Genomic DNA, 50,240 nt, shown 5'->3' on the forward strand with positions numbered 1-50,240 from the left:
TCTAAGGTGGTTTTTTATATTTTTTCAAATAGTAACTATAGCGTGTTGGCCTTTGCTGCAAAGATGTACCGAAAAGGTCAATACGCATTAGCTATGAATTTACATGGCGTATTGTTTTACAATGCTACCGTCTTTCATAACAAAGCCAACATTCTCCATTAAACTCATGTCTTCCATTGGGTTTCCAGGCACGGCAACGATATCCGCAAATTTACCTTTGTCCAAACTACCCAGTGTCGCCTCTTGTTTAAGCAAGCGGGCAGGGTTGATAGTAGCGGCCTGAATAGCCTGCATTGGAGTCATACCAAATTTTACCATGCGCGCAAACTGCTTGGGGTTGTCGCCATGGGGATATACACCGGCATCTGAGCCAAATACCATGTTTACGCCCGCATTAACCGCTTTTTTAAAGTTTTCGCGCTGGGTTTTGCCTACAATACGTTCTTTATTCAGGCTTTCTTCTAATATACCAGCCTTTTCACCTTCACCTAGAATGTATTCGGTAACATAGATGTCCATCGAGAAATACGTGCCGTTTTCTTTTGCTAGGGCGATTGCCTCGTCATCAAGTAAGCTGACATGCTCAACAGAGTCTACACCAGCTTTAATAGCATCTTTAATGCCACTGGTGCCGTGAGCGTGTGTGGCAACTGTTAAGCCGCGCAAATGTGCTTCATCAATCAGAGCCTTCATTTCTTCAAACGTGTATTGCTGTGCACCTACTTTCGTACCTTTTGACAGTACACCACCCGTTGCACAGAATTTGATAACCGTAGCGCCGTACTTAATATTGCGACGTACTGTTTTACGCACTTCCCATGGTCCATCTGCAACGCCTTCACTGTAGTTATCGTACTCATATGGCAGTAAATTACTATCACAGTGGCCACCAGTAACACCAAGGCTTGGGCCAGCTACAAACATTCTCGGGCCTTCAACATCGCCTGCGTTTATTGCATCACGAAGCGCGACATCGGCAAAGCCTGGTGCTCCCACATTGCGCACGGTTGTAAAGCCAGCTTCTAACGTGGCTTTAGCGTGTTTAACCCCAGTAATGGCTGCGCGGGGTAATGATACTTCAAGTCGCTTATAGCCATGACGGGTAGCGTCACTGGTTAAGTGCACGTGCATATCCATAAGACCCGGCATGAGCGTAGAGTCGCCTAAATCGATACGTGCTGCATCAGTTGGCAACGAAATACTTGCTACTGCACCTGCAGCAGTAATGATGTTGTCATCAACCACGACTGCAGCATTTTTTATAACGTTCCCATTGGTAACGTCTACCAATCGGTCTGCGGTAATAACAATGGTTTCAGCCCATGCGGTACTGGTAATAAAAGTTGATAATGCGATGGCCACGGATTGCTTTGAAAAACGAGAAATCCAATTCACTATGTTTACCTCGATAATTATTGTTATGGTTTTAAGAGCACGCTCTAGAGCCTGTTTATCTTTGTTTATAAAGTGTGCATGAGTCATTTTTAGTCAGGCAATCGCAAATGTACGCGGTTGGGTGGGCCCAAATAAGTACATTTGTGGGCAGTATGACTAAAAAATGAAACAAAGATGCGCAGGCTTTAGTGCATTCTACGGAGTATATAAGCTGCAACAAACAAGCCAATAACTATAAACCATACACCTAGGCCTTGCAGATGGTAATACGGTGTAAAGCCAGTTGTTGCGACAACTGGCGCTGAAATACTTGCTGTTTCAAATTGGGGTAAAACACTTTTAACTTCGCCTTTGTGATTGATAAAGGCGGTAATGCCGTTATTGGTTGCACGAAGCACGGGGCGGCCAAGTTCAAGTGCGCGCATTTGTGCAATTTGCAAGTGCTGAGCGGGGCCATGTGAACGGCCAAACCAAGCATCATTACTGACAGTAATTATCATGTCTGTTTCTGAATATAGATTTGCCATTACCTGATTGGGGAAGGCGATTTCAAAACAAATGGCAGGGGCAAGATAAATACCATTGGCTTGTAAATTTGGTTGTTGGTAATTCCCACGGGAAAACGAAGACATTGGCAAATCAAAAAGGGGCGCCAGTGGTCGCAGCCAGTCTTCAAAAGGAACAAATTCACCTACTGGCAGTAAATGATGTTTAGAAAACCGATTGTTGTGAAAATACTGATAGTCGGGATAACGTGCATCTGGTGTACGCTTGCCTAGTACAATTAAGTTATTCCATGCTTCATCAGTTTCCCAGTTGTAATTAACTATACCAGTAATTAATGCAGTGTTTTCTTTAAAGGCGCGCTCGTTAAGCATTGATAAAAAAGGTTGAGCGAGTGGTTCAAGCTTCGGTACAGCAGCTTCTGGCCAAATGATAAGGTCATTAGTCCAAAGACCTTCGGTTAAACCTTTGTAGGTCTGCATAGTGGGTTCATCTTGCTCTGGGGTCCAACGCAAACTTTGAGCTATATTCCCCTGAGCCATTCCTACGTTATAGGTGTGCTTTGGTAAAACCCAATCGTGCTGTTTAAGTACAACACCACAAACTAACAAACAAACGGTAATAAGCGAAGCATTTGCCAAGGTTCGTTTATTATTAATAAGTGCAATAGAGGTGGCAACGATTACGATAAGTGCAGTTACCCCTGCTTCGCCAATCAAAGGTACAAACCCCGCAAGCGGGCTATAAAGTTGACTGTAACCTAATGACAACCAAGGGAAGCCTGTTAACATCCAGCTTCTGAGCCATTCGGCGAATACCCAGAAAAAAGGCAGTGCAAGAGGCCAAAGCCGCGGGGCGAAGTACTTGGATGTTAATTTAAAGGCTAATGCAGGGTAGAGCGATAAGTAACCGCAAAGTGCAACCATTAAGGCAATCGACGCAATAAGGGGCAGTCCCCCAAAGTCGGCAATACTGACATGTACCCAACTAATACCCGCGCCAAACCACCCCATACCAAATAACCAGCCGGCTAAAAATGTTTGGTGCTTAAGCTTAATAATTTGCCGAACGGCTAGAGCAAGTGCAGGTAGTGTAAGTAACCACATATTAAAGGGCGCAAAAGCCAAAGTGAGACTAGCGCCGCTTAATATCAGTAAAAGATGCGGTAAATACCGTTTCAACATCGTAGTTATGTGTTCGCTAAGGTTTGCGCTATTCCAGCGAAGGTACAGACACTTTCAGTTGAATAAGACGACGTTTATCAGAGTTGGTAACTTTGAATGTCATTTCACCAATTTGAATTTCGTCGTTAGTTTCAGGCATATGACCAAACGCTTTAAGCACAATACCGCCAATAGTATCTGCTTCTTCTTCACTGAATTTTGTTTCAAAGAATTCATTGAAATCATCAACAGGTGTGAGCGCCTTTACTGAGTACGTCGATTTGTTTAACGGGCGAATATCATCAGTACCGTCTTCTTCAACATCGTATTCGTCTTCAATTTCACCGACGATGATCTCAAGAATATCTTCAATGGTTACCAAACCAGATACACCACCGTATTCATCCACAACAATTGCCATGTGATAGCGCTGCTGACGAAACTCTTTCAACAGTACATCAACACGTTTACTTTCGGGAACAATAACCGCTGGGCGAAGAATGTCGCGAAGGTTGAATTCTTTTTCGGTATTAAATGCAAAAGCAAGGAGGTCTTTAGCTAATAAAATACCTTCGATATGGTCTTTATCTTCGCTGATAACAGGAAAACGGGAATGAGCAGATTCAAGCATAAGCGGTAAAAACTCTTCTACCGTTTGCTCAACATCTATGGTTGTCATTTGAGCGCGAGGGATCATTATATCCCTTACTCGCATTTCATTTACCCCAATTACCCCTTCAATCATTTCACGGGTTTGAGGATCTATGATTTCGTTGAGTTCAGCATCAGTGATGACAGATACTAACTCTTCTTTACTTCTCGGCTCGCCAGAAATTGAATTCTTTAGTTTATCTAACCAACTCTTGCCTGATGAGCCGTTGGTAGAGTGAGGGTTATCGTCGCTCATAATTTCCATTTTATAGTTAATAGACGGACAAATTAAAAAATTGTTGGTAGGTCGTCAATATTTTATTTGTAACAGCGCTGGAGTGTAGCACTATCTCGTACTTATTGAAAAAAGTGTGTATTGGAAAATTATTCATTAATTTAAGACGACTTTCGTACGAGTATCACAATCAACGGGCTAACTAAATTGTGTTCTAGTAAGCATTTTTGTCTATTAATGCGTTTATTGCCGTTTTTATTATTATCTTTATATCTAACCAAACGGACCAGTTGTGAATGTAATCAAGGTCGAATTGTACTCTTTTTTCCATCTTTTCAACGGTGTCGGTTTCGCCTCTAAAGCCGTTTATTTGCGCCCAACCAGTAATACCTGGGCGTACTTTGTGACGTAACATGTAGCCAGAAATTATTTTTCTATACTCTTCATTATGCGCAACAGCATGTGGACGAGGGCCTACTATAGACATTCGACCTTGTAAAACGTTGATAAATTGAGGCAGTTCATCAAGTGACGTTTTCCTTAAAAATGCCCCAAGCTTAGTAATTCGAGGGTCATTTTTAGTGGCTTGTTTTACAACATTACCGTTGTCTTGCGTAGACATAGAGCGAAATTTATAAACTAATATCTGCTTACCGTCTAATCCGTAGCGTTTCTGCTTAAATATTGCTGGGCCGGGAGAGGTAAGTTTTACTGCGGCTGCAATAATAGCCATCGGAATGGCAAGAATTGTTAAAAATAAAATGCTTAATACAATGTCTTCTAAGCGTTTTAACGCTTCACTGGCTCCTTGAAATGGCGTATCGAATATACTGAGCGCTTGAACAGAACCAAAACTCTGCCATCTGGAATTCATTAAGTTATACACAAAGAAATTAGGTATAAGATACACGTTGGCTGTCGTGTCTGAACAGTAATGAAGAATTTCTTTTATTCTATTTTCAGCCCCCATTGGAAGGGCAATATAGATATAATCCACTTTATTGCTTTTTGCCAATTCAACAGCTTGCTGAACGGTTCCTTTTAAGTGAATCTGCATTGCATCAGGTAGACGCTCTGGCTGTCTGTCATCGTAAAAGCCTAAAAAGCGAATGCCTAATTCATCATGACCTTTAATTTGCTGTGCCAGTTCTTGGCCAATTTTGGTAGCACCGACAATGATTGCCTGTCGGGAATTCATACCTGTTTTTCTTATTTTGAATAGGAAAGCACGCATAACATAACGCCAAGTACCTAGCGTTAGAAGTGATGATGAAAACCAACTGATAATGGGGAGTGGGGTTTGCGTAGAAGCTTCAGCAAAAAAATAACCGCATGTGAGTGTTAGCAAACATGTTATTGCCCAACAGAAAGCCGTAGCTTTAACTATTTGTGATGTACTAGCACCTCGCCAAGAGCGATATAATTCAAGCGCTTCAGCACATAGTTGAAATACAATGGAAAAACACAGTGCTAGAACAAGAGCGCTGCTATTTATCGACACATCAAAAGCGTAATAACAAACGTACCAAGTAAAAAGTATTACGACGAGGTCGACTAATCTGTAAAGGGTGGAGAAGCTACTTTGGTTTCGAACAATAAAACCACCGTTGCCAGAAGATGAAGACAAAGTAAAATCCGTGTTTAATACGTCATATTCTAATTTAGCCATAATATGCAGCCCATTTAAATTGAGAAGTCATCTTTAAACTACATGTCAGGCAATGATTTATTGCTTACTGCAACCAGCACGTACACAACTTTATTTAACTTTGTGCATTCTTAGGCACGGTTTGTTGCTTTACGTGTTACTGGACTAAAATAATGGCGTGGATTCAGTGAGCTTGCAAGCGATCTTTGTTTTTAATTTGCTTAATGTCAAAAAATTGTCAATTTCCCACTTAAACAAGGTTTAACATTCAATCATTATTATTCGTGCTAAAGTCGAATAAGCAATTGACACAGGTGAAATAACTGACATCATATGTATTGGAAGTGATAATTGCCGTAAGAGATATTATAAAAAATCTTCATTGCCATTAATTTGACATTGCATAGTATCGATCTCTGCCGAGACAGCTGACTATAGACTAGTATTAGTCGAATAGCTAAAAGGTAAAGATACTATCCAGTGCTGGTGAATTACTAAACATTTTTGATGGTTAGGGTACGTGAATCATCAACGTACTTTCACAAAGTTTTATTAGATAAATTGGACATTCAAACGTAAAGCCTTTTTTGTCATTATTTTCTTCTACCGCAGTTTCTGGTGAATATGGCAAGGCTTTAGTTTAAACGCATATATAGGTTAATAGGGAAACGTCATGAACAGTATGCAGAAAAAATGCTTAGTCACAGTAATAAGTGCGATAGTATGCGGTAAAGCCATTGCACAAACGCCAGCAAGTATTGATGTTGGTGGCTTCGATTTATATCCCTCGTTGAATGCAGAGTTTGGACATGACGATAACGTTATACGGTCAAACGACAGCGAAATAGAGAGTTGGAAATCAACCATTGCGCCTGAACTTATTCTTGTCAATTCATATGGACTTAACGAGGTTCAGTTTGGATATCGATTAGAACGAGGCGATTATTTTTCTAGTAACGTTGATGATTACACCGATCACTTGTTAAATGCCTTGGGTAAATTTGAATTTAACGTACGAAACCGATTAGAAGTATTAGCAATTTATACTGATGAACACGATGAACGTGGTACCAATTTCTCAATTGGGCGTGGTGAAGAACTAGAAACGCCCGATACCTACAAAAGCTACAAGTTCGATGCAACCTATTCTTATGGTGCGCTTACCTCAACAGGACGATTAGACGTCAATGTGGGTTATAGTGACACTGACTACGATATTGATACGCCCATATATAGAAGCCGCGATAGAGATACTACAACCTTAGGTGGTACGTTTTACTACAACGTTATGCCTGCGACAGATATGACATTTGATGTTATTTATAATGACATTAACTATGACTTCGCGCTTGACCCGACTGCACCGCTAGACAGTGAAGAATTGCGACTACTTGTCGGTGTAGAGTGGGATACCACAGCGAAAACAACCGGCTATATAAAATTAGGCCACCGACAAAAAGAATTTGATGATGGCGATAGAGAAGATTTCAGTGGGCTTGATTGGAAAATTGGTGTGATATGGACGCCAAGAACATATTCAACAGTCGATTTTTCGACTTTTGCAAATACCAGCGAGACAAATGGTGAAGGCGATTTTATTGATACACAAACGTTTCAAGTGAAGTGGGATCATGAATGGTTAGACCGTGTGTCGACTACAATAAATTTAGCTTACTCTCAAGATGAATACACTGGTGCTAATTCTACTCGCGTAGACGACAATACTACAGCAACGTTTTCTATTAACTACCAAGCACAGCGTTACTTGGCATTTCAGGCGGGCTACACGTTTGATCAGCGCGACAGCAATCAAAACGTTATTGACTTCGATAGAAATATTGTTACTTTTACCGTTAACGTAACGCTTTAATTTGCACACATGAACAGAGTTTTTGCTTTAATTCTTCTTGCAGTAACATGCTTTAATAGTGTGTTTGCTCAGGATGGATTATTTAACCAATACACTTTAGGCTCGGGCGATACCGTACGTATTTCAGTGTATGGACAAGATGACTTGTCTTTAGAAACGCGATTAACCGATATAGGGGTAATTAATTACCCCTATTTGGGTGAAATTAAAGTTATCGGTATGACTGTTAGTAGTTTAGAGAGCTTCATTTACGAAGGCTTAAAAGGCGATTACTTAATAAACCCCTCAGTTTCGGTTGGTATTGTTGAATATCGCCCATTCTTTATTAATGGTGAAGTGAAAAACCCCGGTGGCTACCCTTTTCAGCCTGGATTAACTATTGATAAAGCCGCTGCGCTTGCAGGTGGATATACCGAACGCGCATCAAAAACCAAAATTTATGTAGACCGAACTGTGAATGGAGAGCAGTTAACGTTAAATGCTGACAGGTATATGCAAATTTTGCCTGGCGACATTATTAACATAGAACAGAGTTTTTTCTAATTAGCTAACTGGACGTTTTATGCTTTCCGAAGGAAACGATATTAGAACCGCACAGCAAGATGCGGACGAGGACATCATTGATTTAACCCATTACTTTAGAGTTATTAATCAAAGTAAGTGGCGTATATTTAGTCTCTCAATTGTTATTACATTTCTTGTAGCCCTCATTGTTTTATCAATGACACCTATCTTCAAAGCAACATCGTCACTTTTAATTGAGTCAGAAGAAACCAACATTGTTTCAATTGAGCAAGTATACGGTTTGGATTCATCCAAAAAAGAATACTTTGAAACTCAGTACGAAATTTTAAAATCGAGACATATCGCCGAAAAGGTCGTAGATAAGCTGGATTTGGGTAATAATCCTATTTTTGTGGAGATGCTAAACGAAGGAGAAGCCTCTCTTATAAATGACATCAAAGCCTCAATAAAAGGCGTGCTGACTTTTCTTCCGCAAAAGGATGCTGAGCCGTTAAGTGAACAAGAAAAAGCAGAGTTACGCAAAGAGAAATTGATTTCTTTGTTTTCTGAAGAGTTGTCTATAACGCCTGTTGCGAATACCCAAGTGGTTAAAATTTCGTACATGAGTGAGTCTCCGAAACTTGCTGCACTTATCGCTAACACAGTGGCTGAAGTTTACATAGACAACTATCTTGAAGCTAAGTTTGATATGACAAGCAAAGCAACAACCTGGTTAAATGACAGTTTAGAAGGGTTGCGTACAAAGCTTGAAGCGTCGGAAAGAAAGCTTGCAGAGTTTTACGAACGCGAACAGTTGGTCGATCTAGACGGCGTTGTAGGTTTAGCGTCAGAAGAGCTTTCAGGTTTAAGCGAACAATTACTGCAAGCAGAAAATCGTTTAAAGCAAAGTGAAATTATTTACGAACAAGTTCAAAATTTTAATGGCGACCCTACAGAGCTTGCAGCCATGCCAGCTGTACAAAACCATCCTTCTATTCAAAATGTTAAAGAGGCCGAACTAAAAGCTGAAAGCAATGTGTCTGAATTAAGCAAAGTGTATGGCCCGAAGCACCAAAAAATGATTTCTGCTCAAGCTGAGTTGGCTTCTGTTAAGCAAACACTCCAAAATCAAGTTGCGGCACTTATCTCTGGGATCACCAGTGAATATCGTCAAGCTCAATCTCAGGTAAACCGACTAAGGTTGGCTGTTAGCAGTGCTAAAGAAGAGTTTAGGAAGCTGACTACCTTAGAATCTAAACGCAAAGTGTTACAACGGGAAGTGGACACTAACCAGCAACTTTACGATTCATTTTTCACACGACTTCAAGAAACCAGCGAAGTGGAAGGGTTTGAAACGGCTAATGCTCGGGTGCTAGACAAGGCAACCATGCCAACAGAGCCTGCCAAGCCTAAGAAAAGCATTATATTGGTAGCAACACTTATTCTAACGTTAGGTTTTGGTGTTTTCATTGCGTTAGTGCTAGACTTTTTAAACAGCGGTGTACGCTCAGTAGACGATGTAGAGCGCAAGTTGGGCCAGCGTATGATGGGGCTGATCCCTTGGCAGCCGCACAAGAAAAAAGAAGACCTGCCTTTACGCGAGTTCTTTGATAAGTCGAACCACACATTCAGTGAAGCTATCAGAACCCTTCGAACAAGCATACAGCTGCTTGACTTGTCTGGCGACAAAAAAGTTGTGATGGTGACCTCTAGTGTACCTAAAGAGGGTAAAACAACCGTTTCTATTAATTTGGGTTTTGCCATGGGGCAGCTTGGAAAAACACTACTTATAGATGCTGACTTAAGAAAACCCTCGGTGGCAAAGCGCTTTGGTCTGCCAGGTTTCCAACCTGGGTTGTCTAACCTTATAGCGGGAACACATACGCTGGACGAATGTTTGTGTAACGACGTTGCATCGGGCATAGACGTTATTACAGCGGGCTCAAGCTCTCCTAATGCGCAAGAGTTATTGATGAGTAACAATTTTAAAGAAGTCATTGACGCATTAAGAAATGATTATGAGCACATTATTATTGATACAGCACCAACTCAAGCGGTAAGTGATGCTATTATTGTAAGTGAGCAAGCCGATACTTTACTTTATGTTGTTAAAGCTGATGCAACTAACGAAAAGCTTGTTTCCAGTGGCCTGGAGCGCTTTATGCGAGTGGGTAAACGCATTGACGGCGTTATTTTAAACCAAGTGGATATTAAGAAGGCAAGCAGTAATTATGCTTATACCGGTTATTATGACCAATATGGTTACGGAGCAGATACCGACACCAGTACAGCTTCTGGCGCAAAAAGTAATCAAGCATAAAACCCAATCGAGACAGCATACGTGATTGATCTACACTGCCATTTGCTGCCAGGCATTGATGATGGTGCCAAAAATATTTCTGATGCCATGGCATTGGCAAAATATGCTTACGAATCTGGTATCACTCATGTTGTATGCACCCCCCATATTCACGAAGGGTACTTCGATAACGATATTGAGATAATCGAAAGTACCCACGAGATTTTTAAGTCTGCACTAAGGCGAGAGGGCATAGCTCTCAAAAGCCATTTTGCTGCAGAAGTGCGAATTAGCCCAACCATAGTGAAAATGGCAAAGAACAACAGATTGCCTTTTCTGGGTTATTTTGAAAAGCGCCCTGTGCTACTGCTTGAGCTTCCACATAGCCATATACCACCAGGTACTGAACAGCTAGTCAATTGGTTGAAAGGCGAGGGGATTGTACCGATGATTGCCCACCCAGAGCGCAACAGAGATATTCTTTCTAATTACAACAAAGCAAGTTGGCTGCGCGGTAAAGGTTTGTTGTTTCAATTAACGGCAGGTGCTATTACCGGTACGTTTGGCGACAAAGTTAAGCAGTGTGCACTGAAAATGTTAGATGACGGCTTTGCAGACGTAATTGCTACCGATACGCATAATTTACACAAACGTCCCCCTGAATTAGCAGGCGCGTTCAAATTTGTGCAAGACAGCTTTGGAAAGTCCAGTGCTGAAGATTTGTGTATCAACAACCCTATGGAAATTGCTGGGTGTTGGTTTAATGACTAGCAACTCAATCAAAAGTAACTCAATAAGTACTAGCTCAAGAAGAAAGAATTCAAAATCTAAAGGCTTAAATAGTAAGGGGCGTAAAAATAAATTGCTTTTGCTAGGTGGCTTTGTTGGTGCTTGCTTGTTGTCTGTTCAACCCATTTCTATGATGCTGGCTAATTTGCAGTACTACGGCGCTAAAAACTATCTTGATGAATGGCAAATTAGTCCTTCCTTAGTAGATAAAAGCCAAATCGCTAATGCCGAGCAATATGCAGTACGAGCAATAGACCTACACCCTTCTTTTGCATTGTATACAGACTCACTAAGCGCCGTATTGCAATGGAAGGCACTTGATGAGGAAGATTCCCTAACTAAAATGGAATTGCTCAATGAAGCAGAAGAATTAAATTTAACTTCGCTTCAACATAGACCAAGTTGGCCTGCTACATGGGCTAACTTAGTATACATAAAGTGGTTAAAAAACGAATTGGACGACAGTTTTCAAAATTATCTTTCTAAAGCTTCTTTTTTTGGCCCCAACTCACCCGAAGTGCACTCGGTAATAGCAACTATCGGGTTGTCGTTACCAGAGCGAAACGTGCGGTTGTTCTTAGTGAATAAGGAACTTGTTAAGAAACATATGCTGCTAGGTTTGGAACATCCCAAAGCTAAAAAAGCAGTTATAGATGGCGTATTAAACGCTAACAAGCAAACGTTAGTATGCTCTTGGCTTAAGGAAGAAAGCACTCCCTCCCCACGAAAACTAAAATGTTAGTTTTCAATCTCATCAAACGTAACCGCTATCTTTAGCTTTGATGCATTAAAAGAAACAGCCTCCCAGAATGTGGAAGGCTGAAATTTCATGGTTATCAAAAGCTTACAATCTCTACTTCTTCTGCCTTGGGCGGAATCATTTCTCCGTTCAAGAATTCATCGTTGTAGCTAATTGTTTTGTTAGTTAAGTCACTACCTTGGCTGAGAAGTGAGAGCTTTTCTATCTTTGTCATTATAGGCGAGGCTGTAAAAATATCCGTAGCATTACTACCAAATCCTCTTCGCTGTATATGATTGTTTTTACTACTTAATATATAAATACCACTTTGGCTGTCACGCCTTACAGCGATATCTGCTTTACCATCTCCGTCATAGTCTTCCACCACTGGGATGTCTGTAGCTTGCGCACCAAAAAAAGTACGGTAAATTTTGCTAGTAGATGAATATTTAATAAAGAAACTACCGATACTAGGGCGCCTAATGGCTATATCGTCAATACCATCCCCATCAAAATCTCCATGCACAGGAATGTCTTCCTCTTGGGATCCAAAGTAAATTGAGCCGAAGCTACCTCCTTCATTACTCGCATGTGAAAAACCACCTGAATAATAAATGGACCACATTCCAGTTTTAGGGTTTCTATATCCGATATCGTCAATACCATCGCCGTCAAAGTCGGATACTGTGGGTATGAAACCACTTCTAAAACGCGTAGGTTTTCTGAAAATTGTGTTAGTACCCGTGAATTTGATAATCCAATGACCCGTTGTTGGTCTTGCGACGGCAATATCGGTAAGCCCATCACCGTTATAATCTGCTGGTACAGGAATGTCACCACTTCGATCGCCAAAGTAGATTTGTTCATCAATTTCTGATTTGGAAGTTGAGATAGACCAAATGTGACTGTCTGGAGAAAAGAGTAATAAATCAGGCTCAGCGTTACCGTCTAGAAAAGCCATAAAAGGAATAACATGCTCACCATTAGACTTCATGATATGACGATCTATGTCTTCACTTAAAAATTCTGAAGTAACAAAGCTGTTGTTAGTGTGTCTGTAAAATACTAAGTCAGATTGACCGTTGTGATTAATGTCGTGTACTGAACGCTTTTTAAGGTTATTTTGTTTGCCGAGTACAAGAGTAATTGATGCTGAATCGTTATAAACGTGATATTGATTTTTCTCACTTTTCAGTCTTAATGAAACGAAATAAAGCTCGTCATTCCAGTTGTTTTTTTCTTCAATTCCATTTACGGATATCACTATCTCTTTCTTTTTTTCACCTGCTGCAAATTCAACGAACTGGGGCGGATTGGATATATATTGTAGTGAACCAGGTGAAAGTTCGTCCCAATTCAGTTCTACATTAACACTGGTATTAGTTATATTGTCACGACGAAGTGTAACAATAAAATTGTCGTTGGAAACAAAGTACCTATAGTCGTCATTAAAATAAACTGCAGGTAGTTCGAACCATTTGACTAAATTGAAATCTTGCAATTGCTTTGCAATAGTTACTGTAGTTGTCGCGGTATAGCTAAATGGTGAAATTCCTTCAATATGCACTTTGTAGGTCTTGTCATCTTTGGGTTGGTCGTATACTGAATAGTTCTGTACTTCTATTATTTTAAACCGCTCGCCAGCTTGAAAGGTTAGCGAGGTTTGAACGGGAGTATAATCTGTGTACTGCTTGGCACTGCCATCTTCAGTAGTGATGGCAACGCTGATTGAGCTGCTGGCATTTCCTTTTCGTACTAACCCAATTTTCGTTTTTTCGCCTTCGTATACAGGGGAAATCTCACCGATAACTTCCAGTGCTTTATAGTCAGATGTGTTATTAGACGTTGGGTCGGTACCTTCGTCTAGCTCTTTCCTATTTGTTCGACCATCACCATCGAAATCTCTGTTTTCGTCTTCTTCATTACATCCGTAATCGACATAAAGTTGAAAATTTCGCCAAGATCGAAAGGCACCGTTCTTTAGATAGTCTACTTGCCAACAATAAGGCTTATTGTCGAGGTAATCCGATTGATAATAGAAAACCACTTCGTTTAAGAAAGGCAATAAAAATAAGCCGGAAATGTCTTTTATATCTGGAGACCTCTCGATCCTAAATGATGTTAGTCTAGGCATAGTTGAAACGAAGTTTATATTGTCTTGTTTAATACCAGAAATCGTCAACTTTTCTAACGAAGGTAGTGAAGGCCAATTATCATTGTTGATATTCTCGGCTTCTTCAATAGTAAGTGTTGTCAGTGAACTTAAGTTGGTTAACACATCTAGTGATGCCGTCCCGACATTTCCTAAATGGAGTTCGAGTAAGTTAGGTAGATTGCGAACAAACTCTAAGTTATTCATTTCTGAAGCACTTAAGTTTAAAGTCATTAAATTGGGTAGCGACGGAACTGAAGGGTTTATAATTTGGTTGTTTGCAACATTGAGAACCTCAAGAGCCGCCCAATCTCCAAAAGCCAAAGAAGTAAGCTTGTTACCTCTCAGGTTTATATTTCTTAGTTTTGTGAGTGCTCTTATCCCCTGCATATCACTAATTTCATTGTTTTGTGCGCTTAGGTATTCAAGTGCTGAAAGTCTCGATAGCGCATCCAAGTTAGTTATGCCAGTTGTGTCTAGCCTTAACGTAGTGAGTAGTGGAAAGTTAAACCCTTCGGTAGGTAGTGTAAGGCTAGAGTTACCACTCAAATCTAACTCTTTTAATGCTGATAAATTCAGTAAACCGTCTATCTCATTAATATTGCTGTCAACTAAGTATAGATTGGTTAAATTGGGGTGGTTAGAAAACGTCGGGGCTTCAGTTAAAGCAGATTTTCTTAGGCTTAAGGTGTAGAGTTGGGGTAGGGCGTTGACAATTGACTGTGCATCTTCATCCGTTAAGCCGACATTACCCAAAAATAACAAAGATAATCCGGTTAAGTTTGCTAAATCAGTAAAGCCTTTTTCAACAATAATATTGTTCTGAGTACTGTTATCAAGCCAAAGAGTGTGCAAAGTTCTAATGTAGCTCAACTCGGTTATATCAGAAACATCGGCTTGATAAATTTCTAATTTTCTAAGTCCACTAAATTCGCTTAAACCAGTTAAGCGACTAACACCTGGTGTACTACAAACTAATTCTTTTAATTCTGCGGCAAATTTTATCTCTCCCATCGTACTGATTTTGGCCTGTAAGCATTGTTTTAGTTTGGGATCTTCAATAAGGCTAAGTGCTTCAGTAACCAGTAATGGTTGCTCGTTCAACGCTCCAGTTCTGGTTGCTATATTCACAACTCTATTGACAGCTTCTACGGCATGACTTCCAAAATCGTTGTCGCTTTCAGTTACACCACAAGGGATGTCACCACATTTTAAATGTGGGCTTGAAAAATAGGGTATAAGCGTTGTTTCTGTTGTGTCATAAGCCATAATAGTATTAAAGCCATCACTGCTAGGTAGCGGAACCCGATATCCAACCCCAAAATCGAAGTTTGAACCAAAGTCACCCGCATCTCTAGAATGACCAAGGCCCAGGTTATGACCAATTTCGTGAGCAAAAACATGTGCATTCGACTTAGAACCAACAACACTGTAGTGCCCGTCGTTAATATTGTTTGGTGTAAAATGTGAATAATTAGTTGCAACACCACCAACCGCAAAAGCAAATGGCTGAGAAGAGGCGAAAATAGCTGTTACTGCATCAACACCTAGTCTATCGCGTTCTTGGGCTATACCAGTAAAAGGCGGTGCTTGATAGATTAAATCATTTATGAGCGCATCCATGTTGTCATAGTTTGCAGTTACTTCCATTGTTGCTGCTGCATTGACTTGAACATTAATACCTGACGTTAAGAACACTTCGTTTGTATAAGCTATTCGATGATCAATAAAGCCGAAAGGATCGTTGTTCATGTCTTCAAGAGCATTGCTGGTATACAGAACAAGAAGGTCGAACGTAGGTATATTTTGAATAGACTCTAGCGGAGTAGATCGCGAAGCTCTTTGGGGGAATTTAGCCAGCGTACTTTTTTTATCTATGCTTGAGTTTTGGTGACTTTCAGAGACGCTAGTTTTTCTAGTATCAAAACTTACAATATCTGTCGGTAATTCACTAGAGCTTGAGCGATTAGATAGCGCTAAAGGAGCATCTTTTTGTATTGCTACGCTGTTCCAATCACCAACGGCACTGTATTGCGCGTTGGGGAATGAGAGTGTCATGAATACACTGTTTTCGGAAATTGTAATCGCTGACAGTAGAGGAACACCTTTCCATAAGCTACGCAAAAAAAGAGTTTCAGAATCAAATTGCCCTGATATTTTCTTGTCTATAGTCGCGAATTGTGCGTAATTTGGTAAGTTTAAGCTTATTGAATCACCTACAAACGCACTTTTTAGTAATGATGCGTTTATAGGGAGTATGCTTATATTATTTTTATTAGTGGTTTGTGTTTTTGAATTATTATTTCCACTAACGGTATTTGTTGGGGGATATGAATTAAATGATGTTTCGAAAAGCGTTAATGTTTGTTTTGAATGTGCAGCAAAATGCACGATACACAGAGAGATAGCTAAAAGTAACAACCTCATAATCATACTTCCATATACTGACTAAATATATCTCCATCATATATATTTTTGGGCACATTTATTCCAAATAAATGACTCATAACTAGTATAGGCATGTATACAGTTGTATGGATTTGTATACGTTTGCTACCTAAACTTCCTATCAGACACTTTAAACGCTAACGCCAAAATAACAATAAACAGTGCCGCATTAGCGGGGGCTTGAAGTGGAAAGTCTACCGATATGTGAACGGACATCCCTATAATTGCTACTAGCGCACCAAAGGCAAAACCTTTTGCGGTAGGCGTTTGTCTGTCTCTCAAAGTTCTAACGCATTTATACGCTGCTAACAGCGGTAGCAGAAACAAAACAATTGTTGCTGGAATTCCCGCCTCGATGGCAAATTGTAAATAGTCATTGTGGGCATGATCATAAAAAATATCGACATCTTCACCGGTGTATTTTGGATAAGCGGTATAGAACGTACCCATGCCGGCGCCTGTTAGTGCAACGTCTTTTAATAGAGGGACAGAATCACGAACGACTTCATCTCGTGTTTCCTGTGTAAAGCTGGTTTCTTCTAAGCGCGTTTTTACCTTATCTAAACCAAACCATGCACTTAAAATAAACATGTCAATAATGAACATACTAACTATAAGAATGGTTAGCCCTTTTGTACGTTGTTTAATGAGTACTAAGCTTAACAACCCCACGATTGTTACCGCCGCAAAAAAAGCGGAGTTTCCCATTCGCGAGCGAGACATAACCAGCGCAATAACCATAATGGCTAATGCAATTCGTACAAGTGCTTTACCGTTAAGTAGTGTATTTAAAAAGCTACGTAATTTTTGTTTAGAGCTTTTTGAGCTTTGTGTAATTAATAGTGAATAAACCAAGTAGCCCAAACCCATACTCAAACAAAGCAATAAGTAGTTAGCATAATGGTTTTTATAAACGAATGTGCCCGTTGCCCAGGCTTTTATCGGTAATTGAAATATTAAGCTGTTATCGATATTAAGCAGTACCTCTGAAGCGCCATACATGGCTTGAAAAACGCCTACAAAAGTAACAACCAACATTACCGTTCGAATACGCTGCATGGTGTTGCAAAGCATTACAGCGCTAATAAAAAAGCACAAGTAACTGATGGTTTTATACAGCATGATTTTTGACTGAGCGACATCAATTGAAATAGTGCCAAAATCTGCATTTACCATTTCATAGTAGGAAAATGCAGTAGGGCTGAAGACGCTTAATAGCGATAAGGGAAGTGGCACAATTTGAATTATGTTCCAAAAGCAAAATATCAACAATAACGCTATCGGTAATATGAATGGGGTGAGTAATTGCTTAACTCTTCCTATATTTACGTATATTGCAGAAAACAAAACAAAGTAGCTGGCCACTTCCATGATTCCCCAAGCCCATGGTCTATTGCTTCCCAATGGAAATGGGAGCCAAGCAATTAACAATAGAAAGAAAAAAACGGGATTTGTGCGTTAGAGACTACTCTTGAACTGGAACTGTAAGACATTAATTTTACTGCGTTGCACCTTATGGACGTAAGTGTAATAGAAAATAGTATGCGGTACAAAAGTGAGGAAAGCGTTTAATGATATAAGTATTTGAATGAGCGGTAAAACTTTAAAGGCCTCGATAGAGGCCTTTGAGTATTTAATTTATTGGGTACTAGTTACCAGAAGCAGTAGCACCACCACCACCAGCGCCACCAGCGCCAACACCAACGCCGATAGGGCCAGAAGAAGTTGGGCCAGCCGCCGTTTCAAGAAGGTTGCCTTCGGCATCGTCTTCTATGAAGTTAACTAATTCGGGAGCAAAAGCATTGTAAAGCTCTTCACCCATTTCGTTTGTTACACCCTGCTGGGTTGCAACAAGCAAGGCGGTATCTACTGTTGTTGTTCCATCAAATACAGTGTTAATGAAAAAGATACGCGCATCTTCTGGTAAGTCACGTAATGCAGTTTTTTTGCGCATCGGTTAACGTTGTGTCTTCTTCAGACAACAACAAAACAATGGCATCTTCAATTGATTCGCTGTCGTTAACAACAGCAATGATAGCTGCTTCGATGCCTGTTTCGTCCATTGATGCGTCTTGCGCAAATGAAGGCATAGAAAAACTCAGTACTAGAGCTGCCAGAATTGCAATATACTTGCGCATATTATCCTCCAAAAATTAATCAATTTTTCAATTACTTCTTTCTTAATCTTCAGGTTTACAAACAACCTAAAGAGCGAATACTTCTAATATTAGAATATCACTTGCATGTTTATAAGCATAGCACAAATTTTATTCAATTCGTGTTTTCATGAATCGTTTTTTTAACCAGTGTCAGTATGCCATACCACTAAGTTACTAGGCCATCGGCCACGCACATGGTTCGCTTATGGCATAACCTTGTACGCAATCCACAAAAAGATCTTGCAATGTTTGTGCCTCATTTTCGTCTTCTACCAATTCGGCAATAACAGTAATATTTAAGCCATGTGCAATATTAACTAATGAGCGCACGAAAAACTGATTATCTTCAGATTTATGAATGTTGCGGGTGAAACTTCCATCTAGCTTTATAAAATTTGGGCGTAGCTTTCTTAAGTGGCTAAATGCTGCAATGCTTGTTCCCACGCGCTCTACAGTAAGTTTACTACCCAAGTTTCGCAAACTTTCTGCCAAATAATGTACGTTCTCTGGTGCGTTTTGTAGGCAAATTTCAGGTATTTCAACAACGATATTCTTCGCAAAGTTTGCATGCTGTTTTATCAAGTTTATAAACTTTTCGATGTATACGCGTTCAGCAATAGTAAGGGGCGAGATATTAATGCCAACATTTTCGCTTGAGTTTGGCGCTAAAAGTGTCAGGATTTTTTTCAATATTAATAAGTCTAGCTCACCTGAATAATGTAAGTGCTCTGATTCCGCAATTAATTCAGACATTGGTAGATGTTTCTCTGAATCGTTGCTTCTAAAACGTGCAAAGCACTCATAATACATGTGTGATTCGTCGAAATTCTTTACAGGTTGTCGAACAATGTCTACTGCTTTATCACGAATTATTCTATCAAAGTGTTCACGCCATTCATTTTGGCTTATTCGCTTTTCAAGCTGACTAGCAAGTTGCCAGCGTTTAGGCGTATTTTTAGCAGTGGTTAGTGCAGCGTCGGCATTTTCTAGTAGTTGATTTTTATTGGTTAGCTCGTTAAATTTTGCCGCACCAATGTGTGCAAAGCCATGGGTATAAACGGGAAGGGTTTGCGCCATAAACTCATCTGACAGATCATTTAGAAAGTTGCAACAGCGCTCTTCATTGGCATTTTCCAATAATACAACGAAGTCACCACCGCGCACGCGATAGGTTTCTGCGTTAACTTGGGCACCTTTTGTTTTTAATATGTGTGCCAGCGTATTTATGTAAATATCAGCGGTTTGTCCGCCCTCAGTTTCATTAACATGGCCCAAGCTAGAAAGACGTATAATAACTAAGTAGCCAGCAGGAGCCATTTCTTTATCTGCAAAAAGGCGAGCTAAGCGATTATCTAGGGCAAGCTTATTACCAAGCTTTGTAAGGGTATCTTGATAAGCGCTTTGGTAGTAGCTTTGCGCTTGTGCGGTTAGTTCATTGTGTTGTTTATTTAAAATGCCCGCCATTTTATTAATTGCGCGTACCATTAAATTAAGTTCTTTGGTGTGCGGTACATCGTTAATTTCACTGAAGTCGCGGGCGCTAATACGTTCAGATGCGCGAACTACTGCGGTAACAGGGGTTAATATAACGCGCAATATCGCATATAACAAAAAACTACCAACTATAAAAAGAAGAAGGGTGAATCTGAATGTGCTTTGGGCATTTTCCCAAAGTTGTGCGTATCCTTTGCCCGGATGTGAGGTGACACTCATGACACCAGCGATATTCCACCCTGAATTAATTTCCGTTTCGCTGGTGGGTGGATTTAGTGGGAAAAGGTCTCTAAACCAATTTGGCACACCTTCAGGAGTAGAAGGGTTTTCTTTCTCAAGTATTACATTATTTGCGGTATCGCGAAGCACTATGCGTTGATAATAGCCACTATCAAAAATTGCATTAATCATAGTTTCAACAATTGGCATGCCGTTATCATCACCAACATAAGGTGAGATTGATAAACCAAGAGATGTGGCTGTGTCTTGTGAATGTGACGACAGCTGGCTTTCCACATATTCGCGAAAGCTATTCACGTTTATATAAACGGTGCCAAAAAAAACCAACAACAGCACAAAAAGAAACCCGATGCTAAATTGCTTTGTAAGTGACATATTCTTACCTGTTATTATTAAAAATCCCGCTCTATGCGGCTGGTTAAGTCGTCCCACATTTTATGGCGTGAGTTACCAAGTTTAGTTCCTCGTCCTTGAGCTTTTGCTTTATACAGGCCTTCACCGTTGAAACTATAAACGGGGCGAAGGTCTGGGCGCTTGCTTGCTGGAAGAATACGAGGGTTTATATTATCAAGAATAAGAGGTATTGCATTAGGCGCTGGGTAATACGCCAATACCATATGTGCCTGATTTTGTTGCAAGGCCGTAACAAACATCATACGTAGCTTGCTGTCGGGTATGCCCAGTGCACGTAAACTAAAATATTTGGCAATAACATAGTCTTCGCAATCGCCACCGTTGGTACCTAACATCTCTACTGGCGTTGCCCAGTAATCGGACTTGCCCCAATGCTCCTTATCGGAGTAATAGGGGATTTCATTGAAGAAGTTGTTTACTTCGTAGAGTTGATCTTCTGTTGATTTGGAGTATAGGCGGCGGATGACTTCTGACCAATCTTCGACTTTTCGTTTGGCCTTTTTGCCGTATTTTGTATTTACATTGTTTAGTACTTCAATGGAAATGTCGATCAAGCTAACACTTGGCTTAGCAATAAAAAAAGCCAATGTTACAACAACTATTTTAACTGTAAGCTTGAATAATTTCAAAAGAACACGGGTATGATAATAATTTAGCCTTATTAACAGTGTAATATGCACAGTAGAGTAAAGAAATACCCTAGTTGTTTAATATGCACATAAAAGATCGATGTCTAAATTTTATTCGGGTTTAAAAGTCTCACCGAAGTGAGAGAAAGACCGAGTTTATAGTGTTTTCCTTATAAAGAATTATGAAATCAAAAGTAAACGGAAACCTTTTTTAGCAGACCCAAAAAACTGCGCTTTAGCCTTTGTCGAAAGCTTAAACGGCAAATTTAGAAATGAATGCCTGAACCAACACTGGTTCAGAACTCTAGATGAAGCCAGATATGAAATTGATCTATGGCGCGAACATTACAATAACGTTCGACCACATAGTTCACTGAATTACCTGCCGCCTGTTGAGTATGCAAAACGGGCAGCATAATATGAAAAATCTCATCGAAAGATTGGTACTAATTCAGGGGAAAGGTCATAACAAAGAATGAAGACATGAAAGTCTTGGTAATCTGCCTCCGGCAGCTTACCGACTAAAACTGGAAAACTCTAATTTAAAACTGTCCCATTGAAGGTGAAGTAGACAATATCCTATTGCTTATTTAATAAAGTGTGTTTTACAGTATGTAAGGTATACATTGTCAGTGCATGGAACGCTCTTACCATAGAAACTTAGAGTGCAGCCCATGGAAATTAGAATATTTGCTTTAAATTTTTAGGACGGTTTACATTTTGTCAAATCTAAGGATTGTACATATCATAACTAGGTTCATATTAGGGGGGGCTGACGAGAACACACTAGCCACTTGTAATATACAAGCCGAACATGGTCATAAAGTGGTTTTGCTAGTTGGTAGTGAGTGGGCCGAAACGATGAAGCAAAGACTAGATCCAAGAGTCGAATTCATCATCATTAATAACATGATAAGAAATATATCTTTTTTTAGAGATGTCAGAGCTTTTTTTGAAATCTTATTTTTACTCAAAGATTTTGAACCTGACGTGCTGCATACTCATGAAAGCAAAGCTGGCATATTAGGTAGATTTGCCGCCGCTGTTATCAGAAGAAAGACGAAAATAGTTCACGGTGTCCACATAATTCCTTTCGTTAATACTACCTCTAAATTCCAGTATGCATTTTATTTTCTTCTAGAGAAATTAGCCTCTTATTTTACTGATGAGTTTATTTCAGTTAGTCCTGCGTTGGCTGAAGTCATGATTGAGAAAAATCTCGCAAAAGAATCAAATAATCACGTAATCTTTAGCGGAATGGATTTAAATATATTCAGTACCTCACTTCCACCAAGTGATGAGTTAGTTAAGTCGCTGTTTGCAGATAAATACGCTGAGTTTATTAGTGCTTTTAAAATAGTTATTGCTGGTACGCTGGAAAAGCGAAAGCGTGTCGAAATAGGTCTTCAAGCGATTAAAAAATTAAAAGATTGTGGAGAAAATGCCTTTTTGATCGTATGCGGTGGCGGAAGAGAATCAGATAATCTCCTTAAGCTTTCATATGAGCTTGGAATAGAAAACAATGTTTTATTCACTGGTTATACCTCTAATATATCCGACTATATTAAATGTGCTGACCTAGGTTTACATTGCTCTGAACATGAAGGGCTACCCAGAGTAATTATACAATACTTAGCATCTGGAAAGCCCGTAATCTCGTCAGCTTTAGCTGGTGTTGATTTGGTTATTAAAGATGGGAAAAACGGATATTTACTTAGAACTGATGACTTAGTTTGCGAAATTTCTGAAAAAATATATTCATTAATTCACGACAAAGCCAAGTATGAAAAATTCGCTGTTGAAGCGAAAAGAACTGAATTAAGCGATTGGGATCAAAAAAAGATGGTATCAAATATAGAAAATGTGTACAGGGGGGGAGATGACAGAATTTAATAGTTTGATTGATGAGCTTAATATCAATAGTTTTATACTTGGTTTTCCTAAGTGTGCAACTACATCTTTTGCTCAATGGATTGAAAAGTCGCCAATTGCCTCAGTAACAGGACCAAAAGAAACGAACTTGTTTGTACCTGAGCTTGTAAACAAAAAAATATATATATGCCTAAAAGGCTTGACGCCAGATCTAAAGTAAGAATTGAAGCCTCAACTTTAAATGTATATTCTCAAGATCTTTTAGAAACATTAGAAAAAAGAGACGACATTAAAGTTATATTGATAACTAGATCGTTAAGTGAAGTGGCAGAAAGTTGGCACAATCAAATGTTAAAAGCGAGCTTTATCGAAGAAGGGACAACGCTATCGGACTTACTATGCAGTTCATCTACATCTGGATTGAAAAATTACAGGGAGATGTTGGCACATGGAAATCTAATTGACAAATGGATAACCAAGTTAGGCCACAAACGGGTTTTTGTAATGGACTGTACAGAGTTAAAAAATAATTCACTAAGAATCGCAGCACTACTCGATAAATTTTTTGATTGCAAATTAGAATTGCCAGAAGTGGTTCCCGTTTCAAATGTTTATTCTTCGCCAAGAAATCAATTGCTATATAAATTTGTAAGGACTTCATTTTTCAAAAGAATTTGGTATAGCATTGAATCAAATTTTCCATATTTACGAAAAATTAGAATTTTTCTAAGGGAAAAAATCCTTCTTAAAAAATCGGTAAAACAAAAAGAATTCGAAATTAAAAATCACTCATGGTTAATCAATGAGGAAAATATTGCCCGAGATATGATAGTTAAGAACAGAAATGTTTGGCGTGAATCATGACTGGACGTTCATTGTATATTAGATTAGCTTGGTTCATTGAATTAGTTGTGTCGTTATACTCAATTTTCCCAGTGTTCATGCGTCGTGGTCTTTACAGTTTCTTTTGTAGTTCACATTGGTTTTTAGCCAAAATTATTCGTTACCTCTCTTTTCGAACATTATGTAAAAGATGTGGTTCTATCGTGAATATAGGTGCAGGAGTGGTTGTTAAAAATTGGGATAAATTAGAAATTGGAAATAGAGTCAATATACATGAATACTGTTTTATAGACGCAATTGGAGAAATTACGATTGAAGATGACGTTTCAATAGCACATCACACTTCCTTGTTATCTTTTGAACATGGGTGGTCAGAAATTGATAAGCCAATAAAATATAATGCGCTAACTCTCAAGCCAGTAACCATCAAGAGCGATGTTTGGGTAGGCTGCGGTGTTAGAATTTTAGCTGGCACAACAATAGGAACAAGGACGATAATAGCTGCAGGTGCAGTTTTGCCCTCAGGAGAGTATTCTAGTGGTGTATATGGCGGAGTTCCTGCAAGGGTTTTAAAGGTACTTGACTAGTGTTACTTGAAAAATCACTGATTTTACTTCAGTTGCTTTCAATATTTATTTTTATTTTTCTTACAAATAGACGAACCAACTTTACAGGGCGTTACTTCTCACCATATCACTGGTTTGTGTTTTTTATTATCTTTTGGTTTATTGTCCCGCAAATTATTTCTGTTTTTCCTCCTTATAGTTTAGTTGGACTTGGATTTTTAGGAGAGGATACTAGAAAGGATATGATAGTCTATGGACAAATTTCTATATTCCTATTTCTATTTTCTCTTTCTATTGCGTATGTATTTTTCCGAAGTGTATTGTCAAAAAACGTACCAACGGAGCAAGTGTTTAATGCATCGTTTCTTACAAAGAAAGACCTTCATATTTTATATTGGCTTTTCCTTATAGGCGTCTTATGCATTTTTAAGTTAGGTGTAACATTTCAATCTATAGAAGGAATGAGAAGTCAACTTGTAAAATCATTTGAAGGAAAGCTTTTAACTGCAATTGCATTCTGGGCAAATTTTTCTTTTTCTGTGCTTCTTGCGTACTTTGTAGTTAAAAAGAAATATAATAGAGCGTTGCTCCTTTTGGCACTTTTTTCTTCAGCAATACTCTTGACAGGGGCGAGGGGGAGATTGCTATGGCCACTACTTATCAGTTTTATATTTTTGTCAATTTATTATAGGAAATTTCCCATTGTTAGAATATCAGTGATAGGTTTCTTAATGGTTTCTATACTTGTGCTGTTAGATCCTTTGATGATAGCAATCAGAGAAGGGAATATTTCGGATTTTTTTGAATATTTTAGAACACGTGATATTTTTTCAGCATTATTTCTAAAGAGAAACTTTGATAGTTTCAGTAACCTTTCTTTAAATGTTTATTTTGATGCAGTTGAACATAATTGGATACGATTATTCACTGGAGCAAGAAATGCTTTTATGGAGCAGTATTTTCCTGCTATCTATAATTCCGGTGTTGGTTTCGGTGTAACATATCCAGGCACTGCTTTTCTAGGTCTTGGTTGGCTTGGAATAGTGTTATTTGGCTCTTTCTTTGGTTTTGTTGGCGGTTTTTTGTCGTTAATGATAGAGCGAAAAATGACTGTAATTCAAATGTTTAGTTACTTAACTTTAATGCCTTGGCTTTGTGCGTTGGGAGGGAATTTTGTAGAGAATTTTGATAAAATGATAGCGGCAATTTTTCCTGGTGTAATTTGGTACTTTTTTAAAAGAGTAAAGTACCGATGACTTTCCTCATAAAAAATAATATTCGCTATTTTCAAATAATATTAACGGTTGGGTTAAGAGGTGGCGCTGCTTTTATACTTTTCCTTCTTTACTCAACTGTGTCACGTAACTACAGTCAAGCTATTTCTGGGGAATTTTTTTATTTTCATACTCTTATAACTATCAATTCGCTATTCTTGCTATTTGGTCTCCAACCACTGATTGTAAGAGAGTGTGCAAGGTTTGAGAATAGTCTAAACGCAAGAAATATAAGAGCAATATTTTCTCACTTTTTTGATGCTTTTAAATTTACAGGGCCGATTTGCTTTTTTGTGACAGTAATCCTGCTTTATTTTAGTCAATTGGATGTCTATTATACAATTTGGGTTTTTCTTGCTAGCTTATTTACTTCGTTTATAATTATATTTTCATCTAGTTATCAGGCGCTTCAAAAGTTTAATATAGCTATTTTCTTTAGCAATTTCCTCGTACCGTTCTTGCTAGTTGTTATTTTATTCTCGTTCAAAGAAATAACTATACACCCAATTTATTTGTTCATGGGAGCTACAGTAGGCACAGTTGCTGTTTTTAGCTTGTTAGTTTTAAAACAGCATGAAGAGGACGGTGAGATAGTTAGAGGTTTCTCTAACTCAGAGAGATGGAATTTTTTGTCTATAAACCTATCTACGCTCATTTTTAACTGGGGTGGAGTGTTAATTGTGGGAATTTTTTTAGGAAGCGAAGAAGTTTATCAAATAGGTGTTGCGCAGAGGGTAGGTGCAGTTATTGCGTTTAGCCTTTTTTTGTCAAACTCAATATTGGCACCAAGAGTTTCTAAGCTGTTTTGTAAAGGAAAAATTCTTGATTTGATGAATTTAACGAAGAGCGTCAATAGAGTTCTTATATTCATCGGGGTGGTAACTTTAATAGTTATATTTTACGACAAAAGGTTTCTTTCTTTCTTTTTTGATGAGCAAGTGTTTATTTATATAGATGTTATTAAGGTTGTTTGTGGTGCTCATTTTATTAATGTTATTTTTGGAAATTGTACAACTCTTTTGTCGATGACCGGTGGTGAGAAAAAATTGAATTTGGCGATGATGAGTGCAGCGGTTTCTAATGTATTATTCACGATTCCCTTAACCTACTTTTATGGCGTCATTGGTACAGGCATTGCGTTTTTAGTTTCAATGGCATTGATGAATGTACTGTGCTTATTTTTCGTCAAAGAACACTTAGGCTTTTGGCTTTTAGGAGGAATTGCATTCAAATGCAAAGTTCACGATGACTAAGTGACTACTTCCTCTAAATTGAGACAGACTCAATTGAAGTGTCCTGCAAAATTAACGCAGGATACGATGTTTTAAGTTGTCGGAAAGTTTTACATTATGATTTCTAATATCATAATGTTTTTGTTTTTATCAATAAAATCATGGGCTTGTGTTTTTGGTATGGTTTTGGCATGTAATCTGTTACAGGTGTTCAAGTCAGACAAATTTAAAAGGTGGTTGTCATGAGGCTAGCGATTATTTTGATTGTTATTTTTTCAGTATTTAAGGCTCAAGCGGCTCTAATTACAATAGGGAGTTTCAGTATTGATGAAACTCGATTTGCAGATTCGGTTGTTTTAGTTTCAGGAACATCAGTCAAACCGCCTTCTAATGCGGAGGGGTTTAATTTTGACACTTATGTGTCGGTTGACACTTCTAGTCAAATCAAGGCGTCTTTTGACAACCTTCAACTTCTAAACGGTAGTGGGTTTGATATTTTGGTTTTTGAACTTGCTGCTCTCGAAGTAATGCAAATGTCTTTGTCTATAGGAGGCCTTTCTGTATCTGGTTCGTTGATTGAAAGAGTAATAGGTGATCCAAGTTTAAGCCGCACGGTGAACATTTATGGGTTTGATCTGAGTGACTTCGGAATTAGTTCGGGTGGCTCTTTAATCAGTGATTTGTTTCTCGGTAGCTTGGCAGACACGCCAGACATCGCTGCAATTGCAGTATTGAATGGCTCAGATATTGGTTCTGGAAATGGGTCTATATCTGTTTCAGCCCCGCCTACACTAATGCTTCTTAGCTTGATGCTGATATTTATTTCGACACGAAAGTGGAAAAATAGTTAGTTTCAGATGTAAATTTGTGATTTAAGCTCTCTATTTATCAAAAAACAAGGGAGCTTGAATTTTCGAAAATTATTGGTGTCGGTAATGTTATATTAGAAGCATGTAAAAAACATAAACGCAAGAAAGATTTCAGTTTATAAAAATTACTCGAGAAATTTATTTCTGATTGATTAAAATAGTAGTATGAAATATTCTTCAGCAATTAGGCCGGTTACTAATTAGCTCGAGGATAATGCGCTAACCCAACACATTCGCCTTAAACCAACCCCAAAGCCCTAAACTCCAACCCTCTATCAAATTAATGCCAAGAGCCGACTTTACCAAGTAAAGTACAATTAGCCCCAATAGAATAGAAAAAGTAATAAAGCTGGTAAGCAAAAATGCATTGAGGTACATGGCCACTCGCAGTTCTTTTGCCGACAATGTTCGTCTATTTCGTCCTGCTAAAACAACATAATAGTAGCGCCACTTAAAGAACTTGATGGTGCCTCGCAGGTCAACTTTATGTCGTCCCCATTCCCTTGCGCCTACGGCATTGCGAATATGCGATAATTGCTCTTCGGTGAACGAGTCGGCTACATGTTCGGGCATTTTTTCCAGGAGCCTGCTAATAACCGGATCCTGGGAGATATCATTTATTTGAGTGGCCATACTAGTTGAAGTTTGCGTTGCACAATATAACTAGCATACGGTTATTGGTAAGGGTCGTCTATCCCTAAAGTGGCAAGAATGTCTATTTCCTTGGCTTCCATTTCTTCTGCTTCAGCGTCGTCAATATGATCATAGCCAAGAAGGTGTAGTATTCCATGTATTGTCATATGAGCATAGTGGGCACTTACTTGCTTATGTTGTTCTTCGGCTTCTCGGCTTATCACCGGTGCGCAAATAACCAAGTCACCTAATAAATTTATGGGTATCCCCGGAGGGGCTTCAAAGGGAAACGATAAAACATTAGTAGGTTTATCTTTACCGCGATATTCATGGTTCAAGCTTTGGCTTTCTTCTTCATCGGTAAAGCGAATTGTCACTTCGTGGTCGTGAATTCCTTCGTATTCAAAAACCGCATTTACCCAAGTTTCAAGCATAGAAGGTGAGGGAATGGCATCTGCTATATTTGCGTCACCTTCATAGGCTTGTTGGCAATCAATTGTTGCAGTCACTTGGCATCACTACCTTTAGCTTCGTTTTCAGCCTGTTGTGCTGCATTTTTTGTTTGCTCTTGCTGAAGTCGCAACGCCTCTTCTTTACGAGCCTTGCGAATGCGCTCTTGTTCGGCGTCGTGTACTTCATACGCACGAACTATTCGCGCAACAACTGGGTGGCGTACCACGTCTTCGGCATTGAAGAAGTTGAATGATATTTCGTCCACTTCATTTAATACTTCAATAGCATGGCGAAGGCCAGATTTCGCGCCGCGAGGTAAGTCGACTTGGGTGATGTCACCGGTGATAACGGCTTTAGAGTTAAAACCAATACGGGTTAAGAACATTTTCATTTGCTCCACCGTGGTATTTTGGCTTTCATCTAGAATAATAAACGCGTCGTTTAACGTTCTACCGCGCATGTAGGCCAAAGGCGCAACTTCTATTACATTGCGCTCCATTAACTTTTCTACTTTCTCGAAGCCCAACATTTCAAACAGAGCGTCGTACAGTGGGCGAAGATAAGGGTCGACTTTTTGCGATAAATCACCCGGCAAAAAACCCAACTTCTCGCCAGCCTCTACAGCAGGGCGTGTAAGAAGAATTCTACGAATTTCCTGGCGTTCTAACGCGTCAACCGCAGTGGCAACGGCTAAATAGGTTTTACCCGTACCAGCAGGGCCTATACCAAAGGTAATATCGTGATTAACAATATTAGCAACGTATTGGGCTTGGTTGGGGTTACGAGGCTTAATAACACCGCGTTTTGTTTTGATGTTTACTTCTTTGCCGTAACCGCCCGATGCGTCTTTTTCAATAACACGGGCTTCTTGGATGGCTAGGTGTACTTGCTCGGCGTCTAATTCCTGAATACGGCCTTTTACAGGCTGGGTTTCAACGTACAGTAACTTGAGTAATTCAGTGGCGCTTTCTATTTGTTTAGGTTCGCCTAATACTTTAAACGCGTTGTTGCGATAGGTAATTTCAACCCCTAATCTGCGTTCTATTTGTTTGATGTTGTCGTCAAACGGGCCACATAAGCTCGACAAACGTTTGGCATCTGCCGGCTCTAAATCAAATTCGTTACTAACCAATGTACTCAAGCTACTTTATTCCTCGCTTTATAATGTTCAATTAAGCTGGGTTAAATTGACCCACACCTAGTTCGTCTGGCAACTCAGCCTGATGTTTCGCCATAATAGATTGGGGCGAAACCGCTACACGCAAGCCCATGTCGCTCTCTCTGCGCACAACTTCACCGCGAAGCGAATTAGTAAATACGTCAGTAATATTTACATCAACGAATTCACCAATCATGTCAGGTGTACCTTCGAAGTTAACTACACGGTTGTTCTCTGTACGTCCAGAAAGCTCCATAGGGTTCTTTTTAGACGGCCCTTCAACCAAAATGCGCTGTTCGGTGCCCACCATGTGACGTGCAATACGCAGCGCTTGTTGCGTAATGCGCTGTTGTAACAAGTGCAAACGTTGCTTCTTGGTTTCTTCACTTACGTCATCTACTGCGTCAGCGGCAGGTGTACCTGGGCGTGCACTGTAAATGAAGCTAAAGCTTAGGTCGTAGTCTATGGCTTGGATCAAATCCATTGTGGCTTCAAAATCAGCGTCTGTTTCGCCAGGGAAACCAATGATAAAGTCGCTAGACATACTGATATTCGGGCGAATTTTCTTTAACTTGCGGATTTTCGATTTGTATTCCAGCGCAGTGTGACCGCGTTTCATCAAATTCAAAATACGATCTGAACCACTCTGTACAGGAAGATGCAAGTGATCCACAAGTTCAGGAATTGACGCATAGGCTTCAATAATGTCGTCAGTAAATTCGACAGGGTGCGATGTGGTGTAACGTATTCTATCAATACCATCTATTGCTGCTACTAGTTCAAGTAACTCTGCAAAGCGGCAGATTGTGCCATCGAAGTGTTCACCGCGATATGCGTTGACGTTTTGACCCAGAAGGTTAACTTCGCGTACCCCTTGGCCCGCAAGTTGTGCAATTTCTAGCAATACGTCATCTACCGGGCGGCTAACTTCTTCACCACGCGTGTAAGGAACAACGCAGAAAGTACAGTACTTCGAGCATCCTTCCATAATAGAAACAAACGCGGTAGGGCCTTCGGCGCGAGGCTCCGGTAAACGGTCGAACTTTTCAATTTCTGGGAAACTTACGTCAATGACCGACTTGGCACCGTCTTGCAACTGGTTAATCATTTCTGGCAAGCGGTGTAAGGTTTGTGGGCCAAATACAAGGTCAACAAATGGCGCGCGTTGACGAATGGTATCGCCTTCCTGAGACGCCACACAGCCACCTACGCCAATGATAAGGTCGGGTTTGTCTTGCTTAAGCGTTTTCCAACGTCCAAGTTGATGGAACACTTTTTCCTGCGCTTTTTCGCGAATAGAGCAAGTATTAAGTAAGATAACGTCAGCGTCTTCTGCCGTTTCAGCAGCGCTATAACCGTGTGTTGAGTCGAGTAAGTCTGCCATTTTCTCCGAGTCGTACTCGTTCATTTGACAGCCCCAGGTTTTGATATACAGCTTTTTAGTCATAACAACTATTCGTTAACCTGTTAAAGTTCCCGCAGGCGGCCACAGTAGGGCGGTTACGGGAAGATGTTCAAAATAGCCGCATATTTTACCTGTTATGTTTGCATATTCCCAGTGTCTTAAGATGATTCCTTGTGAATTGATCTACCTTAAGGGTTTCGTACGTTTTACTTCCCACACCTTAGCATTTTACGACATAATGCAAGTGCGTGATTTAAGGAGAGTAAATGTACGACTTTTGTATCAATGGTGGCGGAATGGTTGGCGCTGCCTTAGCCCTCGGTCTTGGTAAGCAAAACTATAACGTGGCCGTTATAGAGCCTAACCTGCCAAAAGAATTTAACGCCGCTGATGGTCCCGACTTGCGTGTATCGGCTATCAGCGAAGCGTCAGTTACTCTGCTTAAAGCACTTGGCGCATGGCCTTTTATCGAAGCCATGCGAGTAAAAGCCTACCGTGGTTTAAGTGTGTGGGAATCGCCGAACAGTCGTACAGATTTTACAGCCGACAGTATCAGTATGACTCATTTGGGGTATTTTGTTGAAAACCGGTTATTGCAACTAGGTTGTCACCAAGCGCTGGCAAAATACAGTAACGTTGATGTTATAAGCGGCCATAGCGTGTTAAACATACTACTGCATAGTCATGCCACACTTACACTGTCTAATAACCAAAAGCTTGAAGCCCAGTGGTTAATAGGCGCCGATGGCGCTAATTCACAAGTCAGAAGTGTGGCGGGTATAGGCAGTACGGGGTGGCAGTATGCGCAACAGGCAATGGGCATCACCATTAAGCTAGAAAACCCTGTGCAACCTATAACATGGCAACAATTTACCCCAAAAGGCCCAATGGCGTTTTTGCCCATGTTCGACAACTACGCATCACTGGTGTGGTACAACAGCGTTGATGAACTTAAACGCCTAAAAAGCTTGAACAGCGTTCAGCTTAAAAATGCGATTATAAGCGCTTTTCCCAAAGAGCTTACGGAAAACAATAACGATTTTGAGATAGTCGATAAAGCCGTTTTTCCACTTACTCGCTCCCACGCCAACCAATATATTAAAGGGCGGTGTGTGTTATTAGGCGATGCGGCACATACCATCAATCCGCTGGCAGGGCAGGGCGTTAACCTTGGTTTTAAAGATGTGGAAGCTTTCCTTTCGGTAACAAGCGAGCACTTATCATTAGCGTCTGATGAGTTCAGTGTTTCCTTGACGCGCCACTTTGAAAAGCCACGACGCAGAGATAATTTGCTCATGATGACGGCAATGGATGGCTTTTATACCTTGTTTAGTAATGACATAACCCCCATTCATTGGATAAGAAATCAACTTCTTTCTGTGGCGCAACGAATTGAGCCAGCAAAGAAAGAAGTTCTTAAATATGCAATAGGGTTGCGATAATGGAAGTGTTAATTTTACTGGCGGTGTTATTTGGTGCATTGGCACTGATTATTCCGCTTATTGAGCGCTCAAAAATGCGCATTAGTAATGAAGACGCATCGAAATGGGCTAAATGGATATGGCCATTGATGGGGATTTTATTGATAGCACAGCTTCTGCGGCTACTGTTTTCGTGATGAAATCATAAGGCGCGCTTAAGATTCTATAATTTTCTCTGTAGGGGGGAATCGGTAGCTCAGAAGCAGAGGTTATTTTTGTTTCGCTTTTTCGACGCGAGACAGAACCCACTTTTCACATTCTTCAAACGAGTCGCAAACGGTAAATTCTTCACCGGCTGTTCGATAAATTTTACCGATGTGATTGAGAGCAAATGAAGGGGCATCACAGTGGCTCAGTAAAAGTGCAGAGCCACAGCGACCATTTTTAATATCAAGTTGTACCAGCTCTACCAACTTTTTTTCGGCATCGGGCACGTGAATAGGCTCACCGTGAATTACAATTATGACTCCCCAAGGCTTGCCTTTTAATTCGGCTAAAACTTGCTCTGCAGCGTCTTCAGAGCGTTTCATTGCCTCTAGGTTCCACGGGCCTCGACCCTCGACAATCATAATTTGACCTGAACGCCTAACAACTAACTCACCGTGCGGTATGAAAATAGACATAATTCACTTCAAGGCTTTTCTTTTATTGTTAACGCTTTTGCCACTGATTTCCAGTGTTTCAAGAAGTTTAATAAAAATCAATTTCTTGGAAGGTCAACACGCTCTAATTTAAATGAAAGAAGCTGCATTTTGTGCAGCCTCTTTTGTTTACATACTTTTGGGAAAGCACATTTAATGGTTTAAGTTATTATCCTCAACTTCAGCTTCTGATATTGGCTCAGATGAAAAGTAAATTTTATCAGACACAATTTCTAAATCGCTAACTGAAAGTTGTGATAAAGGCGAGTCGATAAGAGTAGGCTTTTCTTCTTGAACAAGCTCTTCAACGTCCCACGATTCGATTATTTCAACACCGTTTTCAGGATTTAAACTGAAGCCCTGTAAGCTTTGTGGTGAAGATTGACTACCTAAAATCGCCATTTTCATAAAAATTGGCGCAGCTATTGGTAAATCTTCGCTCTGACTACCAAAAAATGTTCTTTCAACTGCATTGTTATTGGCACTATTAGTGATAATAAAGTGGCCAGTGCTTGGGCGTCGAATACCGTAATCAGAAATACCGTCACCGTCATAATCTGCGACAACAGGAATATCGGTGTTTGCACTACCAAAGAACACATTTCTTATATTATTGGTGCTGCTCTCACGAATATGCCACATTCCGGTATCGGGAACGCGAATTGTAAAATCCGTTTTGCCGTCGCCATCAAAATCGCCCACTAAAGGTAAGTCAGTTGGGTTGCTACCAAAGGTAATTCTGCGAATACTATCATCAGTGGAGTAGCGAATTATCCATTGCAAACTAGACGTACGCCAAAAAGCATAGTCGTCTTTGCCATCTCCGTCATAATCAGCAGGTACAGGCACATCACTTGCTTCACTGCCAAAGTAAATGCGTTGATAGTTTGAAGGCGATGATGATGGACGATAAATCCACTGGCCTATTGATGGGCGTCTAATGGCTATGTCGGTTATGCCGTCGCCATCATAGTCAGCAGGAACAGGAATATCACCTTCCTGAGTACCAAATCGCAAACGGAATATAGAATCGTCGCTTGAATATTTTATAAACCAATTACCGTGTGATGGCCGATAAATGGCTATGTCGGCAATTCCATCGCCATCAAAATCACCGGCAACAGGTATATCAAGCGTTGAACTTCCAAAGAATAAGCGACTTATATTACCAGTTTCACTTTCCTTTATGAATTGAGTACCTGTAGACACTCTTCTCACAGCAAGATCGGCTTGTCCGTCGCCATCGTAATCAAATGGTACATAGGGTGTTTCACCAACACTTAATTCAAACTCTTGTGTAGTAGTTTTAGCCCCATCAGTAACCATCAGTGTAATACTATAACGGCCAATATCATTCACGCTAGGCGTGCCAAACAACTCTGCGGCTCCATCGCCAAGATCATTGAATAGTAGCCAATCACCACTGGCAATACTACCGACTGGCCCAGGAATAGAAATGTTGTCTATCCACGCGGTATCGTTGCCCTCGCTAATAGACCCGTCTTTTTGGTATTTCCAGGTAAAGGTGTGCTCACCTTCGCCAACGTTGTATTGCACTAGTTGGAAACTTTCTTCGCCAGACCATGTGCCGACTTCTTCATCATCTATGTAGAATAATAGATAGTCAAAATTGGTCTCAGAACTTACTGCGCGCTCAAACGAAACGGTTCCACTTTGGGTTTGTGCCGTTATTGAGAACTCCGCAAATTGATTGTGATCTAACTGAGAAGGCGCTCTCAAACTGAAAACACTATTCGAAGCATAATCAGAAGTAAGCTCCCAATCGGCATCGCCACTCATTTGAAGTGGAGTATTATCAATATCACCGCTTTCGAAATCGATAATGGTGCCATTTTGGGGTATCACATTGAACAGAATAGAAAGTGAATCACTATTACTGTCAACGGTAGAAATTGCATAATAATAGGGTCTATCTACAAAGGCTTTTTCCTTCGGTGTCGATATAAACTCTGGTGCTATATTTGTGTCGATTACAACAAGAGTAACTTCAGTATAGCCTTCGTACGAAACAGTAATTTCAAGTTGAGTAAAACCTAAAGCGTCATCCGCAAGTTGTAGCAGACCGTTTTCAACGGTTGCTATATTTGAGGGAGATACAGACCAATTGGCTAGGTCTGTTGCGTCAACTTGGTTGTCGTTACGTTGAAAGGCAGTGAGGTTGAATTGATGTGAACCTCCAAGATCTAAAGTGCTGATTGGATTTTCTATTTCAATTAGCTCAACTTTCTCTTGGTCGAGTATCGTTATTGACTTGTCTGTTGATAAGCCCGCGTATGATGCACTGACTACAACAACCATGTCTTCAGTGATTTCTTCCACATAAAGTCTTCCGGGTGTAAGTGTCACCCCCTGACTTGGTGTGGCCGTATATGAGGCAGAAGATGTGACATTCACAGTGCTGTTATCACTGTAAGTAGCAACAACATCGAACAAATAATCTTGCTTATCAAATGTAGAGTTTGAACCTTCTATCGATAATCCAGTGATAGCCAAGTTAGTCACTTCAATACTTAAGCTAAATGTTTCGGAATAGCCACGATAAGAAACGGTAATAGCGATTTGCCTATTGCTGGTTACCGATAATGTTTCAAGCTGCCCAGGTGTCGTCGAACTGAATCTTGCATAAGCAGATGGTACCACTGACCAAGTGGCGTCGTTGGTCACATCAATTGTTGAGCCATTTGAATATTGAGCGATAAGGCTAAAACGCCTTGTTTCATTTGGTGACAAGGCGCTTCTGTCCCCTTGAACGCTAATTCCTGTTAATGAAACCTCTTCAGGCGTAACCGTGATATCTACACTACTTTGCGCACTGTCCCCTTCGTTGTCTAAAACAGTCAGTTGAAAACGCAATACTGTGTTGGTGTTTACGGTTGGTGCATCAAAATAGGGGGCAGTGGTAGCGGCTGCATTCAATGTAACATTGGGGCCCGATATTTGCTCCCATGTGTAACTTACTATCTGCCCGTCGGGATCGTAAGAACTACTGCCATCAAGCACTACACTGTCGCCCGATAACACCGTTTGTGAATTACCTGCATTTGCGACAGGAGGTGTATTAATAATTTCATCGCTAAATTGAATATTATCAATCCACGCCGCATCCCTGCCTCGACTTACTGATGCGTCTTTCTGATAAGTCCATTTGAACGTGTGTGGGCCATTTGAAATGGGGAATGAAACATGTTCATAAGGCAGTTCGCCGGACCATATCGAAACGATAACGTCATCGACATAAAAAATTAATTCATCGTAACTTTCTTCTGAACTTACTGCGCGAGCGAAGGCTATTACACCACTTTCGACATTGGCTTGTAAGGTCAATGTGGCACTTTGTGAATCTACTAAAGCAGGGCTGCTTACTGCATATTGACCCTGAAGTGGGTTATCAGTACTTACGCGCCAAGGAGCGTTGCCACTAGTGGAAAAGTTCGCCTGAGATAAATCACCAGTCTCAAAATCGATGCGATCATTCTCTCCTAAGCTAGGGAGTACTGTGATGTTTACTGTGTCAGTGTCAGAGGCTGAGTCAGTGTCTGTCACAGTGACTTGGAAAGACAGTGAAGTCGACTCTTCTACTTCTGGTGCAACAAAAGTGGGCTGTGTGGCAGTCAAGTTTGATAGCTGAACAGCTGCACCTGACAGTTGTGTCCATTGGTAGGTGAGTTGGTTACCATCTAAATCGTAACTGGCACTGGCATCCAGTGTAACAGTTTGATTTGAAGCCACAGACTGATCGCTACCTGCGTTTGCCACGGGCGGCACGTTTTCTGTGGGCGTTGAAAGAACAATGTTATCAACCCATGCTCGGTCTTGCCCTCGAGCCTGAGAGCCATCTTTTTCGTATCGCCATGTAAATTCATGCACACCTGCAGAAACGGGAAAACTCACTGTTTCAAAGGGGAGTTCTCCTGACCAACCAGTAACGGCATCACCGTCAATTAAAAACGTGAGGTAATCCCAGTTTTCTTCAGAGCTAACAGCTCTGTCAAACTGAATTTCACCTTCTAAAACCAACGCTGTCAGCGTAAGGGAATAACTTCCGTTATCAGCTGCTTGAGTAGGTGATTGCGCACTGAATTGACCAGTTGCACTGTTTGCTGATGAGACTGTCCATATTCCGCTGCCCTGAGTTTCAAAGTTACCTTGTGAAAAATCACCTGTTTCAAAATCGATGATGCCCGAGTCGGTTATTTCAGAACGAACAAAAATAGACACACTATCTTCACTTGAGGCATTAGCCCTATCGACAATGGTTAATTTAAATACCAGCGTGGCAGAGCCTTCAACTGTGGGTGCTGTAAAGGTTGGCTGAATAGCGTTAGCATCGCTAATTGTTACTTGAGGCCCTGATGTTTGTGACCATGTGTATGATTGAATGTTGTTGTTATCATCATAACTTTGTGAACCATCTAGAGTGACCGTATCACCTGACAGTACAACTTGATCCTCACCGGCGCTAGCGACTGGCGCAAAATTAGGTTGATAGTTAGAGTAACTCTTTGTATTGCTGTTGTTTTTTCCGAATTTTGGCCAAGGTGTTGAGGCTAGGCCTCCTGAATAACCATAAAGCGCGTAAAGATGCGTGCCTTGAATATACACCACGCCATCATTAGCTATCAAAGGTGACCCTTGAAGCGAAGAGGGCAATACTGCCGACCAATTTTGTGTTCCATCAGAATTTAATGCATAAAATGTGTTGTTTGATGCTGAGCCCACATAGATTGTTTGATCGCTTGCGATTGCCGGTGAGCCTGTGATAGTACCAATAGTGCTATTGTGCCATGTGATAGAGCCAGAAGCGGAAATGGCATAAAGGCCATTATTAGTACCAATATATACTACGCCGTTTTGCCCAATAACAGGGGAGCTTTGAATAGTAACCCCTAAATTCACACGCCATATTTCTTGGCCCGATGAACTAAATTTTTGCAAATATCCATTTGCTGTGGCTACAAATATTGTGTTGTCACTATTTATGGTTGGTGTATTGGTAACTGCACCTGCGGTACTGGCTTGCCAGATAACTGAACCAGTGCTTGATAGCGAATAAAGTATGCTTGCAGACGTGCCGACAATAATATTTTCAGATGAATTCACCGCAGGGGAGCCATTCACTTCACCTGATGTGTTGAAACGCCAGTTTTGGCTTCCGTCTTTGTTATAGGAATAAACCGTATTTTGTGCTGCAAAGAACAAATTAAGATTTTCGTCAAGTGCGACCGAACCATTAATGTTGCCATCCACTTGTGCACGCCACAGTAATGCTCCAGATGAGCTAAAAGCATTCATATAATTGTCAGTGCTACCGACAAAGATATTTCCGTCGTAATTCACCACGGGGGAAGCACTGGTTCCGGCGCCGTTCATGGCAACCTGGAATTGTGTGTTTCCACTGCTGTCTAATGAAATTAACGCGTTAGAGCCTATTGTGTAGATATTCCCATTACTTGAAAGAGCGGGAGACCCAACTGATGCTAATGTTTGTGGGCCAGTCCATTTCAAGCTGCCAGCAATAGGGTACAAAGTTGCGATTGCTGAAATATCAGTGGCCGTAAGAATGTCACCACCTAACGGTAAGTCGGGGTTATCCAATCGTTCAATAGTTGGCTGGCCGTTCTTCGAAAACGCATTCTTGTAGTAGTGCATTATCGACTCGTAGTCGTAATCACCCACAGGATCACTATTTGTCCTTATTTCAAAATTTCCTTCTTGACCATCCTGTATGTTTTCTTCCAGAATTCTTACGTATTGGTCTCTATCTGGTCGTGATTGTTCGTGTTGGACACCCGCGGCATGATAGATTTCGTGTTGTATGGTTGAGGTAGATAAACAACCATCTGCTAAAGACAATTGTTGCTCGCCACCAATACGGCCAATATAAGACCAGCAACCAGAACCTTTAAAAATACTAATATAGTCTGATTCCGTTGTGCGTGAGACAAACCTTAAACTTGTTACTGCCTCTAGCGCATCCATACTTTCTCGTATTTTTACCGCTTGAGAAGCGGTGTAATCTGACGTGATTTCGTAATACATAATTGCATTTGGCCAAAGCCCACTTTCATAGCTTATTACAAGGCCTTGCGAATGCATGAGTTCTGGATCTGGTGCGCGACCAACAACAATATCACCTTCAGAGATAAGTAAATTGCCGATTTGAACCGCTTTTACGGTGTGTTCGGCCTTTCCTAAATGGGAAGATGGTGCCGTATATTTTGTTGAAAAAACGGGGCCAGTGTTATTTAAATGCGCTTCAATTTGCTCAAAGGGAGACGTTATATTTTTGGTAGGTAGCTCGCCTTTTACCGCATTTGCGGAAACGACAGGGATAAAACATAGCGTTGCAGCAAGTAATACTGACCATACGTACCGCAAAGGTCTATAACGTTCCATATTATTCTCATCTGAAAAGTCTAAAAAATTCGAAATTGAACTATTTGAACAAATGTTGTCTATACTAATTAGAATAGTGTTTTTAACCCTTATCTGCAAACGCGAGATAAGCAGTAAACAGGCATTTATTTGTACTTTGTATATACATTTGATATGCTTGAAGCCATCGGTTCTAGGAAGGATAAGAAGTATTGGACCGCAAAGAAAAAGCGAAGAAGAAAAATAGCCAAATGTTAATTCGCATAAATGATGAAGAGCGTGCTAAGTTTATAGCGTTATGCGAAGAATTGGATACCTCAGCAGCACGTGAAGTGAGGCGTTTTATCAGAGACTTTATCTCGATAAATACGAAAAGCCTTGACGGATTAGACACGTAATTAGGACGTTAACATGGCCAAAGTAAAAAAGATAAAGAAAGAAATTAAAGTCGCTAAAGCAAAAATTTCAAAGCAAGAGTCGAAATTAAAAAAGCTAAAGAAAAAACTTAAAAAAGCGAAATGACCCTTTAAAGCAAGTGACCGTATAAAGCAAAGAGACAAGTAGTAACGAATGCAGGAAGCTATAGTGTTCAGCGGCAATTTCGAGGAACCGAAAGCGCCGCTCTTTTTTGTTTTAGTTTTACAAGCCAACATCAACAGTTTTACAGTTTTAATGTCCCATCTCTTTTTTCACTTTCGCTTCTAACTTATTTAAGTAGTCGAAAACTTGAGCGCTAGCTTCTTCCATTTTATTCAGGTGCGTTATAAGTGAGCTTCCGTCATCGCTTTCATATGCATTAAGGGCCGCTATGCCAGACTGATGTACCAAGGCATGGGGAGCTTCTAAATTAGAATACTCAGCGTACTGGCTGTAATTATTTTTTCCGTCGCCTTCATAATACCATTTACCCAATCGACATTGATGATGATCTGCAAAATCACCTTTTCGCTTTTTACTTTCTCCCCGAATAGTGCGATACACTTCAACCTTCCAAACTAAATGATCCAATTTCACTGTTTGTATAAAAGTACTGACACTGGAAAGCGAAATAACGTTTGCCATGTCTTCGGCTATATGACTCACGTTGTCGAGTGACGCGCTAATTTCCGATGCAGAACTGGCGACTTCCAAGGTTTGTTGTGTGCTTTCCTTTATCTGATGATAAGCACTGTCAGTCCTTTCAGATGCCTTTATCGTCAAATCTGAGATTTTTGATGATGCTTCCGATGAGCGACTGGCAAGGGTTCTTACTTCATCTGCAACAACAGCAAAGCCTCGCCCTTGTTCGCCAGCTCTGGCTGCTTCGATGGCTGCGTTTAATGCTAATAGATTGGTTTGTTCTGAGATACTTTGAATTTGCCCAATAAACGACTCAATATCCTTACTCGATTGAGCGAGTGACTCAATGGAACCATTTATGGCGTCTGACTTACCAGTCATCGCATTAAGTACCTTAACACAGTCAGATAAGGCTGTGCTTGTACTGGTTATATCACCGAGTACATTATCTAGTCGGACTTTCTCATCGCGCAACTGCCCCGCTGAATGTGCCACATCCTGCCTTACAAGATCCAATGAGTCGAGTGAATGAAAGAAATTTTTGACGATAGTACGTTCAACTTTCACTTTTCTGGCAAGTTCTTCGGCTTCTTCATAGGACTCATGTAAACGTGCTTCCATTTGCAGTAGTTGCTCGTTTAATTTTTCGTTTTCTTTTTTGAGTTGTTCTATCTCAACATTCGGTTTTGTATCAGCAGTTTTTTTTGCTAAACCACATAAGTTTGCGTCCTTGGCATTGGTAAAGGGGGAGTTATGCCTTAAAAACTTCAAGCTTAGCCTAATAAACTTGAAATAGTCAAAAATGATAAAAATGATAGGAGCGATAAAGGTAAACAGGCTCTCGCGCTGCAAAAATAATTTACATCTTTAGTATTGTGTAAGCCTTGATGTTTGTGTTTAACTTCGTGCCGATACTCGCTTTATTCCCTTCTAATAATTATAAGTCTGGTCAGACAAGCTTGGTACACAGCAGTATTTCAACGACAGAAAATACCGTATTCCATCAATACTTTTCCATTGTTTGGATTTACACACCCTTTTCTATGAAATATTTATAAAAATTCAGGAACATACAATGCAACAGGCAAAACTAAAAACATCCGTTTTCAAGCTTTCCTTAATTGCCACTGCAATGGCGGGAATGCCGTTTTCTTCTGCTTTAGCACAGCAACAAGATAGTGTTGACGAGCAAGATGTTGAACAGATTCAAATTGTCGGCTCTCGCCGTGTTGGCCGTACCATCAACGATTCACCTGTCCCGATTGATATTATTGATGCTTCTTCTATTGAGGCGACAGGCTTAACTGAAACCAACATGATCCTAAATTCATTGTTGCCCAGTTTTAATTTTCCTCAACCGTCTATCACTGACGGTACTGACCACGTTCGCCCAGCGCAATTGCGCGGCCTTGCTCCAGATCACACGTTAGTTTTGGTGAATGGAAAACGCAGGCATACTTCAGCATTGCTAAACCTTAATGGTTCGGTAGGGCGAGGCTCATCTGCAGTTGACTTAAATGCCATTCCTGCGAACGCGATTAAACGTATTGAAGTACTTCGCGACGGTGCTGCAGCGCAGTATGGTTCTGATGCAATTGCCGGGGTGATCAATATTGTTCTAAAAGATGCCAGTGAAGGCGGCGATGTATCAGCAACTTACGGTGCCAATGTTACAACAATGGACGGCGTAGCTAATTTAGATGGCGTAAGCGTGGGCGCTGATGGCAACCTCGTTTTTAACACGGGGTCAGATCGTGAACTAACAGACGGCCAAACCTTTACATTGCGCGGTAATGTGGGCTTTGAATGGGGTGATGATGGTTTTGTTAATGTCTCTGCGGAGTATCGAGATAGAGGCCAGGCAAATAGGTCTGACTTTGATCCGCGAGAAAACTATGCTCGTGATGAAAATGGCAATGTGGATGATCGAGAGTTAACGGTTAATCGTTATAATCACGTATACGGGAATGGTGAAGTTGAAGACTACGCTTTGTTTGTAAATGCGGGTAAAGCACTTACAGACAGTGTGGAATTCTATGCAACTGCAGGTGTAAGTACACGTGATTCTATTGGTGGTGGTTTCTACCGTCGTGCATCAGATAGCCGTAATGTATTGTCAATTTACCCTAATGGCTTCTTACCTTCTATCCAAACGGACATTACCGATAAGTCCATTTTAGCGGGTGTTAAAGGATACGGCGATGTATGGAATTACGATTTATCATTAACACATGGTGGCAACGAACTGGAATACAGTGTTGTAAATAGTTTGAACACATCATTGGGCCCAACAAGTCAAACCGATTTCAATGCGGGTTCTCTTGAATATACCACCACAATTATAAACGCCGATGCTTCACGCTTAGTCGATACAGGTCTGTTTTTCAGTGAAATGAACTTTGCAATGGGCGCGGAGTATAGACACGAAAGCTATGATATTACTGCAGGCGAAGAAAATTCGTATATACAAGGTGATTTTGGCCCAGGTGGCGCAATAACTGATCCAGTAAATGGGCCATTTGGTGCATCTGGCTCTCAAGTGTTTCCTGGCTTCACGCCAGAATCTGCGGGTGAAAATAGTCGTCATAACTACAGTTTTTATGTTGATTTAGAAGCCGATGTGGTTGAAAACTGGAATGTTGCAGTGGCTGGACGCTATGAAGATTATTCAGATTTCGGTAGTACGTTTAACTGGAAAATGTCGCACCGCGTAACTATCACTGATGCATTTGCACTTCGCGCGTCAGTATCGACTGGTTTCAGAGCGCCTTCGTTACAACAGCAGTTCTTTACATCAATAGCAACCGTGTTTGTTGATGGTGTACCTACTGAAACAGGTACGTTTGCGCCTTCTAGTGATGTAGCGAAAGCGTTGGGTAGCCCAGGGCTAGATGCGGAAGAGTCTGATAACTTCAGCGCAGGCTTTACCTATTCGCCTACAGCTGACTTCAATTTAACGGTCGACTTCTATCGCATAGATATTGATGATCGTATTGTATTGTCAAATAACTTGTCAGGTGAAGCAATTGAGGCACTATTGGCTGGTACAGGTGCTAACCGTGCTCGCTTCTTCTTAAATGCCATCAACTCACGTACTGAAGGTGTTGATATAGTTTCTACCTACACATTGAATACTGCTGATATGGGCGCGTTTAACTTCAATGCAGGTGTTAACTTTAATGACAATGAAGTAACCGATGTACTTGACCCGCCTGAAGTATTGCAAGGTGCAGGTTTTGACCAAGGCAACTTGTTCAGCGATGTTGAATTACGTCGTTTTGAGACAAGTTCCCCCGATAGTAAAATCAACTTAGGTGTGACTTGGTCGTACGATCGTTATACCACCACTTTACGCACCACACGCTATGGTGAGGTGGAAGATCCATCATCAATTGAGGCGCGCAATGAGATTATTCCTTCAGAATGGATCACTGACCTAGACGTACGCGTAGCGCTAACGGATGATTTAAGTCTATCACTAGGTGCGAACAACATTTTTGATGTTTACCCAGAAGCTACACGCGACTTGGTTGATGACGTAACCACATTCTCGAACATCTTCCCGTATTCTGGCTTCTCGCCATACGGTTTCACTGGTCGTTATGTTTACGGCAAAGTCAGCTATACATTCTAATTGAAGAACTAGCTTTTAAGTAAACGTTTAAAGCCGGTTATCACACCGGCTTTATTTTTTTGAGCTCACATATCACTCTTAGAAAAAGTAAGTGAGCAGCGTTGGTTCTCTAATAGTGTGAAGTCTTCTTTGGGAATAAAGGCGTCATAGTCCTGTTTTAGCTTTGCTTGAGATTCTTTGCGCATTTTACTGCGTCGAATAGCGGTTACAAAGTGACGCATTTCTTCATGAGTACTTAATTCAAGTTCAGGAACTTGAACAGGATTACCCTCGTCATTTTTCGCCACCATAGTAAAAAAACTATTATTGGTATGTTTTACTTCATTGGTTTTGATGTTTTCAGTAGTGACTTTTATACCTACAACAAGAGAAGTGTTGCCCACGTAGTGTACAGTGGCATCAAGGTGTAATAGATCGCCCACTTCAACAGGCTGTAAAAACTCCACCCCATCGACAGTTACCGTAACACAATAAGCACCTGCATGCTTACTGGCGCATGCATAGGCAACTTTATCCATTAAAGATAAAATCACGCCACCGTGTACCTTACCACCAAAATTGGCGAATGAAGGCACCATAAGTTCTGTTAAACGAGTGCGTGAAAAAGCAACATTACGAGCATTCATAGCGTACCTTGAAAATGATAAGAAACGTGATCATATAGATGTATAAAGCACAATCATTACGTGAACTTAAGGGCAATTGCACGTTCGTTACTCTATATTCTCTAGCCTAGCGCAATTGGCTTTAAATAATCAATTAAGGAAAGACGTTGTCTGATAAACATTTTTACGAACCTCAAAAAGGGCATGGTTTGGCACATGATCCATTTAACGCCATCATTGCACCTAGACCCATTGGCTGGATTTCTTCACAATCAAAAGCAGGCGAGCTCAATTTAGCGCCCTATAGTTTTTTTAATGCCCTTAACTACACGCCACCAATCATAGGTTTTTCGAGTGTTGGAGCAAAAGACTCACTTCGCAATATTCAAGAAACCGGTGAATTTTGTTGGAATTTGGTCTCTAAACCACTTGTTGATGCCATGAATCAAACCAGTAAGCCGTTGCCGCCACATGAAAGCGAATTTGAAATATCAGGTCTTCACACCGTTGACAGCAATGTGGTGTCGGTGCCTCGCGTAAAAGAGAGCCTTGTGAGTATGGAGTGCAAGCTTACTGACATAGTTCAGTTAAAAGACGCACAAGGTGGTTTAGTAAATAGCTGGTTCATTATGGGTGAGGTAGTGGGGGTTCACATCGACAATTCACTCATTGAAGGTGGCGTATATCAAACACTTAAAGGTGAACCTGTGATGCGCGGCGGTGGTCCGGGCGACTACTATTCAATTAGCGAAGCAAATTATTTTGAATTGTTAAGGCCTCAGTAGAAGGGGATTACAGCGTAGGCTAATAGAGTGATCTTAAAGAAAGTACTTCTAAAATTAACCAATTTACTTACATTAAAGTGAGCATAAAGAATGCTAAATATGGACTTTGATAAAAGGCTGGTTATCGAAACGAATAACGAACCATGGCAAGCATCTCCGTCAAGTACGGTTTGGCGTAAGCCCCTTGAGCGCGAAGCAAAGGAGTCTGGCCATACAACTAGTGTGGTGAAATATGAAGCGGGTGCCAGTTTTAAAGAGCACAGCCATCCATTAGGCGAAGAAATCTTAGTTCTTGAAGGGGTGTTCTCTGACGAACATGGCGATTATCCCGCAGGGACGTATATTCGCAACCCACCTGGCAGCAAACATAGCCCTTTTAGTAAAGAAGGTTGCGTGATATTGGTGAAGCTTAACCAGTTTGATAAACGCGACCTTGAAGAGGTGAGAGTAAACACCAATATGACACCTTGGCTACAAGGGCAGGGCGGTTTACAGGTAATGCCTTTGCATCAGTTTGAGTATGAAAGCGTAGCGTTAGTTAAATGGCCTGCAAATGAAGTATTTAAACCTCACCGACATTTCGGTGGTGAAGAAATTTTTGTGTTGTCGGGGACATTCAAAGATGAGCATGGTAACTATCCTCAAGGTACATGGCTTCGAAGCCCACATTTGAGCCAGCATTATCCCTTTGTTGAGGAGGAAACGGTGATTTGGGTTAAGACTGGGCATTTATCGAGCCTTTAATGGCAATATTGTTGTTGCCCACTTTCTCTAAACTAACACTGATAGAAAAGCCAAACGCTACTAGCGTTTGGCCACTTCATCTAAAGGCTTAAGAGATGATTCGACCGCTTTTTCTTCTTCACTTGAACACCTGTTGACTGCGGGTGACGGTTTACCAAATAAGTAGCCTTGCAAAAAGTCAGCATTTGCTTCAGTTAACCAAGCCGCTTCTTCCTCCATTTCTATTCCCTCGGCTATAACTTGCGTATTGTTCGCTTTGGCAATTCTTATCAAGTTCATCACTATATTTTGTTTATAGCTATCCATGTGAACATTACGTACTAAATCCATGTCAATTTTCACATAGTCAGGTCTTAATGACTGAAGTAAGTTAAGCCCGGACCAACCTGAACCAATATCATCTAGGGCAACTTTGAAGCCTGCGTTACGATAAAATCCTAAAATACCTTTTAAATGATTAATATCATTTGCACGGTGTGTTTCTGTAACCTCAAAAACGACGTCTTCGGGTTTTAACCCAATTTCATTGATTGAAGCGGCAGTGGCACGCAGGCAATACGATGGGTCATATATGCTCGATGGATTGAAATTGATAAAGAGTTTACCGTCTAACTTGGCTTTAGCTGCGCACTCAACGGCTGATCTTCGTGCAACCAAGTCTAAGGAAAACAGTAAGTCTGATTTCTCTGCTAATCTAAATGCTAAAGCGGGTGGCACTATAGCGTTAAGATCATCGCGCATTCTAAATAGTGCCTCGTGGGCGTATAGGCTTTTATCACAGGCTCTCACAATTGGTTGATACCAAGACTCGTAACGCTCTTCTTCAACACTTTCTATAAGCCACTTTGCTTGGAAGCGATTGATGAGTACAGCCAAGGTCGTCATACGGCCCATTTCATCAATTGAGGGAGGGGTGCCACTTTCAGTGGTTGTAACTTTCGTGTTTTCTAGCTCTTTACTTTCTAAAACGCCATTAAGAGAGGTAAGAAAGTTAGAAGTTTGGTCTTGAGAAACAATGCATGAAATGCAATGGGTAGATTCTTGTTGTGCACTGAGCTGCATTGTGCCGCATAGTCCAGCTACTTTTCCGAATGACTCAACAGTGGGCACAAACAACCAAAAGTGAGTTACGTCAAAAAAATAATCGTCTATAGATTCACAATCAGCACAGTACATTTGTATTCTCCAGTTATAGTCACACTAGAGAAATACGCTACAAGAATGCTCTTGGATTAACCTCAACCTGTTTTATACAGGTAAAAATAAGTCAATCCCAAACGCCATCTTCTGATTTACCCTGAATTTCACAGTCGCCTGCTTTGTATTCGACTTTCTCGCCACTGTCTTTTTTCTTAAAGTAATCTTTACTGATTGCAACGATAGTGGGGGTCATCCAAACAATGGCGACAATGTTGATAACGGTCATTAAACCTAATGCCATATCGGCCATGGCCCACACTTGTGGAAGTGCAGCTTGTGCACCCCAGTAAATCATACCTAAATAACCGATAGTGTAAGCGGCACGGCCGGCGCGGTTATCTAATTTAAACATGTGTAAATTACTCTCACCGTACGCATAATTCGCAACCACAGAAGTAAACGCAAATAAGCTAATAGCCGCTGCAACGAAATCCGTTCCGCCATTACCTAAATGACGGCTCATGGCGTCTTGCGTTAAGCGAATTCCTTCCATTTGCTCCGAGCTTGAGCCGCCCGCGAGTAAAATAATAAATGCCGTAGAGGTACACAAAATCATGGTATCTAAAAATACCCCTAACATCTGAATATACCCTTGTGAAACGGGGTGGTTGGGGTTGGGAACTGCACTTGCCGCTGCATGAGGTACTGACCCGCTACCAGCTTCGTTTGAATAAAGCCCGCGTTGTATACCATTTTTAATAGCGGCACCTAATGCGCCAGCGCCAGCCTCTTGTAGCCCGAAGGCAGATTTCACGATATCGAGTAACATTGCTGGTAGTTCAGCAATATTAATAAACGTTATGACTAGGGCTACCAATACATAGCCTATGCCCATAAAGGGAACTACATACTCAGCAAAACGGGCGATACCACGTAAGCCACCTACAACAATTAAGGCAGCCAAAGCAATAATTACAAGACCGCTGTATTCACTAGGAAACGCGTAGGCATTGTTAAGTGCATCAGTAATTGTGTTGGCTTGTACAGCACTGAAAACAAATCCATAGCCAAAGAAGAGACACAGAGAAAAGGCAACGGCAAGCCAAGTTTTGTTTAAACCTTGTTTGATATAGTAGGCAGGACCACCTCGAAACTCGCCATTTTCGTCTCGCACTTTATAAAGCTGGCCTAGTACACTTTCGGCAAACCCAGTAGCCATGCCGAGTAGCGCTATCATCCACATCCAAAATATAGCGCCAGAGCCACCTAGTGAAATGGCAACCGCGACGCCGGCAAGGTTACCCGTACCAACCCGTGCAGACAAACTGGTACATAATGCCTGAAAGGAACTAATTCCTTCCTTTGTAGAAGAGGTGCTGCCTTTAAGCAGCGCAAACATATGGGTAAAATGGCGTAGCTGTACGCCACCTAATTTAACAGTAAACCAAATACCACATGCCAAGAGCATGATGATAAGAACCTGACCGTCTCCCCAAAGAATATTGTTGACCAGTGAAACAAACTCGGTAATCACGCACATTCCTTCATTATTGTTGTTATTAGGGCTTTATATTCACGCCCTTTAGTCGTTAAGGGTCAATACTAGCACGACAAAGGATGATGTGTGGTAGGAAAAAAGCGCAGAGATTAGGGGTTTTATCCTAATTCCTATACGTGTTACGAAATGATACTTGTTTTGAGTCGTCGTTAAGATTTTTTGTAGACAATAAAAAACCGCTCAAAAGAGCGGTTTCTCAAAATATGGCTGGGGTAACAGGACTCGAACCTATGAATGGCGGGATCAAAACCCGCTGCCTTACCAACTTGGCTATACCCCAATATTGGTGCGGAAGGAGAGACTTGAACTCTCACGCCGTGAAGCACTGGAACCTAAATCCAGCGTGTCTACCAATTCCACCACTTCCGCAAATGTAGACGTCCCACTAAGGAACAGATAAAAGTTGGTGGCTACGGCGAGATTCGAACTTGCGACCCCATCATTATGAGTGATGTGCTCTAACCAACTGAGCTACGTAGCCATACTTTTATTTTCAATAAAAAGCCGCTCTAGAGAGCGGCTCTTCTAAGAATTTGGCTGGGGTAACAGGACTCGAAC

The 50,240-nt window shown here is 40.7% G+C and carries 38 protein-coding genes, 3 tRNA genes and 1 pseudogene; 19 read left to right on the forward strand and 23 right to left on the reverse strand.

From position 1 onward, the window contains the following. Nucleotides 1-99: 99 nt before the first annotated feature. The 4 genes from EYR97_RS20470 to EYR97_RS20485 form a co-directional block, all read right to left on the reverse strand. Nucleotides 100-1,395, reverse strand: coding sequence for an amidohydrolase family protein (locus tag EYR97_RS20470; RefSeq protein WP_131095618.1), 1,296 nt, complete (start codon nt 1,393-1,395; stop codon nt 100-102). A gap of 185 nt (nt 1,396-1,580) precedes the next feature. Then, nucleotides 1,581-3,083, reverse strand: a complete 1,503-nt coding sequence (gene lnt, locus EYR97_RS20475; protein WP_131095619.1) for an apolipoprotein N-acyltransferase — start codon at nt 3,081-3,083, stop codon at nt 1,581-1,583. A gap of 28 nt (nt 3,084-3,111) precedes the next feature. After that, nucleotides 3,112-3,969, reverse strand: a complete 858-nt coding sequence (gene corC / locus EYR97_RS20480) for a CNNM family magnesium/cobalt transport protein CorC (RefSeq protein ID WP_131095620.1) — start codon at nt 3,967-3,969, stop codon at nt 3,112-3,114. Between the two features lie 193 nt (nt 3,970-4,162). Further along, complete coding sequence (locus EYR97_RS20485) at nt 4,163-5,617, reverse strand: undecaprenyl-phosphate glucose phosphotransferase (RefSeq protein ID WP_131095621.1); 1,455 nt, start codon at nt 5,615-5,617, stop codon at nt 4,163-4,165. 652 nt (nt 5,618-6,269) lie between these two features. Between EYR97_RS20485 and EYR97_RS20490 the strand changes: the two genes are divergently transcribed. From EYR97_RS20490 to EYR97_RS20510, 5 genes are read left to right on the forward strand one after another with little or no spacing between them, the layout of a single operon-like run. Then, on the forward strand, nt 6,270-7,466 hold the full coding sequence (locus tag EYR97_RS20490; RefSeq protein ID WP_131095622.1) for an outer membrane beta-barrel protein: 1,197 nt from the start codon (nt 6,270-6,272) through the stop codon (nt 7,464-7,466). Between the two features lie 9 nt (nt 7,467-7,475). Further along, nucleotides 7,476-8,009: a polysaccharide biosynthesis/export family protein gene (locus EYR97_RS20495; protein WP_131095623.1), complete on the forward strand. Its 534-nt coding sequence runs from the start codon at nt 7,476-7,478 to the stop codon at nt 8,007-8,009. Between the two features lie 19 nt (nt 8,010-8,028). Beyond that, complete coding sequence (locus tag EYR97_RS20500) at nt 8,029-10,290, forward strand: polysaccharide biosynthesis tyrosine autokinase (protein ID WP_131095624.1); 2,262 nt, start codon at nt 8,029-8,031, stop codon at nt 10,288-10,290. A gap of 21 nt (nt 10,291-10,311) precedes the next feature. Next, nucleotides 10,312-11,040 carry a tyrosine-protein phosphatase gene (locus tag EYR97_RS20505; RefSeq protein WP_131095625.1) on the forward strand — a complete coding sequence of 243 codons (729 nt, stop codon included), beginning with the start codon at nt 10,312-10,314 and terminating at the stop codon, nt 11,038-11,040. After that, a complete protein-coding gene (locus EYR97_RS20510) occupies nt 11,033-11,800 on the forward strand; it encodes a VpsP family polysaccharide biosynthesis protein (protein ID WP_131095626.1) in 768 nt (255 codons plus the stop codon). The genes EYR97_RS20505 and EYR97_RS20510 overlap by 8 nt, the downstream gene beginning before the upstream one ends. Before the next feature lie 94 nt (nt 11,801-11,894). Here EYR97_RS20510 and EYR97_RS20515 read toward each other — a convergent pair whose 3' ends face one another. From EYR97_RS20515 to EYR97_RS20540, 6 genes are all read right to left on the reverse strand, one after another. Continuing rightward, entirely contained in the window at nt 11,895-16,007 is a 4,113-nt protein-coding gene (locus EYR97_RS20515; RefSeq protein ID WP_165478119.1) for a Calx-beta domain-containing protein, read from the reverse strand. A gap of 495 nt (nt 16,008-16,502) precedes the next feature. Continuing rightward, a complete protein-coding gene (locus EYR97_RS20520) occupies nt 16,503-17,768 on the reverse strand; it encodes an O-antigen ligase (protein ID WP_131095628.1) in 1,266 nt (421 codons plus the stop codon). A 277-nt stretch (nt 17,769-18,045) separates the two neighbouring features. Continuing rightward, nucleotides 18,046-18,351 (reverse strand): hypothetical protein, encoded by a 306-nt coding sequence (locus EYR97_RS20525; protein ID WP_131095629.1) that lies wholly within the window; start codon nt 18,349-18,351, stop codon nt 18,046-18,048. After that, nucleotides 18,326-18,535 carry a hypothetical protein gene (locus EYR97_RS20530; RefSeq protein WP_131095630.1) on the reverse strand — a complete coding sequence of 70 codons (210 nt, stop codon included), beginning with the start codon at nt 18,533-18,535 and terminating at the stop codon, nt 18,326-18,328. The genes EYR97_RS20525 and EYR97_RS20530 overlap by 26 nt, the downstream gene beginning before the upstream one ends. A 195-nt stretch (nt 18,536-18,730) precedes the next feature. Next, nucleotides 18,731-20,665 carry an EAL domain-containing protein gene (locus EYR97_RS20535; protein ID WP_131095631.1) on the reverse strand — a complete coding sequence of 645 codons (1,935 nt, stop codon included), beginning with the start codon at nt 20,663-20,665 and terminating at the stop codon, nt 18,731-18,733. A 17-nt stretch (nt 20,666-20,682) separates the two neighbouring features. Next, on the reverse strand, nt 20,683-21,258 hold the full coding sequence (locus EYR97_RS20540; RefSeq protein ID WP_242635146.1) for a transglutaminase-like cysteine peptidase: 576 nt from the start codon (nt 21,256-21,258) through the stop codon (nt 20,683-20,685). 307 nt (nt 21,259-21,565) lie between these two features. Between EYR97_RS20540 and EYR97_RS20545 the strand changes: the two are divergent. From EYR97_RS20545 to EYR97_RS20580, 8 genes and pseudogenes are all read left to right on the forward strand, one after another. Next, nucleotides 21,566-21,751: pseudogene (locus tag EYR97_RS20545) on the forward strand (transposase); the annotation flags it as partial. 302 nt (nt 21,752-22,053) lie between these two features. Beyond that, nucleotides 22,054-23,226 carry a glycosyltransferase gene (locus EYR97_RS20550; protein ID WP_165478120.1) on the forward strand — a complete coding sequence of 391 codons (1,173 nt, stop codon included), beginning with the start codon at nt 22,054-22,056 and terminating at the stop codon, nt 23,224-23,226. Continuing rightward, nucleotides 23,213-23,425, forward strand: coding sequence for a hypothetical protein (locus EYR97_RS20555; protein ID WP_131095633.1), 213 nt, complete (start codon nt 23,213-23,215; stop codon nt 23,423-23,425). The genes EYR97_RS20550 and EYR97_RS20555 overlap by 14 nt, the downstream gene beginning before the upstream one ends. After that, the gene (locus tag EYR97_RS20560; RefSeq protein WP_131095634.1) at nt 23,392-24,069 is read left to right on the forward strand and encodes a hypothetical protein; all 678 of its coding nucleotides are present in this window, start codon (nt 23,392-23,394) and stop codon (nt 24,067-24,069) included. The genes EYR97_RS20555 and EYR97_RS20560 overlap by 34 nt, the downstream gene beginning before the upstream one ends. A 182-nt stretch (nt 24,070-24,251) precedes the next feature. Then, on the forward strand, nt 24,252-24,635 hold the full coding sequence (locus EYR97_RS20565) for an acyltransferase (protein WP_165478121.1): 384 nt from the start codon (nt 24,252-24,254) through the stop codon (nt 24,633-24,635). Next, entirely contained in the window at nt 24,635-25,870 is a 1,236-nt protein-coding gene (locus tag EYR97_RS20570) for a hypothetical protein (protein WP_131095636.1), read from the forward strand. Before EYR97_RS20565 ends, EYR97_RS20570 begins: the two co-directional genes overlap by 1 nt. After that, the gene (locus EYR97_RS20575) at nt 25,867-27,141 is read left to right on the forward strand and encodes a polysaccharide biosynthesis C-terminal domain-containing protein (RefSeq protein ID WP_131095637.1); all 1,275 of its coding nucleotides are present in this window, start codon (nt 25,867-25,869) and stop codon (nt 27,139-27,141) included. Before EYR97_RS20570 ends, EYR97_RS20575 begins: the two co-directional genes overlap by 4 nt. A gap of 221 nt (nt 27,142-27,362) precedes the next feature. Next, a complete protein-coding gene (locus EYR97_RS20580) occupies nt 27,363-27,971 on the forward strand; it encodes a hypothetical protein (protein WP_131095638.1) in 609 nt (202 codons plus the stop codon). Nucleotides 27,972-28,208: 237 nt separating this feature from the next. Here EYR97_RS20580 and EYR97_RS20585 read toward each other — a convergent pair whose 3' ends face one another. From EYR97_RS20585 to miaB, 4 genes are all read right to left on the reverse strand, one after another. Further along, nucleotides 28,209-28,562 carry a 3-phosphoshikimate 1-carboxyvinyltransferase gene (locus EYR97_RS20585; protein ID WP_307722621.1) on the reverse strand — a complete coding sequence of 118 codons (354 nt, stop codon included), beginning with the start codon at nt 28,560-28,562 and terminating at the stop codon, nt 28,209-28,211. Between the two features lie 101 nt (nt 28,563-28,663). Further along, nucleotides 28,664-29,131 (reverse strand): rRNA maturation RNase YbeY, encoded by a 468-nt coding sequence (gene ybeY / locus EYR97_RS20590; RefSeq protein ID WP_131095640.1) that lies wholly within the window; start codon nt 29,129-29,131, stop codon nt 28,664-28,666. Beyond that, a complete protein-coding gene (locus tag EYR97_RS20595; protein ID WP_131095641.1) occupies nt 29,128-30,216 on the reverse strand; it encodes a PhoH family protein in 1,089 nt (362 codons plus the stop codon). The genes ybeY and EYR97_RS20595 overlap by 4 nt, the downstream gene beginning before the upstream one ends. 31 nt (nt 30,217-30,247) lie before the next feature. After that, the gene (gene miaB, locus EYR97_RS20600) at nt 30,248-31,681 is read right to left on the reverse strand and encodes a tRNA (N6-isopentenyl adenosine(37)-C2)-methylthiotransferase MiaB (protein ID WP_131095642.1); all 1,434 of its coding nucleotides are present in this window, start codon (nt 31,679-31,681) and stop codon (nt 30,248-30,250) included. A gap of 224 nt (nt 31,682-31,905) precedes the next feature. On the opposite strand from miaB, the gene EYR97_RS20605 reads away from it, so the two are divergent. Beyond that, the gene (locus tag EYR97_RS20605) at nt 31,906-33,081 is read left to right on the forward strand and encodes an FAD-dependent monooxygenase (protein WP_131095643.1); all 1,176 of its coding nucleotides are present in this window, start codon (nt 31,906-31,908) and stop codon (nt 33,079-33,081) included. Beyond that, on the forward strand, nt 33,081-33,257 hold the full coding sequence (locus tag EYR97_RS21985; protein WP_165478122.1) for a hypothetical protein: 177 nt from the start codon (nt 33,081-33,083) through the stop codon (nt 33,255-33,257). Before EYR97_RS20605 ends, EYR97_RS21985 begins: the two co-directional genes overlap by 1 nt. Nucleotides 33,258-33,329: 72 nt before the next feature. Here the strand turns inward: EYR97_RS21985 and EYR97_RS20610 are convergent, their stop codons facing one another. After that, complete coding sequence (locus tag EYR97_RS20610; RefSeq protein ID WP_131095644.1) at nt 33,330-33,743, reverse strand: hypothetical protein; 414 nt, start codon at nt 33,741-33,743, stop codon at nt 33,330-33,332. A 171-nt stretch (nt 33,744-33,914) separates the two neighbouring features. Beyond that, on the reverse strand, nt 33,915-40,178 hold the full coding sequence (locus tag EYR97_RS20615; protein ID WP_131095645.1) for a PKD domain-containing protein: 6,264 nt from the start codon (nt 40,176-40,178) through the stop codon (nt 33,915-33,917). 191 nt (nt 40,179-40,369) lie between these two features. On the opposite strand from EYR97_RS20615, the gene EYR97_RS20620 reads away from it, so the two are divergent. Continuing rightward, complete coding sequence (locus EYR97_RS20620) at nt 40,370-40,555, forward strand: hypothetical protein (protein WP_131095646.1); 186 nt, start codon at nt 40,370-40,372, stop codon at nt 40,553-40,555. Nucleotides 40,556-40,826: 271 nt separating this feature from the next. Here EYR97_RS20620 and EYR97_RS22635 read toward each other — a convergent pair whose 3' ends face one another. Continuing rightward, on the reverse strand, nt 40,827-41,987 hold the full coding sequence (locus tag EYR97_RS22635) for a methyl-accepting chemotaxis protein (RefSeq protein WP_131095647.1): 1,161 nt from the start codon (nt 41,985-41,987) through the stop codon (nt 40,827-40,829). Between the two features lie 304 nt (nt 41,988-42,291). Between EYR97_RS22635 and EYR97_RS20630 the strand changes: the two genes are divergently transcribed. Then, nucleotides 42,292-44,850 carry a TonB-dependent siderophore receptor gene (locus tag EYR97_RS20630; RefSeq protein WP_131095648.1) on the forward strand — a complete coding sequence of 853 codons (2,559 nt, stop codon included), beginning with the start codon at nt 42,292-42,294 and terminating at the stop codon, nt 44,848-44,850. Nucleotides 44,851-44,915: 65 nt separating this feature from the next. Here EYR97_RS20630 and EYR97_RS20635 read toward each other — a convergent pair whose 3' ends face one another. Continuing rightward, a complete protein-coding gene (locus EYR97_RS20635; protein ID WP_131095649.1) occupies nt 44,916-45,476 on the reverse strand; it encodes an acyl-CoA thioesterase in 561 nt (186 codons plus the stop codon). Nucleotides 45,477-45,622: 146 nt separating this feature from the next. Here EYR97_RS20635 and EYR97_RS20640 point away from each other — a divergent pair, with 146 nt between their 5' ends. Together EYR97_RS20640 and EYR97_RS20645 are read left to right on the forward strand one after the other, a co-directional pair. Continuing rightward, nucleotides 45,623-46,240: a flavin reductase family protein gene (locus EYR97_RS20640; protein ID WP_131095650.1), complete on the forward strand. Its 618-nt coding sequence runs from the start codon at nt 45,623-45,625 to the stop codon at nt 46,238-46,240. A gap of 90 nt (nt 46,241-46,330) precedes the next feature. Then, the gene (locus EYR97_RS20645) at nt 46,331-46,984 is read left to right on the forward strand and encodes a cupin domain-containing protein (protein ID WP_131095651.1); all 654 of its coding nucleotides are present in this window, start codon (nt 46,331-46,333) and stop codon (nt 46,982-46,984) included. A 60-nt stretch (nt 46,985-47,044) separates the two neighbouring features. Here EYR97_RS20645 and EYR97_RS20650 read toward each other — a convergent pair whose 3' ends face one another. The 5 genes from EYR97_RS20650 to EYR97_RS20670 form a co-directional block, all read right to left on the reverse strand. Then, the gene (locus EYR97_RS20650) at nt 47,045-48,160 is read right to left on the reverse strand and encodes an EAL domain-containing protein (protein WP_131095652.1); all 1,116 of its coding nucleotides are present in this window, start codon (nt 48,158-48,160) and stop codon (nt 47,045-47,047) included. Nucleotides 48,161-48,251: 91 nt separating this feature from the next. Further along, nucleotides 48,252-49,658 carry a sodium:alanine symporter family protein gene (locus EYR97_RS20655; RefSeq protein ID WP_131095653.1) on the reverse strand — a complete coding sequence of 469 codons (1,407 nt, stop codon included), beginning with the start codon at nt 49,656-49,658 and terminating at the stop codon, nt 48,252-48,254. A 228-nt stretch (nt 49,659-49,886) separates the two neighbouring features. Then, nucleotides 49,887-49,962: transfer RNA gene (locus tag EYR97_RS20660), tRNA-Gln, on the reverse strand. 4 nt (nt 49,963-49,966) lie between these two features. Further along, nucleotides 49,967-50,051: transfer RNA gene (locus EYR97_RS20665), tRNA-Leu, on the reverse strand. Between the two features lie 35 nt (nt 50,052-50,086). Then, a tRNA-Met gene (locus EYR97_RS20670) sits at nt 50,087-50,163 on the reverse strand. Nucleotides 50,164-50,240 lie beyond the last annotated feature (77 nt).

Origin of the sequence: Alteromonas sp. KUL42, from assembly GCF_006538325.1 — a bacterium.
Taxonomy (GTDB): Bacteria; Pseudomonadota; Gammaproteobacteria; order Enterobacterales; family Alteromonadaceae; genus Alteromonas.

Bases quoted from the DNA above. Each gene is read 5' to 3' on its own strand.
- lnt (WP_131095619.1), bottom strand. From the start codon at position 3,083: ATGTTGAAACGGTATTTACCGCATCTTTTACTGATATTAAGCGGCGCT.
- corC (WP_131095620.1), bottom strand. From the start codon at position 3,969: ATGAGCGACGATAACCCTCACTCTACCAACGGCTCATCAGGCAAGAGT.
- EYR97_RS20485 (WP_131095621.1), bottom strand. From the start codon at position 5,617: ATGGCTAAATTAGAATATGACGTATTAAACACGGATTTTACTTTGTCT.
- EYR97_RS20490 (WP_131095622.1), top strand. From the start codon at position 6,270: ATGAACAGTATGCAGAAAAAATGCTTAGTCACAGTAATAAGTGCGATA.
- EYR97_RS20495 (WP_131095623.1), top strand. From the start codon at position 7,476: ATGAACAGAGTTTTTGCTTTAATTCTTCTTGCAGTAACATGCTTTAAT.
- EYR97_RS20500 (WP_131095624.1), top strand. From the start codon at position 8,029: ATGCTTTCCGAAGGAAACGATATTAGAACCGCACAGCAAGATGCGGAC.
- EYR97_RS20510 (WP_131095626.1), top strand. From the start codon at position 11,033: ATGACTAGCAACTCAATCAAAAGTAACTCAATAAGTACTAGCTCAAGA.
- EYR97_RS20515 (WP_165478119.1), bottom strand. From the start codon at position 16,007: ATGACACTCTCATTCCCCAACGCGCAATACAGTGCCGTTGGTGATTGG.
- EYR97_RS20520 (WP_131095628.1), bottom strand. From the start codon at position 17,768: ATGGAAGTGGCCAGCTACTTTGTTTTGTTTTCTGCAATATACGTAAAT.
- EYR97_RS20525 (WP_131095629.1), bottom strand. From the start codon at position 18,351: ATGCGCAAAAAAACTGCATTACGTGACTTACCAGAAGATGCGCGTATC.
- EYR97_RS20530 (WP_131095630.1), bottom strand. From the start codon at position 18,535: ATGCGCAAGTATATTGCAATTCTGGCAGCTCTAGTACTGAGTTTTTCT.
- EYR97_RS20535 (WP_131095631.1), bottom strand. From the start codon at position 20,665: ATGTCACTTACAAAGCAATTTAGCATCGGGTTTCTTTTTGTGCTGTTG.
- EYR97_RS20555 (WP_131095633.1), top strand. From the start codon at position 23,213: ATGACAGAATTTAATAGTTTGATTGATGAGCTTAATATCAATAGTTTT.
- EYR97_RS20560 (WP_131095634.1), top strand. From the start codon at position 23,392: ATGCCTAAAAGGCTTGACGCCAGATCTAAAGTAAGAATTGAAGCCTCA.
- EYR97_RS20575 (WP_131095637.1), top strand. From the start codon at position 25,867: ATGACTTTCCTCATAAAAAATAATATTCGCTATTTTCAAATAATATTA.
- EYR97_RS20580 (WP_131095638.1), top strand. From the start codon at position 27,363: ATGAGGCTAGCGATTATTTTGATTGTTATTTTTTCAGTATTTAAGGCT.
- EYR97_RS20585 (WP_307722621.1), bottom strand. From the start codon at position 28,562: ATGCCCGAACATGTAGCCGACTCGTTCACCGAAGAGCAATTATCGCAT.
- miaB (WP_131095642.1), bottom strand. From the start codon at position 31,681: ATGACTAAAAAGCTGTATATCAAAACCTGGGGCTGTCAAATGAACGAG.
- EYR97_RS20605 (WP_131095643.1), top strand. From the start codon at position 31,906: ATGTACGACTTTTGTATCAATGGTGGCGGAATGGTTGGCGCTGCCTTA.
- EYR97_RS21985 (WP_165478122.1), top strand. From the start codon at position 33,081: ATGGAAGTGTTAATTTTACTGGCGGTGTTATTTGGTGCATTGGCACTG.
- EYR97_RS20610 (WP_131095644.1), bottom strand. From the start codon at position 33,743: ATGTCTATTTTCATACCGCACGGTGAGTTAGTTGTTAGGCGTTCAGGT.
- EYR97_RS20615 (WP_131095645.1), bottom strand. From the start codon at position 40,178: ATGGAACGTTATAGACCTTTGCGGTACGTATGGTCAGTATTACTTGCT.
- EYR97_RS20630 (WP_131095648.1), top strand. From the start codon at position 42,292: ATGCAACAGGCAAAACTAAAAACATCCGTTTTCAAGCTTTCCTTAATT.
- EYR97_RS20635 (WP_131095649.1), bottom strand. From the start codon at position 45,476: ATGAATGCTCGTAATGTTGCTTTTTCACGCACTCGTTTAACAGAACTT.
- EYR97_RS20645 (WP_131095651.1), top strand. From the start codon at position 46,331: ATGCTAAATATGGACTTTGATAAAAGGCTGGTTATCGAAACGAATAAC.
- EYR97_RS20650 (WP_131095652.1), bottom strand. From the start codon at position 48,160: ATGTACTGTGCTGATTGTGAATCTATAGACGATTATTTTTTTGACGTA.